This is a genomic window from Actinoallomurus soli (assembly GCF_024055715.1).
In the GTDB taxonomy this organism is placed as follows: domain Bacteria; phylum Actinomycetota; class Actinomycetes; order Streptosporangiales; family Streptosporangiaceae; genus Actinoallomurus; species Actinoallomurus soli.
The window spans coordinates 56,479-112,007 of record NZ_JAMXMV010000006.1; the positions used below are offsets into that span (position 1 = coordinate 56,479).

Consider the following 55,529-nt stretch of genomic DNA (forward strand, 5'->3'; position numbering starts at 1 on the left):
TGACGACGGCGAACAGGTGAGCGCGGCCCCACGGGGCCGCGCTCGTTCCGTCACGGCCGATGACGGCCTTCCGTCACGGCCGATGACGGCCTTCCGTCACGGCCGATGACGGCCTTCCGTCACGACCCGGCCGAGCCTCCGGTCACGGCCGATGACGGCCTCGTGGCGATACCGGCCCGCCGCCGGAGGTGACGGAACCCGCCACCGGTAACCTCGGACAGTCGCGTGCCGATAAGCCGTTCTTTCGCCGGGACTTCGCCGGTTCACTCCTCATCGGCGATTCGGCCTATTCGGATCCCGTGTGATCCGGGAGAGTGGCGACCGGTACTGAGAGGAGAAACATGACCGAGGTACGGCCGAACGGCCAGTATGACGACAAATCACTCGGCGAGCTGGTCGCCATCGCCACCGGCAGCGTCTCCCGTCTCGTGAAGTCGGAGCTGGAGCTGGCCAAGCTCGAGCTGAAGAGCGACGCCAAGAAGGCCGCCCTCGGTAGCACCCTGTTCGCCGTCGCCGGTGTGATCGGCGGCGTCGTCGTCATCCTGCTCTCGATCGCGCTCGCGTACGGCCTGGTCGCGCTCGGCATCTGGAACTGGGCCGCGTTCCTCATCGTCGCCGGGCTCTACGTCCTGCTGGCGGCCGTGCTGATCCTCATCGGCCTGTGGCGGATGAAGAAGATGAGCGGCGCCGCGCGGTCCCGGCAGTCCGTCAAGGAGGACTTCGCCATGCTCCGCCGGGGCGGCGACTCCGAGGAGAAGCCCGCCCTGACGGAGTGACCCGCACCGGCCGGCGCTCGCCGAGGGCCGATGGAGGAGACCGTACGTGACCGACGAGTCCGTCGTTCAGATCGACGGCCCCTGGCGGCATCGGTCGGTGAGCGCGGGCGGTACGCGCTTCCACGTCGTCGAGGCCGGCGAGGGGCCGCTCGTGCTGCTGCTGCACGGGTTCCCGCAGTTCTGGTGGTCCTGGCACCGCCAGCTGACGTCACTGGCCGAGGCCGGGTTCCGGGCGGCGGCCGTCGACCTGCGCGGATACGGCGGCAGCGACAAGCCGCCGCGCGGGTACGACCTGATCACGCTGGCCCGGGACGCCGCCGGGCTGATCCGCGCACTCGGCGAGGCGAACGCGGCCGTGGTCGGCCACGACTGGGGCGGCCTGCTCGCCTGGACGATGGGCGTCTACCAGCCCCGCGTCGTCCAGCGGCTCGTCGCCGTCTCGGCGCCCCACCCGCTGCGCATCCGTACCGCGATGGCGACGGACCTGCGCGGTCAGGCCTGGGCGGCCCGGCACACGTTCGGCTTCCAGCTGCCGATGGGGCCGGAGCGCCTCCTCGTACGGGACGACGCCGCCCAGGTGGGCCGGGTGCTGCACGAATGGTCGGCGCCGGGCTGGCCCGACTCCGGCAGCGAGCGGCTGTACCGCTCGGCCTTCCAGATCCCCGGCGTCGCGCACTGCGCCCTTGAGTACCACCGCTGGGCGGTGCGGTCGGTCCTCCGCCCGGACGGCCTGCGGTACGCCCGCCGGATGCGTACGCCCATCCGCGTCCCCACCCTCCAGCTGCACGGCGCACTGGACCGCTACGTACTGCCCCGCAGCGCCCAAGGCTCGGGCCGGTTCGTCGACGCGCCGTACCGGTGGCGGCTGATCGAAGGGGTCGGGCATTTCCCGCAGGAGGAACGCCCGGGCGCCTTCGACGCCGAACTCCTCTCGTGGCTCGCCGAGCCCCGGAGCGGACAATGGGACCATGCGCGATCGAGATGAGGCGGGACGGGCACGCAACGCGCGGCCCCGGGACGCGTACGGCCGGCCGCTGCCGCACGGCGCGGCCGGGGAGGAACGCGTCCCGGACGACTACGCGGCCGCGCCCGCCGAGGCGCTGGCCGAGGCACAGCGGCTGCTCGACGCGGACCGGCCCTTTCACGCCCACGAGGTGCTGGAGGCGGCCTGGAAGGCCGCTCCGGAGGCCGAGCGCGCCCTGTGGCAGGGACTGGCGCAGCTCGCGGTCGGATTCACGCACGTACGGCGCGGGAACCCGCGAGGGGCCTGTACGCTGCTGCGCCGCGCCGCCGACCGCATCGCCTCGTACGCGGATGCCCCCGCGCCGCACGGCATCGCGGTGGCCGACCTGGCGGCCGCGGCCCGCGAGCTCGCCGACCGCATCGAGCGCGACGGCCTGGACGCGGTCGCGGACGCGGACCTGACCCCCCGCCTCTCCGCCCGGCGAGCCTGACGCCCCGCCCCTCCACCGGGCGCACTGACGCCCCGCCTCCGCCCGGCGCACTGACGAACCGCCCCCCGGCGAACCTGACGCCCCGTCCGTACGGCGGGCCTACTCCGAGCAGGACTGGGTGGAGACGCTGCCGCTCGCGTTGATGCCCGCCTCGGCGTCCGGCGCGACCTCGTGGGCGGTGAGGGCGTAGCCGGTCTCCTTGTTGTCCACGGCTGCGGCGAAGACGACGCCGTACACCTTGCCGGACGAGGACAGGAGCGGGCCGCCGGAGTTGCCCTGCTCGACCAGCGCGCGGATCGCGTAGATCTCGCGGGTGACCTGGCCCGAGTGGTAGATGTCGGCGCCCTTGGCCTTCTGCTTGGCGCGGATCCGGGCCGCCCGGGCGGTGAACGGGTGGTTCTTCGGGAATCCGGCCACGACGGCGTCGTCACGGCTCTGGGCGCCCTCGTCGAACTTCAGGGACGGCAGGTTCAGGCCGGGGACGTCGAGGACGGCGATGTCGCGCTTGTCGTCGTACAGGACGACTCTGGCGTGGTAGTTGCCCTCACCCATCGTGTACACGGTCGGGCCGGAGTCGACGCCCGCGACGACGTGCGCGTTGGTCATGACGCGGCCGGGCGCGTACACGAATCCGGTGCCCTCGATCCGGCGCTGGCAGCTGTGCGCGGTCCCCATGACCTTCACGATGCTCTTGCGGGCGGAGACCAGGGCGGGGGTGTTGAGGATCCTGGTGTCCGGGGGCGGCACCTCGGCGATGGGCTCGCCGCCGAGCCCGCCGAACACCTGCGGGAACTCCGTCTTCGACACGAAGCCGCGGAAGGAGGAGAACCAGGTGTTCGCCTGCTGCGGCATGAAGGCGTCGACGCCGTGCAGGACCTGGGAGTTCTTGACCTGGATGCGCAGCCAGACGATCGGCGAGGTCACCAGGGCGCTGCCGATGAACCATGCGACGACGAGCAGCGCGACGCTGCTGACGCACGCGCCGCCGACGGCGTCGACGCTGCGGGCCGACTCCCAGGTCACGCGGCTGCGCAGTGCGGAGCCGACGGAGGAGGCGATGAGCTGCCCGAGCGTCGCGGCCAGGAAGGCGATGACGACGGCGAGCAGCGCCTGTTGCGCCGCTCCGCTGACGACCGCCTTCACCAGCGGTGGGGCGATCAGCATGCCGAGGACGACACCGCCGACGAAGCCGACGAAGCTGAGTACGCCCACGATGAAGCCCTGCCGGTACCCCGAGATGGCGAACAGCACGACGAGCACCAGCAGGATGAGGTCAAGTACGTGATCGCCCAGCACCGGTCAACCGTATAGCGCAAACGTGTCCGAGGACGTCCCCTCCCCGGACCAGATCCGGTACGGAAGGGTACGAACCAAGGACTACTCGCCCCGCGCGAGGTAGATGGCCTCGTCGGGAAGGTCCTCGATCCGGGTGGTGTCCCAGGGGCGATCCCAGCCGCCCGCCTCGAGTACCGCGTGCAGGAGCCCGCCGGTGAATCCCCACACGAGCATCCCGCGGACGCGGAAGGCGGGGCCGAGGTGCCCGGACGGCGCGCGGACGCGGAGCCGGTTGGCCGGGTCCGTGAGTTCGGACAGCGGAACGCGCGCGACCGAGGCGACCTCGCCGGGGTCGGTCGCGTCCACCGCCGACGGCTCCCGCCACCAGCCGACGACCGGGGTGACGCGGTACCCGCTGTGCGCGATGTACATCTCCGGCATGGTGGCCAGGACGCTCACGCCGGAGGGGTCGACGCCGGTCTCCTCGGCCGCCTCGCGCAGGGCCGCGCCCACGGGACCGTCATCGTCGGGGTCGATGCCGCCGCCGGGGAACGCCGGCTGCCCGGCGTGCTTGCGGAGCGTGTCCGCGCGCTGGAGCAGCAGGAGGTCGGGGCCGTCGGGCCCCTCACCGAACAGGATGAGCACCGCGGCGGCGCGGGCGCCGTTCGCGGGGGGACGAAGAGGCGCGGGGACCGGCATCCGGGGGGCCTTGGCCGCGAACCCGCGCAACCACCCCGGGCAGTCCGTGGCAGAGTCGAGCGTCATCATTGAAGGTTCAACCGAGTCGGGCCCTTGATCCTTCCCTGTCACGAGAGCCGATTCTCCCCTGTCACGAGAGGCGGTTCCTCCCGGTCACGAGAACGGACCGGGCTTGACCAGCTTGCGCGCGGTCTCCTCGTCCGTCGGGCCCTCACCGTACGACGGGCAGAGCCGGGCGAGCGGGCAGGCGCCGCAGGCCGGGCGCCGCGCGTGGCAGATGCGCCGGCCGTGCCAGATCAGCCGGTGGGACAGGATCGTCCAGTCCTTGCGCGGGATCAGCTCGCCGACCTCGTACTCGATCTTCACAGGGTCGGTCTCGGTGGTCCAGCCGAACCGCCTGCTCAGCCGCTGGAAGTGGGTGTCGACCGTGATGCCCGGCACGTCGAAGGCGTTGCCGAGCACGACGTTGGCGGTCTTGCGCCCCACGCCGGGCAGCGTCACGAGCTCCTCGAGGGTGCGCGGCACCTCGCCGCCGAACCGCTCGCACAGCTCCTGGCCGAGCTTGAGCAGACTGTTGGTCTTGGCCCGGAAGAAGCCCGTCGACTGGATGATCTTCTCGACCTCCTCGCGGTCCGCCGCGGCGAGGTCGGCGGCGGTCGGGAAGCGCGCGAAGAGGTCCGGGGTGACCATGTTGACTCGCTTGTCCGTCGTCTGCGCGGACAAGATCGTCGCAACCAGGAGCTGGAACGGATCGACGAAATCAAGCTCACAGTGCGCATCCGGGTAAACTTCCGCCAGCTCTCGATTGATCCGGCGAGCCCGGCGTACGAGGGCGAGACGCGACTCCGGTTTGCTTGGCACGAACGCAAGGGTAACTGGGGGGTCGCCCAAAACTCATCCTGCGATGTGCGTCACACTGTGGTGGTACGTCAGCAAGGAGGAAACGTGAACGACCGCGACGTGGAGGTTCTCGGACGGGCTCCACTGTTCGAAGCACTCGACGAGGAAGGGGCGAAGGCGCTCCGCGCCATCGTGTCAGAGGTTCACCTCTCACGCGGTCAGACGCTGTTCTCCGAGGACCAGGAGGGTGACCGGCTCTACGTCGTCCTCGACGGCAAGATCAAGCTCACCCGGACGGCGCCCGACGGCCGGGAGAACCTCTTGAGCGTGCTCGGCCCCAGCGAGATGTTCGGCGAGTTGTCCCTGTTCGACCCCAGGCCGCGTACGGCCAGCGCCATCGCCGTGACCGAGTCGCGGCTGGCCGGGGTGGGGCACAACGATCTGTGGCCGTTCCTCAAGGGCCACCCGGAGATCAGCATTCACCTGCTGCGCGCGCTCGCCCAGCGCCTGCGCCGGACCAACGAGAACATGGCCGACCTCGTCTTCACGGACGTGCCCGGCCGGGTCGCCAAGGCCCTTCTCGACCTGGCCGAGCGGTTCGGCCAGCCGAGCGAGAGCGGCCTGCACGTTCACCACGACCTGACACAGGAGGAGCTCGCCCAGCTCGTCGGCGCGTCGCGGGAGACGGTGAACAAGGCCCTCGCCGACTTCGCCCAGCGGGGCTGGCTGCGCATCGAGGCCCGCGCCGTGCAGGTCCTCGACATCGAGCGCCTCCGCAAGCGCTCCCGTTAACCGCCTCTGAGGTAGTCGAGCTGGGCCTGCACGGCCCACTCGGCGGCCGGCCACAGCGACCGGTCGACGTCGGCGTACACGCGTTCCACGACGTCCCGGGCGGTGCGCGCGCCGGCCGTGAGGGCGTCCTCGACCTGCTGGAGGCGTTCGCGCCGGTGGGCGATGTAGTGGTCGAGGGCGCCGACGGGGTCGTCGAGCCGCGGGCCGTGGCCGGGCAGGATCACGTCGGCCCCCTCGGCCATCGCCCGCAGCCGGTCCAGCGAGGCGAGGTAGTCCCCGAGGCGGTCCACCACGGTGCTGCCGTAGCCCAGCACGGTGTCGCCGGTGAGCACGGCACGGTCGACGGGCAGCCAGAAGCACAGCGAGTCGTGCGTGTGGCCCGGCGTCTCCATGACGCGCAGCTCCAGGCCGTCCAGCTCGACGACGTCGCCCTCTCCCAGGCCCTCCTCGCCCAGCCGCAGCGCCGGGTCGAGCGCCCGGACGGGAACGGGCCGGGAGCCGTCGGCGGCCAGTTCGGCGAACCGCCGCGCGCCCTCCGCGTGGTCCGGATGGCCGTGCGTGAGCAGCACGAGGGCCACGCGCCCCGCCTCGGCGGCGACCCGGCGCAGGTGCTCCTCGTGTTCCGGTCCCGGGTCGACGACGATCGAGCGTTCGGCGCCCGGCTCGCGCAGCACCCAGGTGTTCGTGCCGTCCAGGGTCATCGGGGAGGGGTTCGGCGCCAGCACGCACCGGGCCCGCTCGGTGCGCATGCCGTCGATGCCGCTCACGGCCGGACCCCGGCGACACGACCGTCGATGCCGCTCACGGCCGGACCCCGGCGACACCACCGTCGATGACGCTTCCCGGCCGGACCCCGGCGACACCACCGTCGATGACGCTTCCCGGCCGGACCCCGGCGACACCACCGTCGATGACGCTTCCCGGCCGGACCCCGGCGACACCACCGTCGATGACGCTTCCCGGCCGGACTCCGGCGACACGGCTGTGTACGGCGCTCACGGGCGGGCTCCGGGGACGTGGCCGTCGAGCTCGGGCGGCATGAAGAGGTAGACGCCGTCGCCGGTCACGCGCGCCTCGGGCAGCCGGGGCCGTACGACGCGTTCGGCGGCGAGCACCGCGGCGACCGAGTCGTACGCCGCGAGCTCGGTGAGCGTGACCATGGTCGGCGGCAGCAGCGCCATCGCGCCGCGCCGGGCGGCGTCGACCGCCTCCCGGGGGCGTACCCAGGTCACGCGGTCGGACTCGGTGCTCACGTCCTGGGTGCGCTGCCCGGCGGGCAGCGCCGCGACGAAGAACCGCGTGTCGTACCGGCGTTCCTCGATGACGGGCGTGATCCAGTGCGCCCAGGGGCGCAGCAGGTCACCGCGCAGGACGAGGCCGCGCCTGTCGAGCAGCGCGGCCAGGGACTGCGATCGGCCCAGCAGCGCCTGCCGGTCGGCCTCCCAGTCGTCCCCGGCGAGGTCCGCCACGATCGTGTCCGGCGTCGGACCGGCGAGCAGCACGCCCGACTCCTCGAACGTCTCGCGGACCGCCGCGCACACCAGCTCGCGGGCGAGGGTCTCCCCGGCGCCGAACGCCGCGCCCCACTCCGCGGGCGACGGCCCGGCCCAGCCCACCGTACGATCGCCGTCGCGCGCGTCCACCGAACCGCCGGGGAAGACGTACGCTCCCGGCGCGAACGGCATGGACGTCACCCGGCGCAGCATGTAGACCTCGACGCCGCCGCCCGTGGCGTCGCGGAGCAGGACGACCGTCGAGGCGTCCCGCGGCGCGGCCGGCTCCGCCCGGCCCTCCTCGAGGTCGCGGATGCGTTCGGCGAAGTGGTCGGGCAGCCGAAGACCGGGAACGTCCGTCAACGGGGCCTCCTCGTTCACGGTAGGCCGGGACGCCGTCCGGCGGTGACGGGACGGCGTCCCACGAGGGCTTTTCGGCCGAACGTTATTCGATCTCGGCGGTGAGTTCGACCTCGACGGGCGCGTTGCGCGGCAGGACCGCGACGCCGACCGCGCTGCGGGCGTGCCGGCCCGCGTCGCCGAACACCTCGCCGAGCAGGTCGCTCGCCCCGTTGATCACCTGGGGCTGGCCGTAGAAGTCCGGGGCGCTGGCCACGAAGCCGACGACCTTGACGATGCGCCGCACCCGCGACAGCTCGCCGACCTCGGCCTTGAGCGCGGCGATCGCGTTCAGGGCGGCCGTACGGGCCAGCGCGGCGGCCTCCTCCTCGGTGACCTCCGCGCCGACCTTGCCGGTCGCGAGGAGCCTGCCGTCGGCGATCGGCAGCTGGCCCGACGTGTGGACCAGGTTCCCGGTCCGCGCGGTCGGGACGTACGACGCCAGCGGCGCCACGACGTCCGGGATCTCCAGCCCGAGCTCGCGGGCCCTCTCCTCGGGCGTGCTCACTGCTTCTCTCGCTTGAGGTAGGCCACGAGGTTCTCGGGGTTCGGGCCGGGGATGACGGTGACGAGCTCCCACCCGTCCTCGCCCCAGTTATCGAGGATCTGCTTCGTCGCGTGCACGAGCAGTGGAACGGTCGCGTACTCCCACTTCTTCATGGACCGAACCCTATTACCGCGGTGCGGGCGGCTCCTCGTGTCGCGCGGCGATGCCGGGCTGCTCCTTCGCGTGCAGTCCGGGCACGGGCGGCACCTCGTCGGCGGAGTCGATCGACGCCGGCTCGCCGGCCTCGGCCAGCTCCTCCTCGGCCTTGGCGAGGCGCTCGGCCAGGTCGGGCCGGTGAGAACCCTCAGGCGGCGTACGGTCCCCGCCCGCCGCGCGGTCGAAGAAGCGCAGCAGCTCCACGGGGAACGGCATCACGAGCGTGCTGTTCTTCTCGGCGGCGACCTCCACGACCGTCTGCAGCAGCCGCAGCTGGAGGGACGCGGGGTCCTGCGCCATGACCTCGGCCGCGGCGGCCAGCCGCTTGGACGCCTGGAACTCACCGTCGGCGGTGATGATGCGCGCGCGGCGCTCCCGCTCGGCCTCGGCCTGCCGCGCCATCGACCGCTTCATGCCCTCGGGCAGCGAGACGTCCTTGATCTCGACGCGCTCGATCTTGACGCCCCACGGCGCCTCGGTCATGCCGTCCATGATCTGGCGGAGCTCGGCGTTGATCGACTCGCGGTCGGACAGCAGCTGCTGCATGTCGGCCCGGCCGATGACCGAACGCAGTGACGTCTGCGCCACCTGCGAGATGGCCCAGTTGTAGTTCTGCACGTTGACGATCGCCTTCACCGGGTCGATCACCCGGAAGTAGACGACCGCGTCGACGCGGACGCTGACGTTGTCCTGGGTGATGCCCTCCTGCGCGGGGACGCCCATCGCCACCGTCTGCATGTTGACCTTCGTCATCCGGTCGATCATGGGAAAGATCAGCGTCAGGCCCGGCGGCCGGAAGTGCGGCTGGACCTGGCCGAGGCGGAAGACCACGCCGCGTTCGACCTGCTGAACGACCTTGATCGACGACAGGATGATCAGCAAGATCACGAAGCCGATGACGCCTAGGAGCACGAATGCCGCTTCAGCCACGGCGCTCACCTTTCTGACGGCCGATTCCCTCATGTCCGACACTAGTCTTCGAATCCTCTGAGGTGGCAGACGTCACTTTGCGGGGGCTGCGAACGCGTCGCCGGACGGACGATAACCTCACAAGAGTGAGCGCGAGAGACACCGACTGGGACGGTGTACGGCTGCACGTCGTCACTGGTAAGGGCGGCACCGGCAAGACCACGGTGGCCGCCTCTCTGGCGCTCGCCCTGGCCGCGGGCGGGCGGCGGGTCCTGCTCATCGAGGTGGAGGGCCGGCAGGGGATCGCCCAGCTGTTCGACTGCCCGCCGCTGCCGTACGAGGAGCGCAAGGTCGCCGTGGCGCCGGACGGCGGCGATGTGTACGCCCTCGCCGTCGACCCCGAAGAGGCCATGCTCGAGTACCTGGAGATGTTCTACAACATCAAGAGGGCGGGCAAGGCGCTCAACAAGATCGGCCTGATCGACTTCGCGACCACGATCGCGCCGGGCCTGCGCGACGTCCTCCTCACCGGCAAGGCGAGCGAGGCCGTGCGCCGCCGCGACAAGAGCGGCCGCTTCATCTACGACGCGGTGGTGATGGACGCCCCGCCGACCGGCCGCATCAGCCGGTTCCTCAACGTCAACGCCGAGGTCGCGGGGCTGGCGAAGGTCGGCCCGATCCGCAACCACGCCGACACGGTCATGAGGGTGATCCGCAGCCCGGAGACCGCGGTCCACTTCGTCACGCTCCTGGAGGAGATGCCGGTCCAGGAGACCCTGGACGGGGTCGCGGAGCTGCGGGAGATCGGCCTGCCCGTCGGCGGCCTGATGATCAACATGGTCCGGCCGCCGCTGCTGCCCGCCGAGGAGTTGGCCCTGGCCGTCCGCGACGAGCTCGACGTCGAGGCGATCCGCGTGGGGATCAAGGCGGCCGGCATCGAGGACCGCACCGCCGAGATCGCCGACGCGCTCGCCGAGGAGGCCGCCGACCACGCGCGGCGCACCGCCCTGCAGGAGCGGGAGAAGGCCCGCCTCGCCGACGCGCACGTACCCCAGTACGAGCTGCCGCACCTCAGCGACGGGATGGACCTCGCCGGGCTCTACGAGCTGGCCGCCGAGTTGAGGAGGCAGGGAGCAGCGTGACCGCCGCCGACAAGACCCCGCCGGACTTCTGCATCGACGACCTGATCGACGACCCCGACACGAGGATCATCGTCTGCTGCGGGTCGGGGGGCGTGGGCAAGACCACGACCGCCGCCGCCGTGGGGGTCCGCGCCGCCGAACGCGGCCGCGACGTCGTCGTGCTGACCGTCGACCCCGCCCGCCGGCTCGCCCAGGCGCTGGGCCTCACCGAGCTGGACAACACCCCGCGGCTCGTCGAGGGCGTCGACGGCGAGTTGCACGCGATGATGCTCGACATGAAGCGCACCTTCGACGAGATCGTCGAGGCGCACGCCGAGCCCGAACGCGCGCAGCAGATCCTGGCCAACCCCTTTTACCAGTCGCTGTCGTCCAGCCTGTCGGGGACGCAGGAGTACATGGCGATGGAGAAGCTGGGCCAGCTGCACCGGTCCGGCGCCTGGGACCTCATCGTCGTCGACACGCCGCCGTCCCGTTCGGCGCTGGACTTCCTCGACGCGCCGGAGCGGATGGGCCGGTTCCTCGACGGCCGATTGATCAAAATCCTGATGGCCCCCGCGAAGGCGGGCGGGCGCTTCGGGCTGAAGGTCGTGACCGCCGGCTTCGGCATGTTCACGAACGCGATCACGAAGGTGCTCGGCGGTCAGTTGCTGAAGGACGTCCAGACGTTCGTGCTGGCCTTCGACACGATGTTCGGCGGGTTCCGGGAGCGGGCGGAGCAGACGTACCGCCTGCTGCAGGCGCCCGGCACGGCGTTCCTCGTCGTCGCGGCCCCGGAGCCGGACGCGCTGCGCGAGGCGTCGTACTTCGTCGAGCGCCTCGCCGAGGAGCAGATGCCGCTGGCCGGGATGGTCCTCAACCGGGTCCACACGTCCGACGCCTCGCACCTGTCGGCCGTACGCAGCGAGGCCGCCGCGGAGACGCTGGAGGATCGCGGCGCGCATCCCCTGGCCGCCGCGCTGCTGCGGCTGCACGCCGAGCGGATGCACGTGACCGCGCGTGAGGCGCGGCTGTGTGAGAGCTTCACCTCGTCGCATCCGGCCGTTCCGAGGGCCACGGTCGCGGCCATGGCCGAGGACGTCCACGACCTGGACGGGCTCCGGTGCATCGCGAGGGACCTGGCGGGCGAACACGAAGAGCCCGCGGCCTGATCACCACCGCACCCGCTCCGTACGAGACCGGGCCGCCGTACGAGACGAAGCGCGTTACGGGCTGAGCCGGGTACGGGCTGAGCCGCCGTTCGAGGCGAGGCCGGAGGAACAGGCGGCCTGATCGTTCAGGCGTTTCGTGAGGGAGCCTGGCCGGCCGGGCGCGGCCAGGCGGTCGATCGGCGGACGACTCGCCGGATCAGCTCGCGACGAGCTCTTCGTCCGGGTCCTGCGACCGCTCGTACCGCTCCTTGGCGGTCTCCAGCAGCTCTCGCCACGATGAGACGTCCGGGCGCCGACGAAGCAGCGCGCGGCGCTCGCGCTCCGTCATGCCACCCCAGACGCCGAACTCGATGCGGTTGTCGAGGGCGTCGGCGAGACACTCCGTGCGCACTGGGCAGCCGCGGCAGATCAGCTTGGCCCGGTTCTGAGCCGCACCCTGCACGAACAACGCGTCGGGATCCGCGTTACGGCAGGCGGCGCGGGCGGTCCAATCCGTGATCCACATCTTGGCCCCACTCCCCTTGGGTCGGTTGTCGTTTGCGAGCCCCGGCCGGACGGGCGCGGACGTCAGGCCGCCATACGAAAGCCGTGGGGAGAAACTTACGGAAGAGCGCGCCACTTCAACAGCCCCCGATGGGTCCATTCTTGAGATAGCCCCTACGGGCCATGGCAAGGCAACGAACTAGTCATCTGGCTCGGCGGGGTGCCCCATATGCACCTCTCGTCCCGCGTAACCTATGTCGCGTGACAGTTGAGAAAGCAGACCGGGAACACGCCATCGTCAAGCTGCTCCGCCTCATAGGGGCGGCACTCGTGGCCGGAGTCCTGGTCAGCTTCCTCGCCCTGCCGGCCGTCGGCAGCGCGGGAATGGCGACCCGGGACGCCTCCGACAGCTTCAACAAACTCCCGGCCGACTTCAGCATCCAGCCGCCACCGGAGCGCACCACGGTCTACTCCGCGGACGGCCAGGTCATCGCGACCTTCTACCACCACAACCGCGAGTCCGTACGCCTCGACCAGGTCTCTCCGCTCATGCAGAAGGCCGTCGTCGCGATCGAGGACTCGCGCTTCTACCAGCACGGCCCCCTCGACATGAAGGGCTCCGCCCGCGCGCTGGTCACCAACGCCCAGGAGGGCGGGGTCAAGCAGGGTGGTTCGACGCTCACCCAGCAGTACGTGAAGAACCTGCTGGTCGAGAGCGCGGACAACGACAAGGAGATCGCGGACGCGAAGGCCCCGACGTTCGGCCGGAAGCTGCGCGAGCTGCGGTACGCCGTGAACGTCGAGAAGCACCTGACCAAGGACCAGATCCTGCAGGGCTACCTCAACATCGCCTACTTCGGCGCCGGCGCGTACGGCGTGCAGGCCGCGGCCCAGCGGTACTTCAGCAAGGACGCCACCGACCTGACCCTGCCGGAGGCGGCGCTGCTGGCCGGCATCACCAACAGCCCCAGCTACTACGACCCGACCATCTTCCCGGACCACGCCCGTGATCGCCGCAACACCGTGCTGTACCGCATGGCCGAGCTGAAGATGATCACCAAGCAGCAGGCCGACCAGGCGGCCGCGCAGCCGATCAAGCTGCACCCCAAGCTGCCCAAGAGTGACTGCGTCGACAGCAAGGTGCCGTTCTTCTGCCAGTACGTGAAGAACGAGATCCTCGGCAACCCGGCGTTCGGCAAGACGCAGACAGACCGGGAGAAGCTGCTGTACCGCGGTGGCCTGACGATCCGCACGACGATCGACATGAAGGCGCAGAAGGCCGCGCAGGCGGCGCTCAGCAGGCGTCCCAGCCACAGCAGGACCGCGACCGAGGCCATGGTCAAGCCCGGCACCGGTGAGATCAAGGCCATGGTGGTCAGCCGCACCTACGGCACGAACGTCAGGAAGGGCGAGACCCAGCTGAACCTCGCCGCCGACTACGCGCACGGCGGCAACCTCGGCTACTCCGCCGGGTCGACCTTCAAGATCTTCACGCTGGCGGCCGCGCTCGACAAGGGCATGAGCGTCGGCACCTCCTTCCCGGCGCCCACCAGCACCACGGTGTCGGGATACCGGGACTGCAAGGGGAACGGCTCCGAGCCCTGGCCCGTCCAGAACGCCGAGAAGTCCAAGGCCAAGTCCGCCAACCTGGACACCGGGACCTGGGAGTCGATCAACACCTTCTACGCCTACCTGGAGAGGTCGGTCGGGCTCTGCGACGCTGTCAAGATGGCGCAGAACTTCGGCATGAAGCGCGCGGACGGCAAGCCGCTCCAGCAGAACCCGGCTCAGGTCCTCGGCACCAACGAGATCGACGTCACCCACCTCGCCGCCGCGTACGCCGGCTTCGCCGCACGCGGCGAGTACTGCACGCCGATCGCGATCACCGAGGTGACCGACTCGAACGGCAAGAAGATCAACGTGCCCAAGGCCAAGTGCACCAAGGCGGTCGACACCGACGTCGCCGACGAGGTCACGAGCATCCTGCAGGGCGTCCTCACCAAGGGCACCGCGCGGGGTGAGGGCCTCGGCCGGCCCGCCGCGGGCAAGACCGGCACCTGTGAGAGCTTCACCTGCGCCGTCTTCGCCGGCTACACCCCCGACCTGGCGGCCGCCGTCTGGTACGGCGACCCGGAGGCGCCCTGGGGCCACCGCAACTACGGCGTCTACGGTGCGGACGTCGCGCCGATCTGGCGGGCCTCGATGCTCGGCGCGCTGCGCGGAACGAGCGCCTCCTCCTTCCACACGCCGGTGAAGGACTTCGGGACGCTCGACCAGCAGACGGTCCCCGACGTCCAGGGCATGCCGGTGCAGGAGGCCAAGCAGAAGATCGAGAAGGCCGGGTTCAGCGTGGAGATCTCGCCGCGCGCGGTCGACTCGAACCAGCCCGCGAACACCGTCGTCTACACCTCACCGAGCAGCGGACAGCAGGCCGACCAGGACACGACCGTCATCCTGTTCGTCAGCAACGGCAGCGGCTCGGTCGGCGCCGGAAACGCCAACGGAAACGGCAAGGGCAAGGGCAAGCGCGGCAACGGCAACGGCAGGAAGGGCGGCGGCTTCAGCTGGCCGCCGTTCGGCAACTGACCTTCAGAACGGCACAAGGTCCCGTCCCCGGCCGAGCCGGGGACGGGACCTTCTCGTATGCGCGAAGAGCCTCAACCTTCTCGTACGCGCGAAGAGCGGTCAGCCGGCGAGCTGACGCTTGACCTCTCCCGAGACCCGCTTGCCGTCGGCGCGGCCGGCGACCTTCGGCGTGACCGCCTTCATCACCTGGCCCATCGCCCGCGGCCCCTCCGCGCCGATCTCCGCGATCGTCGCGGCCACCAGCTCGGTCAGCTCGGCGTCGGACAGCTGGGCCGGAAGATAGTCATCCAGGACCACGCCCTCGGCCCGCTCCGCCTCCGCCTGCTCCGTACGGCCCGCGTCGGCGAACGCCTCGGCCGCCTCGCGGCGCTTCTTGGCCTCCCGCTGCAGCACCTTGACGATCTCGTCGTCGGAGAGCTCGCGCGCCCGCTCGCCCGCGACCTCCTCGTTGGTGACGGCCGTCAGCGCCATGCGGATGGTGCGGGTGCGCACCTCATCGCGTGCCTTCATCGCGGCCGACAGGTCGGCCTGCAGCTTCTCCTTCAACATGGGAACAATCTTGCCCTGCGTACGGGCTTCGGCGCCCGGCAATAATCGGTGCGTCGTTCTGGCACGATGGGGAGGGTGCGAAAGAGATACGCGGTCCCCCTGGGCGTCCTCGGCACCGGGGTCGCCGGCATCGGTTACGCGTCGGTCATCGAGCGCAACTGGTTCCGGCTCCGCCGCTACGACGTGCCGGTGCTCGCCCCCGGCCAGCGGCCCATCAAGATCCTGCACATCTCCGACACGCACCTGACACCGGGACGCCGCCGGCTGATCAAATGGGTCAGCGCGCTCGACGCCCTCGAGCCCGATCTGGTCGTCAACACCGGCGACTCGATCTCGCACCGCGACGCCATCGGCCCGTTCCTCGACCTGCTCGGGCCGCTGCTGGACCGTCCGGGCGTCTTCGTGTACGGCTCGAACGACATGTACTCCCCGGTCCCGAAGAACCCCGCCCGCTACCTCTGGCGCACGAGCCAGAAGGACTACAGCAAGCGGCGGACCGTCCCCGACCTGCCGTACCGCGAGCTCGGCGCCGCGATGACCGCCGCCGGCTGGCTCGACCTCAACAACGCGACCGGCACGATCAAGGCGGGCGACACCGAGATCTGGCTCGGCGGCATCAACGACTCCCACATCAACAGGGACCGGTACGACGAGATCGCCGGCCCGGCCCAGGGCCCGCTCAGCATCGGCGTCATGCACTCGCCCGAGCCGCGCAACCTCGACCGCTTCGTCGCCGACGGCTACCAGCTGCTCCTGGCCGGCCACACCCACGGCGGCCAGCTCTGCGTCCCGTTGTACGGCGCCCTGGTCACCAACTGCGGCATCGACCGGGCCCGCGTGAAGGGCCTCAGCCGGCACGGTGACGCCTGGCTGCACGTCTCCGCCGGTCTGGGCACCTCCCCGTACGCCCCGGTCCGCTTCTGCTGCCCCCCGGAGGCCTCGCTGTTGACCTTGGTCCCGGCGTCCTGAGCGGCGCTTCGACCTTGATCCCTGGCACCCACTGCGCCCTAGGGTCGGCATCCGCCAGGGATCAAAGGCCGGTTCGGCGGTAACCGTGGCGCGGAGAGGGTCAAAAGTCCGCTAGACTCGTCGAGGCGCAGGCGTTGAAAGACGACCTGCAGCCACCGGGGTGTAGCGCAGCTTGGCAGCGCGCTTCGTTCGGGACGAAGAGGTCGTGGGTTCAAATCCCGCCACCCCGACCAGCCCAGAGGCCCTGTACCGCGACGGTACAGGGCCTCTGTCTATTTGGCGGCCTAAGAGGCCGCCTATCGCCTCTGGCCAGGCCGACTTCGATCCGAACGCCTTGCCGATGATCTCGGCTTCTCCTGTGATGACCGGGCGGAGCTCCTGCCGTTAGACGGCCTCGGTAGTCGCGGTCGTTTGGTGTGACCGACCAGTCGCGCGATCCGCTTGATGGGCGCGCCGTGCCTTATGCCGTAGGCCATCCCCGAGACGGTCTTTGCCGGGCTTGGGGGTAATCGCGCTGTTAGGGCGGGTATCCGGGGTCGAAAGCCGGCGACGAAGGGATCCGATCATGAATCAGTGGCGCAAGAGCACACACAGTGATCCTTGGTTTACCGAGTGCGTGGAGGTGCGGGTGGTCACCCGGCAGGAGCTCGAGGATCCGGCGAGCAGCTAGTGCCGCGTCCGAGATCGTAGTTGGGGATGTAGAGGTCGTGGGTTCGAACCACCGGTCGAAGGGGCTCCGGACACGGTCGGCCGATCCCCGCGACGCGCTCCGCGCCCGGCTCGGTGTGTCGAAACAGCTCGCCTTCGACCTGCTCTCGATAGCTGCCAACTCCGGGACTCTGTTCACGATGCCACGCCTCTGAACAGCGGAAACTCGTACACCACGTCCGGGGACGCAACCGGGTTGGCCGCAGTGCGGGCAGATGCCCTCCGGCGCTCGGGTTTCCTATGTCTTGAGACATGGGTTTCCTATGTCCTGAGACTGGACACCGCCACCCCGACCCAGGTGAAGGGCCACTTCCGATCATCGGAAGTGGCCCTTTTCCGTGCCGTACGGCAGCGCCTACGAGCCGAGCTGTTCACCGAGGCGCAGCCGGGCGGTGGCCGGGCTCATCAGGGCCAGACCCGCCGCGCCCGCGACGACGGCGCTCACCAGCAGTACGGGACGGACGCCGAGGAGCCCGGCCGCCCAGCCGCCGATCGCCGCGCCGAGCGATGACCCGCCCCAGGTGATGGTCTTGATGGTGGCGTTCACCCGGCCGTGCAGGGCCTGCTGGGTTCGCAGGTACCGGATGGGGACCTGATGCACGTTGTACACCTGCTGGCCGAACCAGTTCACGAGCTGTGAGACGGTCGCGACGGCGACGGCCGCCCACAGCGGCCGGACCACGAGCGGCGCCAGGGCGAGACCGGAGGCGCACACCAGCAGCGCCCAGCCGAGCAGGCTCCCGGTCCCGATCCTTCGGCCGAGCCACGGCGCGACGCCGGCACCGATGATCCCGCCGACCGCCCCGACGCCCATGACCAGCCCGATCGCCAGCGCTCCCAAGTGCACGGAGCGCGTGAGGAACAGCAGGTAGACGGCGGTGAACATGGTGTTGGCGATATAGAGGAGGCAGGTCGCCGACGTCACGTTCCGCAGTACGGGGTCGCCGAGGACCGAGACGGCTCCCTTCCGTACCTCGACCAACACCCCGTCGGAGAGCGCCCTGACCGGCCGCCGCGGGACACTGGGCATCGGAAGCGCGATGACCAGTGCCGCGATGACGAAGCTCAGGGCGTCTCCGCTGATGGCGAGCGGCGGTCCCAGCCGGGCGATGAGGGCGCCGGCCAGCGGCGGGCCGAGCACGAGCGCCAGCGACTGGCTGACCTCCTGCAGACTCTGCGCGCGGGGCAGCCGTTCGGGGGGCGTCACCTCGGGCACGTAGGCGAGGAAGGCGACGTCGAACAGCACGGTGAGGGTGCCGGCCACCGCCGCCACGGCGTAGAGCCACCAGAGATGGAGCCGGTCGCCGAGCGCCGCCAGCGGCACGGTGCCCACCACCGCGGCGAGACCGACATTCGCCGTGACGACCAGCCGCCGCCGGGACGTACGGTCGACGAACACCCCCACGGCCAGGCCGAACACGAGGTAGGGCAGCCGGCCGCACGCCACCAGGACGCCCATCTGCCCCGGAGACACCGCGAAGAGCGTGATCGCGGTCAGCGGGAGGGCGATGAGCGTGATCTGCGACCCCATCAGCGAGACGCTCTGTGCCAGCCACACCCGCAGGAAGGCCCGCTCGCCCACCCTCATCGGGTGACGATTCGCGGCACGGTCTGCAGGTCGTAGCCGAGACGCTGGAGCTCGGCGCCGGCGATCGCCTCGAACTCGGCGATCTGCTCCGGCGTCAGATCGGTGAGGTAGCGCCCGGCCCGGCCGGTGGCCAGCGGACGCGCGGCGGCCTCGGCCGCGGGATGCCCCCAGGGGTTGGCGAACAAGGTGTGCGGCAGTGCGGCGTGGTCGAGCAGCGCGTCGTCCCACGGCAGCCCGATGTGCTCCGTGACACGGCGGAGGACGGTCGCCGGGTCCGCCGTCAGGTCCTCGTAGCGGATCTCGAGGTACCGCTCGGGATCGGCCACGGTGTGCGGCCTGGCCACCACCTCGAGCCAGCCCCTGGCGGCCTCCTCGACCGCGCCGTAGCCCCACGGCACGGTCTTGAGGTGCGAGGACGCCACGTCGCGTCCGTCGCGGATGATGTGCACGAAGTGCGCGTTCGGCCACAGCCTGGCGTAGTCGTCCACCCGCGCGATCTTGCGTTGCAGCTTGAACCCCCACCGTGCGGCGCCGGTCTGCGCGCGCCGGTGCTCCCCGATCCGGTCGATGAGCCGGCAGCGGTCGACGAAGTCGGACAGGTCGCTGCCCAGTTCGGCCATGGTCTGTTCCACCAGCGAGCGCAACTCGGCGAACTCGACGCCGAACCGCTGGCACTGCTTCACGAAGTGCGCGCCGTCGTACCAGAAGGGGTCGTTCGTGTCGGTGCCCGGCCCGAGCACTCGCGGGTCGGAACGGGAGAGCAGGTCGCAGGCCTCGACGATGTGCGGGCCCAGGTCCGGCGGCTCCAGGAAGTCGATGTCCGGCCCGATCACAAGGTCGGGATGGGAGTCGAGGACCACGCTGAGCACCGTGGTGCCGGAGCGGTTCTCCCCGCCCAGGAGCACGGGGTCGGAGGTCAGAGGTGCACGCATCGGATCTCCAATCGTCGTGGGCTATGCACTCGGCACCGGCGGACGCGACCACGTACGGATCGCCCGCTCGGTCGCCGCGAAGTACTCCTCACCGAAACGGCCGGCCGCGTCGATGAACGCGGCCTTCCCACCGCCGTCCCGCTCAGCGGCCTTCTCCGTGAGGACCTCGACCGCGGCGGTGCGGAATCCCTCGATGTCCTCGTCCTCCGTGGCCGCGGACGGCATGAACCGGCCGCCGTACTGCATCAGGTACCCACGGTTCCAGAGCCCCTGGAAGAACTCGTGGCCGAGTTCCGGGTCGGCGAACACGACGTCGAACATCGAAGGGCGCTCGAACGCCCATGCCTGCACTCCCGCGGCGGCGAACGCCTCCTCGAGCGCGCCGATCAGCCGCCTGCCGACGTGCTCGATCGTGCCGAGCGCGTCTCCGTCGGCCAGCGCGTCCAGGGTGGCCATGGCGGTGGCGAACGGCGTCACCTCTCGCTGGTAGGTGTTGCCGAGGTACGTGCGTTCGTCGGCGCGCATCACCGCGGCCCGGCCCAGCACCGCCGAGAGCGCGACGCCGTTGGCCAGGCCCTTGCTCACCGTGATCAGGTCGGGTTCGACGCCCGTGGCCGCGTGGTAGCCGCCGCGGGCGTAGCGGAAGCCCGTCATGACCTCGTCGAGGATCAGCAGTGCCCCGTGGCGCTTGACGCGGACTTCGAGTTCGGCGACATAGGCGGGTGGGAAGAAATTGACCTCTGGAGTGAGAATGACCGCGGCGGTGTCCTCTGCCAGAAGGTCCGTCAAGCGTTCGAGGTCATATCCGAAGTCGACGGTGTCCGGGTCCCTGTCCGGCAGCGCCATCGCGGGCCGGTACTGCAACTGCCAGTCGTGCCACCCGTGGTACCCGCTGGTCAGTACGCGGCGTTTTCCCGAGTACACGCGGGCCAGCCGGACCGCCGCGGTCGTGGCGCATGATCCGGTGCGGAAGAAGATGGCGCGCTCGGCGCAGGGAAACAAGTCCACCAGGCGTTCGGCGACCTCGACCCTGAGCGTGGAAAGAGGCCCGGCGACGATACCGCCCGTGCGGCGTAGTTCACTGATCGTGTGCTCGACGACGGGGCCGTATCCGGCGCCGAGCGGAGCCGCGCCGCTGCACGAGGTGAAATCGACATAGCGATTTCCTCTGTCGTCCCAGATGTGCGCACCCGAGGCGCGGTCCATGACGAAGGGAAAGCGCCGGTTGAGGTCCCAGGTCTCGGCCGCCGTCACCGCCTTCGCCCGCCTCAGTAGATCCGCGCCGCCGGGGTCTTGCCGTGCCGTCCGCATCACTGCGCTCCTTGGGCTACCGAGACTCGGTCATCCGTCGTACGAGTGGGTCGGCGGTCGGGTTCGAGGTTCAGGGAGAGCCGCGCCCGTGGCGGCCTGCCGGTCAATCGCCGTACCAGTTCGTACGCAATACGCAGGGCGTTCGCCTGGATGGTGAACGTCGGATTGACTCCACCGGCGAAAGGGAAGTAGCCCCCGTCGATCACGTAGACGTTGTCGACCCCATGGCCCCGCCCGCCCGCGTCGACGACCGAGGTGGCGGGGTCGGTGCCGGCCCGGCAGCCGCCGTGCAGGTGGCGGCTGCCGCGTTCGTAGCCCGATGGCTCCTGCCGTAGGTCCTCGGCGCCCGCGGCGGACAGCAGGTCCGTGGCACGTTCCGCGAGGTGGCCGAGCCTGCGCCGGTCGACCGGATGTGAGCGGTAGTCCAGGACGATCCGCTCCACGCCGAAGCGGTCCCTGGTGTTCGCCAGCCGCACCCGGTTGCCGGCCATCGGCTGGTCGGCCGCCACGTAGTGGACCCGCAGAGAGATGCGGCCCAGGCTCACGCCGCGGGCCTCCGGGCTCGCCTCGTAGAGGAGGCCGCCGAGGCCGGAAGCACAGTCGGCGGCGAGGTAGTGGTCCGAGAGGGCGACGGTCGAGTGCGGTCCGTAGGCCGTCCGGTCGGCCGCGCCGGGCGCGCAGGCCGCCCCCACCGCATAACCGCTGACCTTGAAGGAGAGGCCGCGCCCCAGCATCCCGTGGTCGTTCCCGATGCCGGCGGGAGCCCAGCGGCTCGTCGAGCGCAGCAGCAACGCCGCCGACTGCACCGCATTGGCGGCCAGCACGACGCAGCGTGCCCGGGTCCGCCGCCGGGTCCGGGACCGCAGATCCAGCCACTCGACGGAACCGGCCCGGTCCGGGTGCGCCAGGTCGATCCGTACGGCACGGCTGCGGGTCGCGACGGTCAGCGCACCATCGGCGGCGCGGAGCAGTCCCGCGGCGACGTCGACGCGGGCGCCCGTCGGGCAGACGTGTTCGTTGCAGGGCCCGCACCAGTGACACGCCGGCCGGCCACGGTACGGCACGCTGTTCACGGCGAGCGGAGTGGGGAACGGCCGGAGCCCGAGATTCTCCCCCGCCCGCGCGAGCATCCGGCCTGGAAGGCTGTAGGGGTGGGCGGGCAGCGACTCACTGGGCGAAGGCGGCTCGAGCGGGTCGGCTCCCGGTCGCCGCACGATCCCTATCGTCCGCTCGATCTCGTCGTAATACGGGCGCAGGTCGCCGTACCGAATGGGCCATTGCGGATCGAGCGCGTCGGATGCGACGAACCGCCGGGCGTCGAAATCCACTTCGCGGAGACGAAAGGATATCCCGGCGTACAGCGCCGTGCCGCCCCCGAGGGCGCATGCCGTCCACGGACGGCCCGTAGGCGACAGATTCCCCTGACCATCTCGTACGTAGGCGGCTTCCCAACCGACCTCCGCTGCGGCAAGACTGGCGCCTTTGGGGAGCCGTTCACCTTCTTCAAGGAGTAATACCCGCAAGCCGTTGCGGGCCAGGACGTTCGCCGCGATCGAGCCGCTCGCTCCACTTCCGATGATGCAGACGTCGACGTCGGACAGGTGCATTAACCCTCCTGCTATCGCACGCAATCGGCCTCGACATTAGTGTGTTTCGACAGCTTTACTGCCGTGTTGACTAGCTGATTTCACCGATGTTAACGATCATGCTGGAGGCGGTCAACGGACCGATCTGCCACGTCACCCGACAGGTCAGACGAAACGCCGATATGGCCTGCGAGGACGAAGCCCATTGTGGCCTGCGTCACATGCGGCTTTTCTGTGGCGTATATGACTTATCGGTGAACGGCAGTCACACGCGGGGCCAACGTCGAATAACCCACCTTCAGGAGGGGAATTCCATGGAAACCATTCGTGGTTTCGAATGGGCCGTGCGGGTCGGCGCCTCGACTCCGGCCGCCACTGACGGATAGGGGAAGGTCTCACCGACCACCGCCGGAAGTGCGAGGACATCCGGGAAGCGCAGCCACACTCCGGACGCGGCGGGATCATCGAGGAATGAGCCGGTATCAGTGGAAGACATTGCGCCCGGCGAGCGGCCGGTCCTTGGCAGGCCGCCGGGGGGATGCTCGCTCGGAGGGATGCCACCGGACCAGTACCCCGGCTGGCTGTGCCGCCGGGCGTGGTCACCTCTGGCGTGAACGAGTCGAACTACCCGACGACCGGATGCGACCCGGGCCCGTCCCATGGCCCGAGACCGCGGCGCGGAAGAAGAAAGTGGATCAGGACATGCTTCGGGCGGTCTGTGCCGCCTCACCGCGGCACAAGGTGTCATGGCCGGCAATTGGGTCTCCGCAGAGCAGTCCCTCGGCATCGGCTGATCGGGGACCGACGACGGCACCCGCTCCACCCGCTCGTCGCGCATCCGAGGAAGTCTGTTGCGAAAACAGTTCGTATGAGCGGCCGGTCGGTCGACGTGACGGGCCCCGGCCGGCGTCCGCTGCGTCGGCCGTCGGCGTCGGCCACGGCCACGGAGTCCGTGGCCGACGCCTGCGGGCGCGTGTTCACTTCCCGTGCGGGTCGGAGGAGTTGAGCGTGGCGACGACCTGGTCGTAGTCGCCGCGGGCCTCCCCGTAGCGCAGGAACTTCACCCGCTCGACCTGGATCTCCTTGGCGTCGGGCCGGCTCTCGAGCAGTTCCATGACCTCCGTCACGAACTCGTCGAGCGGCATCGCGAACTCGCTCTCCTCCTGGCCGGGCAGCAGCGAGGTGCGGACGGCCGGCGGCTCGAGCTCCACGATCTTCACGCTCGTATCGGCGAGCTGCAGCCGGATCGACTCGCTCAGCATGTGGATGGCGGCCTTCGACGCGTTGTAGCTCGGCGTGACCTTGAGCGGCGTGAACGCCAGACCCGAGGAGACCGTGACGATCGTGGCGTCCGGCTGCTCCTGCAGGTGCTCGATGAACGCGGCGATCAGCCGGATCGGGCCGAGCACGTTGGTCGTCACGACGGACTCGGCCGAGGCCAGGAACGACTCGGGCCGGCGCCAGTCCTCGATCTTCATGATGCCGGCCATCGCGATGAGGACGTTCAGGTCCGGGTGCCTGGCCAGGACCTGCTTCGCGGCGGCCTCGATGCTCGCGGCGTCCGCCGTGTCGATCTGCACGGTGTCGATGCCGGGGTGCTCGGCGGCGATCTGTTCCAGCAGTTCGGTACGGCGGCCGCCGACGATGACGGTGTTGCCCTTGGCCTGGAGTTCGAGGGCGAGGGCGAGACCGATCCCGCTGGTGGAGCCGGGGATGAAGATGGTGTTTCCGGTGATGTCCATGGCTTCAGACTCGCCGGTCGAACACGCTGCGTACAGAGAGCGGTCATCGGGGGATCGGCGATCCCTGGTTCGCCCCGGGGCGCCGGCCGAATAATGGGTGCATGGATCGTGCAGCACTCGCGGACTTCCTGCGTCGCCGCCGCGACGCGCTACGCCCCGAGGACGTCGGGCTTCCCGAGGGTGCGCGCCGCCGGGCTCCCGGTCTCCGGAGGGAGGAGGTCGCGGCCCTCGCCGTGATGTCGACCGACTATTACACGCGGCTGGAGCAGCAGCGCGGTCCGCAGCCGAGCGAGCAGATGCTCGCATCGCTCGCCCGGGCGCTGCGGCTGTCGAGCGACGAGCGCGACTACCTGTTCCAGGTGGCCGGGCAGAACCCGCCGGCGCCGATGTCGGCCGCGACGCACGTCGCCCCCGCGCTGCTGCGGGTGCTGGACCGCCTGTCGGACACCCCGGCGCTCATCCTGTCGAACCTGGGCGAGACGCTCGTGCAGAACCGGATGGCCGAGGCGCTGTTCGGCGACAAGTCGGGCTACACGGGCCTCGCCCGTAGTGAGACCTACCGGTGGTTCACCGATCCCTCGGAGCGGCTGCGCTATCCCGAGAACGACCGGGACCGGCAGAGCCGCGCCCAGGTCGCGAACCTGCGAGCGGCCTACGGGTCGATGGGCCCGCACTCGCCGGCGGGCGACCTCGTACGGGCGCTGCAGAAGGCGAGTACGGAGTTCGCCGCGTTGTGGGAGCGGCACGAGGTGGCCAAGCGTTTCGAGGATCACAAGACGCTCGTCCATCCCGAACTCGGCCCGATCGAGGTGGACTGTCAGGTGCTGTTCACCGAGGACCAGTCGCAGGCGCTGCTCGTGCTCACCGCCGCCCCGAACACCGAGGACCACGAGAAGCTGCGGCTGCTCGGGGTGGTCGGGCACCATCGCTTCGCCGAGACCTGAGACGGCCGGCCCGCGCGCAAATAAGGACCTACAGGGCGATTTCCCTGCGCCGGCATTGTCCGGGTCAGGTTGTGGGGGTCGCCGTTGAGGAGCCTCTCGGCTCCTACGGCCTCTCAGCCCGTTCCCTAGGGATCCCGTCCTGGCGATCCGTTCGGTCGAGCTCCCTCGCACGTCCCGTAGGCCGATTCCCACTCTGCCCCGGTACGTCTCCCGCCTCAAGGGACCAACGTCCCGGGCCACGGGACCTTCGTCCCGAATCCGCGTATGAAACTGCCCTCACTCGGCCCAATACTGGCCCGGGATGCCCGCGTCAATTGGTGAGTTCATACGGAGATCAGAGTCTCTACTTGGCGGATCCTGAGGTTGACAGAATCGACTTCACCTCGGCGATCGAATGCCTCTTCCTCCATGGCCGCGAACCGGCTAAATATTCATCCGTACGCTCTTTCTTCCTCACCGTACCGGTTTAGCGTTCCCCCTCGTGGAGCTGAAACTTGGAGGCGAGATGCTGGTCGGCCTTCGACGGTGCGTCGCGGTGGCCGCGGCCGCCATGCTGGCGGTAGCGCTCGGAGTGGGCGGCTCGGTCCTGTCGGCGCGGACGGCACGGGCGGACGTGTCGCTGGCGCAGACGACCGTGGTCGGCGTGCACAACACCTACAACCCCGACGCGTACCCGTACCTGGCCAAGGCCCTCGACGCCGGCGCGTCGATGGTCGAGCTCGACGCCTGGGACGACGTCTTCACCCGCGAGTGGAAGGTCAGCCACGATTCGCTGACCAGCAACAAGAACAACTGCGTGGACGCGTCGAGCCCGTCCGACATCTACTCGGGCAGCGCGAACAAGGACCTCGGATCGTGCCTCGACGACATCAAGTACTGGCTGGCCGCGCACCCCGGAAAGGGACCGATCTACGTCAAGGTCGAGCTCAAGGCCGGATTCCAGAACAACTACGGTATGGGGCCTGCGGCGTTCGACTCCGAGGTCAATTCTCATGTCGGAAGCGTTCTGTATCGGCCCGCCGACCTCCTGGGCGGTTACGCCAGTCTCGATGAGGCCGCCAGGGCGAACGCCTGGCCGAGCCGCGCCGCGCTCGCCGGGAAGATCATCATGTACGTCATCCCGGGCACGGTCGAGCTGGGCAATCCCACCGACACGCTGCACACGGACGTGGAGTACGCCACGTACCTGAACAACCTCCGCTCCGCGGGCAGGACGGCGACCGCGACGACGTTCCCCGCCGTCCTCGGCGCGGCCTCCGGCGACCCGCGCACGCAGTACGCCGACACCTCGATCCGGCCGTGGTTCGTCGTCTTCGACGGCGACGCCGCCACGTACGTCAACGGCGTCGACACGTCCTGGTACGACACGAACCACTACCTGCTGACCATGACCGACGCGCACAACGTCTCGCCCGCGATCGACCAGTACGACCCGCCGGTGCCCGACGCCCAGGCCCGGGTGGCCAAGCTGGCCGCGGACCACGCGACCGTCGTCTCCTGCGACTGGTACGGCCTGTCGAGCGTGCTGTCCCAGGTGCTGAACCGCGGCGCCGCGTCGGCGAGCTGATCCCGGCCCGGGGCCGCCCCTCGTGGCGGCCCCTGCGCCGGCGCAGGGGCCGACCGCCCCAGCGCAGCCCACAGCCGACCCGGAGCGCGCCCTCCGACCCAGAGCAGCCCACAGCCGACCCGGAGTGGTCCCCGGCCGCGCCGGGGCAGCGGCTCAGCAGGGGCTGAGCAGGTCGGCGCCCTGTCGTACGGCCTCGATCATTCGGTCGCGATGGGCGCCGAAGTACGGTGCCGGGGCCGAGGCGGCCACCGCGCCCACGACCGCGCCGCGATCGTCGCGGACCGCGGCCGCCACGCAGGCCAGGTCGGGGCGGAACTCCTCGATCTCGTCGGCGACTCCGGTGGCACGGACCCGCGCCAGCTGGTCCTCCAGGTCCGCGAGCCGGGTGACGGTCCGGCTCGTCAGCCGGCGCAGCCCGGCGCCGACCAGGTAGTCACGGCGCCGGCCGGCCGGGAGGTAGGCCAGGAGGACCTTGCCGAACGCCGTCGCGTGCGCCGCCTCGTGGAATCCCACGTCCAGCGGGCGGACCCGGGGCGTACGCGGTGAGTCGACGACGTCGGCGACCACGAGGTGCGCGTCGCGCAGCACGCTGAAGTAGACCGCCGTGCCGCCGACCCGGTGCGCGTGCCGGAGCGCGTCGGCCACGCCGGGGCCCGGCAGCAACTGCTCGTGCAGCCGCTGGTGGAGGCCGGCCACCTGGTAGCCCAGGCCGTACCCGCGGGCGTTCGGCAGCCGGACGAGGTAACCCTCGTGGACCAGTGTGCCCAGGAGGTGGTACGTCGTCGACAGCTTGAACCCGCACCGGCGGGCGACCGCCTTGGCGGTGACCCCGTCTCCGGCCGACGCGACCGCTTCGAGGACGCGAAGGGCGCGTTGCACCGAGCCCACCAGGCCGTCGGGCACCGGCCGGCGCTCGTCGGTCTCCACGGTCATCGCGGCACCTCCCTCGGGCGTGTCCGCAGCGTAGGACACCCGAGCGGCGGCGTCATCCCCCAGGGCCCGCGCACCGCGCCGGTGCGGCACAGCGCGCGGACGGGAGGGGCGTCCCGTCAGCCGACGGGGGCGGCGACCCGCAGGATCTTGAGGAACTCGCGCATCCAGGCGGGGTGGTCCGGCCAGGCGCGGCCGGTGACGATCGAGCCGTCGATGTGCGCCTCGCTGTCCACGAACGAACCGCCGGCCGCCTCGACGTCGGGCGCGAGCGCCGGGTAGGCGCTGGAGGAGCGGTCGCCCAGGACGCCCGCGGCGGCGAGCACGAGCGGGCCGTGGCACAGCGCCGCGATCGGCTTGCCCTCCTCGGCGAAGTGCCGGACGATGCGGAGGCACTCGGCGTCGCCGCGGATGTACTCGGGCGCGCGACCGCCGGGGATCACCAGTGCGGCGTAGTCCGCCGGGTCGACGTCCGCGAACGCCACGTCGGCCGGCCACATGCGACCGAACTTCTCGGTGTACGTGTCGAAGCCGTCCACGAAGTCGTGCACGACGAACTGCAGCTTCTTCGCCGTCGGAGCGGCGATGTGCACCTCGTACCCCTCTTCCAGGAGCCGCTGGTACGGGTACATGACCTCCAGGTCCTCGGCCGCGTCGCCCGTGACGATCAGCACCTTCGGCATGGTGCAGCACCTCCGTGACTGTGGGGAAACACCGTACGACCGATCGTGTCCCGCCCCTGCTCACAAGGTCAACAGCGGAGATTCCACCCGCCGGAAAAACGGACAAATCACCTACGCGCTCACCACTCCCACGCGATCCTCAACGGCACTGCTCACGGAGTGCCGGAGCGCGGGAGGCCAGGGCGAGGAGTTCGTCGACGGACCACTGGTCGTAGGCGTGTTCGCCGTACTTGCAGGCGACGACCGTGCCGTCCTCGGCGATGAGGAGGTCGGCCGGGAGGCCGAACCGGCCGCCGTGCGGGATCGCCGCGGGCGGGCGCTCGCGGCGGCGGGCGATCGCCCAGGTGCTGCGCAGCACCGCCCGCGTGATCGGTCCCCAGGCGCGCGGGTGCAGGAGTGCGCGCTTGGCCGACTCGACGCCGAACTCCACGTACATCCGCTTGCCGGGGTCGGCGACGACGGGGAACGGAAGGTCCGCGACGTACTCGCGCAACTCCTCGGCGGGCGAGTGGAAGAGGACCACCTCCCGGACGCCGGCCGCCTCGATCTCGGCGTGGCGGCGGATGATCGACCGCAGGTGGAGGTTGCAGACCGGGCAGCCCGCGAAGCGGCGGAACTGCAGGTGGACGAGGCGTCCCGGCGCCAGGAGCCGGAGTGTGGAGCCGATGACCGGAGTGAGTTCACGGTCCTGGATGACGCTGCCGGGGTGGACCTTCCGTGCATCGCCGGATGCGGTCATCGTGACACCTCCCTTGTAGGCGTACAACATACGCTAACATCCGTGCGCGTACCTTGTACGCTCTCTGGACCATGCCACGCCCACGCTCGCTCACCGAGTCGCAGATCGCCGCGGCCGCGCTCGCGGTCATCGACCGCGACGGGCTCGCCGCCCTGACCATGCGCGCCGTCGCCAGGGAGCTCGGGACGGGGACGATGTCCCTCTACCGCTATGTCGACGATCGCGAGCAGCTGGAAGCGCTCATCGTCGAACGCGTGCTCGGCGCGGTCGACACCACGCCACCGGCCGGCGGGCCGTGGCGGGAGCGACTCGTGACCATGGTGGAGCGCGTACGGGACGCGGTCGCCGCGCACCCGGAGGTGGTGCCGCTGACGCTCACCCACCGGCAGAGCTCACCGAGCAACCTGCGCTGGGCGGAGACGGTGCTCGGCATCCTCACCGAGGCGGGGGTCGACGGTGAGCGCCGCGTCATCGCGCTCCGCAGCCTGATCGCCTACGTGGTCGGGGCGATCCAGCTGGAGCACCTCGGCCCGCTGTCGGGTGCGGGCACCCGCCGGATCGCCGCCCTGCCGGCCGGGGAGTTCCCCTTGATGGCCGAGACGGGGCGGCTGGCGGCGGGGGTGCCGGCGGACGAGGAGTTCCGCGCGGGCCTCGCGGTGCTGCTGACCGGGCTGGAGCGCGAGGCCCGTACGGACGGCGCCTGAGGCCCGGGCCGGTCAGAGCGGGGCGGTGAAGGTCCAGCCCTTGTCCAGGAGGGCGTCGATCGCGGCGACGGCGGTGGCGAGGCGGTCCTCGTGGGCCCCGGTGACGATGACGTACGGCAGGGCGCGCCGGTCGAGCTCTTCACGGAACCGCGCCGACATCCGTTCCCGGATCGACTCGCCGTCGCGCCAGCCGTCCTGTTCGAAGGGCACGCCGGCGGTGTCCGTGAGGATCCACAGGTCGTGGCGGGCGCGGGCGTGCACGCGCTCGACGTCGGGAGACAGGGCGCCGAGGTAGCGCTCGTGCCACAGGGACGTGGCGAACGCGTCGGTGTCGCAGATCAGCAGCGGCGACCCCGAGCGGGCGGCCGCGTCCTCCAGGGCGAGGTGCCGCTCGGCGATCAGCGTGAACTCCTCCGGTGACCAGTCGAGGTCGCCGATCCACAGGCCCGGATCGGTCCGCCGGGCGGCGGCCAGCTTCTCCTCGCAGTAGACGCGGCCGTACTCCGGGACCCACCGGGTCGCCGCCCAGACGCCGCCGCGGGCGGAGTAGTGCGCGGCCAGGGCCCGGCTGAGCGTCGTGGTGCCCGAGGACTCCGCGCCCAGGACGACGACGCGCCGGGCCAGGTACGCGCGTACGGCGGGCGCGAGCCACTCCCAGCAGGCGACGGGGTCCCGGCGTACGGCGGTGCCGCTCACCGGGAACCGGTCGCGCGGCGGGTCGACGGGGACGTGCGCGGCGGCGAACCGGCGCGCGAGTTCGGGGCCGTACGCCTCGGAGCTGAACACCGCGTCCACCGGCGGCAGGCCGAGCGCGCCGACGCCCTGCCCGGACGCCGCCTCCAGACCCGTACGGAACGCCGCGACGTGCGCCGCCCAGATCTCGTCGGAGTCGTAGTCGACCTCGACGTCGTCCATGACCGGGACGATCTCGACGTTCGGCTGGGGGTGCCGCTCCCGTAGCCAGGCCGCGCGCAGGGCCAGCGGAATGCTCTCCACGGTCGAGGCGGCGGCCACGACGGTGACGCGGTCGCAGGCGGCCGCGGCCGTGTCGATCAGGTGGTGGTGGCCCGCGTGCGGCGGATAGAACTTCCCGATGACCAGCCCGTGCCGGTAGGTCATGAGGCCTCCTTCGTCGGCCTCATGACCAAGGTGCTGCGGAGGCCACCGGCGCGGACGCCGTCCGCCGCCGCGTCCAGTCCTTCCGCCAGGCGAGCAGCCCGGCGACGCACAGCGCGAGGAAGACGACGTACAGCACGCTGGTCAGGTAGAGGTGCTTGTAGGCGTACAGCGGGATGTAGATCAGGTCCGCGCCGATCCACAGCCACCAGGACTCCAGCAGCTTGCGGCTCTGGCCGTACGTCGCGGCCAGCGAGACGGCGGTGGTCAGCGCGTCCCAGAAGGGGACGTTCGAGTCGGTCCAGGTGCCGAGCACCCACGTCAGCAGGCCGGTGGCCGCGAGACCGGCGGCCGCGATCCCGGCCCACTCGACGCGGGACGTGCGCTGGACGACGCGTTCACCGCGGTCCCGCCCGCCGTACAGCCACTCCCACCAGCCCCACGCCTGCAGGACGACGTAGACGGCCTGCAGGCCCGCGTCGGCGTACAGGCCGCCGTCCACGAAGATCAGGCCGAGCAGGAGGACGTTGGCGATGCCGACCGGCCAGTTCGCGATGTGCTGGCGGACGACGAGCCAGACGTTGATCGCTCCGGTGACGAACCCGAGGACCTCGGCCCAGCTCGTCGGCGTGCCGCCGAGTGTGACGGCGGGTTCCAGCAACGGACCCAGCAGGCTGTGCAGCGACAATCCGGCACGCTCCAGTGATCAGTCGACGGCCAGCAGAACCCTACAGGCCGGACTTTCATCGCAGGAGGTGGCAATTCCGGCATAATTCGCGGGAAACGAGACCTCCGTCAGCGGAGGCCGGCGAACAGGTCGTCCTCCCTGTCGGGGGCGGAAACGGCGCTGAAGCGGCGCACGAAGTCCTCGCGGCCGAGCACCTGACGCTGCACCTCGTCGGGCATGCCCAGCATGAAGCCGGTGTCACCCTGGCTGGCGTGGGCCTTCAGGGCCTTCAGCTTGCGCTCGAAGTACGCGGAGACGTCGACGACGGTGGTGATCTCCTCATCCGGCGTCCCGAAGTCCTCCGGGAGCTCGAACTCGCCCATGTCGACGCCGGTGCTGCGCAGGTGATCCATCATCTGGGCGATTCCGGCCCGGGAGATGGCGGTGTGGTAGAGCTTGCGGGGGATTCCCGTCGCCTCCGCGGCGGCGACCGCGATCCGGTGGGCCTGGATGTGGTCGGGGTGTCCGTAGTTGCCGTTCTCGTCGTAGGTCACCACGACCTGGGGGCGGTACCGCTCCATCAGCTCGGCGAGCCGGCCCGCCGACTCGTCGAGGGGGACGTTGGCGAACACCCGGGCATCGGCGTTGGAGTCCCAGCCGGCCATGCCCGAGTCGGGATAGCCGAGGAGTTCGACGTGCCCGATGGCCAGGTGCGCGACCGACTCGCGGAGCTCCTCCAGCCGGAAGCGGCTCACCTCCGCCGGGTCGTGCCCCGGCTCACCGGGCTTGACCCCGTCGGGGCCGTCGCCCTGTTCGCCGTTCGTGCAGGTCACCAGGACCGTACGGACGCCCTCCTCGGCGTACCGCGCGAAGACGCCGCCCGTGCCGATCACCTCGTCGTCCGGGTGGGCGTGCACGGCCATCAGTGTGAGTTCGGATTCCATGGGCCCCAGCATGCACGCAACGGGGCCCCTTCGGTCAGCGGGAGCGGCGGCGGCGACGGCGCCGCCAGATCTTGGCGCACTCGGCGCAGGTGTTCGGGGGAGGCGCGGAGGTGGACTCTCCGCGCACGGTCATGACCACGCCGCAGTAGGCGACCACGGTAGACCCGGCGGGCCGGGCGGGCGGCGGGTAGCCGTGTGTGACCTCCTCGTCGCCGGTGCCGTCGGGCCTCAGTGCGAGCTCTGTCGAGGATCTCGGCGTCACCCCTCAACGGTACGACGGGAAGTTGTGAACGTCCCGATCAGGGGCGGAACAGCCGTCGCACGCTGTATCCGACTGACCGGATCCGGCCCATAGATCCCCCGAGTCCTGTTTGCAGCTGAATTGATCTACTGCGAGCATGCTTGCTTTCCCCCCCACAATCCTCAGGAGTCCGCATGCGTCGCAGCGCACGCCTGGCCGCCGCCACCGTCGCGGGGGCACTGATCTCCTCACTTCCGCTGGCCGCCCCGAGCGCCCTCGCGGCCGCGCCGTCCCGTACGACCGCCGCAAGGGTCGTGACCGCCGCCTCCGCGCCGTCCGGCGTCGCGGCCAAGGGCGCCTACATCTACGACGCGTCCAAGGGCAAGAAGCTCTGGGGACGCGCCACGACCACGAAGCGCCCGATCGGCAGCATGACCAAGGTCATGACCGCGCTCGTCGTGCTCCGCGCCGGCAACCTCGACCGCACGGTGACCATCAAGAAGTCCTACGTCGACCACGTCAAGAACAACGACGCCTCGACCGCCGGCCTGAAGACCGGCGACAAGCTGACCGTCCGGCAGCTGCTCAGCGGCATGATGCTGCCGTCCGGCTGCGACGCGGCGTACGCCCTCGCCGACGTGTACGGCCCCGGGCAGACCAAATTCCTCGCCAAGATGAACAAGACCGCCAAGTCGCTCGGCATGACGAGCACCTACTTCCGGACCGCCGACGGCCTGCCCACCTCCACCAAGAAGGAGGGGTACTCCACGCCGAGCAACGTCATCAAGCTGACGAAGAAGGCGATGGCCAGCTCGACGTTCCGGTCCATCGTGGCGCAGAAGACCTACAAGCTGTCCAAGACCAGCAGCCACGCCGCCTACAGCTGGACGAACACCAACCTGCTGCTCGGTCAGTACAGCGGCACGATCGGCATCAAGACCGGCCACACCGACGCCGCCGGGTACTGCCTGCTCTTCGCGGCCAAGCGCGGCGGCCGCACCATCTACGGCCTCGTCCTCAACAGCACGACCACCGACCCGAACCGTCGTTTCACCGACGCCGCCAAGATGCTCGACTGGGCGTACGGCACCAAGTCCGCTCAGCTCCACCTGCAGTCCGTGCCCGCGGGTCCGCAGACGGACTGACACACTTGACCCATGGGTGACGACGAACGCTGGAAGGCCCGCTTCCGGGCCGCTCGGGTGAGCCTGCCCGGCTGGGCGCACGACGCGCCGCACCGGTCGGTGTACCGCTCGAACGCCACGGGCACGTGGGAGATCTACGCCTGGGACCGTACGACCGGGGACCGCAGGCAGGTCACCGACCGGCCGAACGGCACCTGGATGGCCGGCATCGAGCCGACCGGTGAGTGGATCTGGTGGTTCTCCGACACCGACGGCGACGAGTTCGGGGTGTGGAAGCGCCAGGCGTTCGGCGGCGGGCAGGACGAGCCCGCCGTTCCGGGCCTGGAGCCCTCCTACCCCGCCGGGCTCTCGGTGGGATCCAGCGGCCTCGCCGTCATCGGCCGGTCCACGGACGGCGGCACGACCATCCACGTGTCCCGTCCGGGGGCCGACCCGTACGTCCTCTACTCCCACGCCGAGGACGCCTACGCCATCGACCTGTCCAAGGACGAGTCGCTCATCGCGATCAACCACAGCGAGCACGGCGACAGCCGGCACATGGCGCTGCGGGTCGTACGGGCCGACGGCGAGACCGTCGCCGACCTGTGGGACGGCCCGGGCAAGGGGCTCGGCGGCCTGGCGTTCTCGCCCGTCCCCGGAGATCAGCGGCTGCTCGTCGAGCACGAGCGTCGCGGCAAGCCCGAGCCGCTGATCTGGAACCCGGTGAGCGGCGACGTCCAGGAGATCACGCTGGACCTCCCCGGCGAGATCGGCGCGGACTGGTACGCCGACGGGTCCGCGCTGCTCATCTCGCACTCCCACCACGCGCGGGACGAGCTCTACCGGTACGACCTGGCGAGCGGCGACCTGTCGCGGATCGACACGCCGCGCGGAGTGATCGGCAGCGCCACGGCGCGTCCCGATGGCACGGTCGAGTTCTCCTGGTCGTCCTCGGCGTCCCCGCCCGTGATCCGGTCCACGACGGGCGAGGTCGTGCTCGCCCCGCCCGGCCCGCCCGCGCCCGAGTCCGTCCCGGTCGAGGACGCCTGGGTCACGGGTCCGGGTGGTGACATCCACGCCCTGGTCTCCAAGCCGGAGGGCCCGGGGCCGTACCCGACGGTCTTCGACGTTCACGGCGGGCCGACCGCCTACGACTCCGACGCGTTCTCGCCGGACGCCGCCGCGTGGGTGGACCACGGATTCGCCGTCGTCCGCGTCAACTACCGGGGCTCCACCGGCTACGGCAGCGCCTGGCGCGACGCCATCGAGGGCCGCCCCGGCCTGACCGAGCTGGAGGACATCAAGGCCGTCCGCGACTGGGCGGTCTCCTCCGGGCTGGCCGACCCGGCGCGGCTCGTCCTCACCGGCGGCTCGTGGGGCGGGTTCATCACCCTGCTCGGCATCGGGACCCAGCCGGAGGACTGGACGGTCGCGATCGGCATCGTCCCGGTGGCCGACTACGTCGCGGCCTACGAGGACGAGATGGAGGCGCTGCAGGCGTTCGACCGGTCGCTGTTCGGCGGCTCACCGGCCGAGGTGCCCGAGCGGTACGAGGCGTCCTCCCCGATCACCTACGTCGAGCGGGTCACCGCACCGGTGCTGGTCATGGCCGGCGAGAACGACCCGCGCTGCCCGATCCGCCAGATCGACAACTACCTGGCCCGCCTCCAGGAGCTGGGCAAGGAGCACGAGGTCTACCGGTACGACGCCGGGCACGGCTCCCTGGTGGTGGAAGAGCGCATCCGCCAGGTCGCCGCGACCATCGACTTCGCCCGAAAGCACCTCGACCTGACCTGAGCGGCCCTGCGGACCGGTGACGCGGGCGGAGCCGCCCGCGTCACCGGCGCAGGTCGCGGTAGGTGGCCAGGGCGTCCCGGACGATGCCCCGCATCCCGGGCACCCGGGCGAGGCCGACGAGGCGGTCGATCAGCGGGACGGTGCGCTCGATCAGCCGATAGGTCTTGGCCGCGCCCGGCGAGCTGTCGTACACCCAGTGCAGGATCACGCCCATGCTGTAGAGCCAGAGCAGCTCGGGCAGGTCGGCGCGGATCTCCGCGTCGGCCTTGAGGGTGGATCCGTCCACGAGCTCGCGGTAGACGGCGACCGCGGCCTCGCGGATCGGCGCCGACTCCTTGCTGAAGGGGCTGAGCGGGCTCGTCGGCTCCGCCGCGTACTTGAAGAACTTCCCCGCGAACTCCTTGTACGGCTGCAGCGTGTCGATCCGGGCGCGGACCACCCCGAGCAGCCGCGCGCGGAACTCCCGCTCCCGCGCCAGCACGGCCCGGCACGCCTCGGTGTGATCGTCCTGGGAGTGCTCGTAGTAGAGCTGGATCAGCTCTTCCTTCGAGGCGAAGTAGTAGTAGGCGTTGCCGACGGACACGCCGGCCTCGGCGGCGATCGCCCGCATCGTCGTCGCCTCGTAGCCACGCTCGCGGAACAGCCGCAGAGCGGTCTTCGCGATCAGATCTCTCGTCTGCTCGGACTTGGTCGGTGTGGCCACACGCGACACTGTACGACTCTCCGGGGACCAACCGGGTCCGTCATCCACAGGCCAGAACTGCGTGTGGATTGCGGAAAGCGGCGCGTCCCCTGCCGGAGTGTCGCGCTCGCCGCGATCAATGCTGCGACTGGCGCATGCGACAGTACGGGAGGGCTACATGTCGATACGCACCGCCGTCATTGCCGGCTGCGCCGCGGGGTTCTGCACGTTAATGGCCGGTCCGGCCATGGCGCGCACCCACACGCCGACGTCGCAGCCCGGCCTGCTGCACCAGCGGCTGGCCGGAGCGCTGTTGCGGGCGGTGGGGGTCCGCTGGGTCTCCAGCGGCCACTGCTCCCGGCGCGGCGATTCACGGTGCACCTCGTTCGAGGGGCTGCGGGCGGCGACGTTCGCCGGGCTGCTGGCGCTGAAGGAGGCCAGCCACTGCCACCTGACCGTCTCGGGCGGTACCGAGGCGGGCCACGCGGCGGGACGCTACAGCCACGGCGCCGGCTACAAGCTCGACCTCCTGCCCAACCGGTGCCTCGACAGGTACATCCCGGAGCACTTCGAGCGCGTCCCGACACGGGGCGACGGCGCGGTGCAGTACCGCGCGCCCGGGCCGGTGATGTTCGCCCGCGAGCGGTCCCACTGGGACATCACGTTCGGCGGGGCACCGGACGCTCTGCCCGGCCGCAAGGGCGTCAGGACGCCGCCCGGACGGGACCCGGACCGGACCGGACGGGGCGAGGACGGACCCGAGGCGGAGCAGCCGGACAGGCCGGGAGCGGGTCACGCACCCGGCCGTCCGGTGGGCGCGCCGGGGCCGAACACCCCGGACCGCGGCCACGGGAACGGCGGCCCCACCGGGATCGATGACGACGACGCGGACGACTAGGTTTCCCGTGAAACACGAGCGTCCCGGCGGTGCGCCGCACCGCCGGGACGTCTCGGGTCGATCAGAACTCGGCGGCGACCAGCTCGGCGATCTCCGCGGCGTTCAGCGCGGCGCCCTTGCGCAGGTTGTCACCGCAGACGAACAGGTCCAGGGTGTTCGGGAAGTCGATCGCCTGACGGATCCGGCCGACGTACGTCGGGTCCGTGCCGACCACGTCGGCGGGCGTCGGGAACACGCCGTTCGCCGGGTCGTCCATGACGACGACGGTCGGCGCGGCCTCCAGGATCGAGCGGGCGCCCTCGACCGTGACCGGCCGCTCGAACGTCGCGTGCACGGCCAGCGAGTGCGTCGTGATCACCGGCACCCGTACGCACGTGGCGGAGACCTTCAGGTCCGGGATGCCCAGGATCTTGCGGGACTCGTTGCGGAGTTTGAGCTCCTCCGACGCCCAGCCGCCGTCCTTGAGCGACCCCGCCCACGGCACGACGTTCAGCGCCATCGGCGCCGGGAACGGCGACTCGGTGTCGCCGAGGCGGTTCTGGATCGCCTTGCGCACGTCACCGGCCGTCTGGCCGAGCGTACGGTCGCCGGCGACCGCCTCGATCTCCGCGTACAGCCGCTCCGTGCCGGCCACGCCCGCCCCGGACACCGCCTGGTACGAGGCGACGACGAGGGAGTCCAGGCCGTACTCCGCGTGCAGCGCGCCGATCGCGGCCATCATCGACAGAGTGGTGCAGTTCGGCGTCGAGATGATGTTCCGCGGCCGGTTCCGTACGGTCTCGGGGTTCACCTCGGGGACGACGAGCGGTACGTCCGGCTCCATGCGGAACGCGCCGGACTTGTCGACGACCACCGCGCCGCGCTCGGCGGCGATCGGCACCCAGACCTTCGACACCTCGTCCGGCACGTCGAACATCGCGATGTCGACGCCGTCGAACACCTCGGCGGTCAGCTCCTGGACGACGAGCTCCTCGCCGCGTACGGGCAGCCGCCTGCCGGCGGAACGCGCGGAGGCGACGAGACGGATCTCGCCGTAGACGTCCTCACGGGACGACACGATCTCCCGCATGACGGTGCCGACCGCGCCGGTGGCGCCGACGAGGGCGAGAGTGGGCTTGCGGCTCATCGGCCGGTACCTCCGTAGACGACGGCCTCCACCTGGTCGGCGTCCAGGTCGAACGCGTGGTGGGCGGCGGTGACGGCGGCGTCCACGTCGTCCTGGTCGACGACCACCGAGATCCGGATCTCCGAGGTGGAGATCATCTCGATGTTGACGCCCGCGTCGGCGATCGAGCCGAAGAACTTGGCGGTGACGCCGGGGTGGGAGCGCATGCCCGCGCCGATCAGCGAGACCTTGCCGATCTGGTCGTCGTAGCGGAGCGAGTCGAACCCGATCTGGTCCTTGATCTTGTTGAGGGCCTTGATCGCGGCCTGGCCGTCCGCACGCGGCAGCGTGAAGGAGATGTCCGTACGGTTGGTCGCCGCGGCCGAGATGTTCTGCACGATCATGTCGATGTTGATCTCGGCGTCGGCCAGCGTCGAGAAGATCGTCGCCGCCTCGCCGACCTTGTCGGGCACCCCGACCACGGTGATCTTGGCCTCGCTCCGGTCGTGCGCGACACCGGAGATGATCGCTTGTTCCATCTGGTTTCCCTCGATGCTGGTCTTGACCCACGTACCGGTCTTGTTGCTGAACGACGACCGCACGTGGATCGGCATGCCGTACCGCCGGGCGTACTCCACACAGCGCAGGTGCAGGATCTTCGCGCCGCACGCCGCCATCTCCATCATCTCCTCGTAGGAGATGTCCGGGATGCGGCGCGCCGCCGGGACGATCCGCGGGTCGGCGGTGAAGATCCCGTCGACATCCGTGTAGATCTCGCAGACGTCCGCGCCGAGCGCGGCGGCCAGCGCCACCGCCGTCGTGTCGGACCCGCCCCGGCCGAGCGTCGTGATGTCCTTGGAATCCTGGGAGACGCCCTGGAAGCCGGCGACGATGGCGATCGAGCCCTCGTCGATCGCGTCGCGGATCCGGCTGGGCGTCACGTCGATGATGCGCGCCTTGCCGTGCGTGCTGTCCGTGATCACACCGGCCTGGGAGCCGGTGAAGGACCGCGCCTCGTGTCCGAGGTTGGCGATGGCCATGGCGAGCAGCGCCATGGAGATCCGCTCGCCGGAGGTGAGCAGCATGTCCAGCTCACGCGCGGGTGGAAGGGGGCTGACCTGGTTGGCGAGATCGACGAGCTCGTCCGTCGTGTCGCCCATGGCGGACACCACGACGACGACGTGGTGCCCGTCCTGCTTCGTGGAGACGATGCGCTGGGCGACGCGCTTGATGCTCTCAGCGTCGGCGACGGAGGAGCCACCGTACTTCTGCACGACTAGGGCCACGCGTGTGCACTCCTCGGATCGGGATCAGGCAGTCGAACGCCGAGTCTACCGAGGTCAACGCAATACCCAGAGTGATTTGTCCCGCTATGCGAGATTTCCCGAAAGTCGTGTAACGGCCGGGAAACCTTGCGCGAAACGAGCCGGTCGTCACGAGATCCAGGACGGGTCCGGAAGGCCGGAGGGCCGGCCGCCGGCCACGGAGTCATCCCGCGACCGGCCGTCCGTGCCGCCGATCACCGGGCTCAGCCCGCGACGGGCTCCTCCATGACGTCCAGCCGGGCGCTCGCCGAGACGGCGTACAGCGCGCGCAGGGCCGCGCCGGCGTGGTTGCCCCAGTGGTTGAAGTAGCTGTACTGCCACCACCACAGTGCCTCGAGCTTGCGGTCGGCGCTGTAGTGACGAAGCCCGTGGACCAGGTCGCTGGCAACGTCCACCAGGTCGTCCGACAGGCGGTAAACGGTGGGCTCGGCGTCCTTGTACGGGTCGAAGATCTCGGCGTACTCGTCGACGGCGGTCAGGCGCTCGGCCAGCCCCTGCCGGATCGTGTCCAGGTCCGGGTCCTCCCCGACGTCCGGCTCCCAGTTGTCCGGCAGGATCACGTCCGTGCTGGCGCCGAGCTGCGCCCCGGCCAGCGCGATCTGCGACACCTCCAGCAGCAACAACGGCACCGTGTGCCCACCGGCCTCACCGGTCGCCACGGCGTTCAGGCCGGTCAGGTAGTTCTCGGCGTGCTTCGCCACGCGGTCGGCGAGCGTCAGCCAGCTGTGCTCTGAATTACTGTTCTCAGCGATGCTGTTCTCAGACATCGAGCAGCCTCCGTCCTTCGAACGCGCGACCGAGCGTGACCTCGTCGGCGTATTCCAGGTCGCCTCCCACCGGCAGTCCGCTGGCCAGCCGGGTGACGGTGAGACCCATCGGTTTCACGAGCCGGGCAAGATAGGTGGCGGTCGCCTCGCCTTCCAGGTTGGGGTCGGTCGCCAGGATCAGCTCGGTCACCTCACCGTCGGCGAGGCGCTGCATGAGCTCCCGGATGCGCAGGTCGTCCGGGCCGACGCCCTCGATGGGGCTGATCGCTCCGCCGAGCACGTGGTAGCGCCCGCGGAACTCCCGCGTCTTCTCGATCGCGACGACGTCCTTCGGCTCCTCGACCACGCAGATCACGTGGGTGTCGCGGCGGGCGTCGCGGCAGATCCGGCACTGCTCGGCCTCGGCGACGTTCCCGCAGACGCTGCAGAAGCGGACCTTGTCCTTGACCTCCCGCAGCGCCTCGGTCAGCCGCGTGACGTCGGCGGGATCCGCGGCGAGCAGGTGGAAGGCGATCCGCTGCGCGCTCTTCGGCCCGACGCCGGGCAGCCTGCCCAACTCGTCGATGAGGTTCTGGACAACCCCTTCGTACACGGTCCCTCCCTTCTCCTCGTCGACGCGCTCACCGGCTCGGGGAGCGCCGTCATGACTGGACGTTCTCGTGGAGGCCGCTCACAGCGGGTGGGCGCTCCCATGCGGCACCGCCGCCATGGGTGACGTCCCGGACGCGCTTCGAGACCTCCCGATCGAAGCGCGCCCGCACGGCGCAGGGCGGGTCCACGGTCGTCACAGCCGGGTGGTGGATCCGCCGCGTCGGGTCACATACCGGGCAGGCCCAGTCCGCCCAGGCCGCCGCCCAGTCCCTCGGTCAATGGTCCCATCTTCTCCTGCACGAGGGTCTGGGCCTCTTCCGACGCATTGTGGATCGCCGCGAGCACCAGGTCCGCGATGGTCTCCGCGGTGTCCGCCGGGTCCTCCGGGTCGATGGCGGCCGGATCGATCACGATCTTGACGACCTCGTTCGACCCGTTGACGGTCGCGGTGACCAATCCGCCGCCGGCGGTGCCCTGGATCTCCGTTTCGGCGAGTTCGTGCTGCAGGCTCAAGAACTGTTCCTGCATGCGCTGCGCCTGCTGCAGCATCTGCTGGATATTCGGCTGGCCACCGGGTTCCACGGTGCTCTCCTCGTTCGATCGTCCGTTGAGACGAGACTACGGGGTCCGGCCCCGATCCGGTATGCGGCTCCGGGCAACCCGTACGGCCGTCCCATAACGCCCCTGACCGGGCGGCGAGCCGCGTACGGACGACTCGGCGAAGCCGCCGATCGGCCGAGAAGGATGCACCGTTCACGGCGGGATGACCATGGCGTTACCGAGCTTTTCGCCGGACGTCAGGTGTTGTCGAACTCCTGGATCACCTTTCCGCCGAGGACCTGCTCGATCAGGGCCATGCCGGTGAGCGCGGCCTCGCTCCCCGCGTCCGCGTCACCCTCCGGATCGACCTCATCCGCCTCGTCCACCGGCTCGGGCGGCGGCGGAACCGGGGTGGGCGGCGGCGGGGGGACCGGTGCGGACGGGGACGGGGATGGGGACGGCGTACGAGGCTCGCGAGGCGAAACCGCCGGAGCGCCCCAGCCGCCCGCGTCCGGAGGCGGCGGCGCGGGCCGCGCCCCCTGGCCGGATCCACCGGCGAGGATCGCGTCGATGCGCCAGTCGACGCCGAGAATCTCCTTCAGCGCGTCGCGGAGGACGACGTCCTTGCCCCCGGTCGTGAACCCTCGCCGCTTGCCGTCGTTCGCGAACGCCAGCGTGAGCACCTGACCCTCGAGCGACGCGACCTCCACGCCCTCCATCAGGATCCAGGCGACCTTGCTCCGCTGCTTGACCGCCTCCAGGATGTCCACCCACATCCGCCGGATCGCGGCCACGTCCACCCCGCCGGACGGCGCGGCCGTTCCGGAGTTCCCGTTCGGCGTCCCGGCCGACGGCGCGGTGGGAGCGGGCGACGACGCGGTGGAGGGTGTCGGCCAGTCGGCGGCGGACGCCCGGCCCGACACCGGCGCCGACCCGGAGGCGGTGGCCGGCACGGGCCAGTCCGTGCTGCGCGCCCCGCCGGGCGACTCCTCGCGCTGCGCGGGCTGCGCCTGAGGCGCGGGCTGGGTCTGCGGCGCGGGCGGGCTCGACGGCCGTGGCCGGGCGGCCTCGACGGGCGCCTCGGCCCGCGGAGCGGCCGGCTGCGGTGCGGGAGGACTCTGGGGAGCGGATGGCTGTGCGTGCTGCGGTACGGAGGCGGCGGGAGCCGGAGCCGCCGGGACCGGAGCCTGGCCGCCGATGGCGACGCGGCGCTCCAGCCGCTCCAGGCGGGTCAGCAGCGACGCCTCGTCGTCGTACGCGGCCGGCAGCAGGATCCGGGCGCCGATCAGCTCGAGCAGCAGCCGCGGCGACGTCGCCCCGCGCATCTCCGTGAGGCCCGTGTGCAGCAGGTCGGCGGCGCGCGTCAGCTCCGCCGGACCCAGCCGGGACGCCTGCGCCTGCATCCGCTCGAGCTCGTCCGGCGGCACGTTCAGCAGACCCGTCGCGCCGGAGTCGGGGATGTTCGACAGGATGACCAGATCGCGGAACCGCTCCAGCAGGTCGGCGGCGAACCGCCGCGGATCCTGCCCGCCCTCCATGACCCGGTCGATCGCGGCGAACACCGCCGCCCCGTCCCGCGACGCCACGGCGTCCACGACCTGGTCCAGCATGGACGAGTCGGTGTAGCCCAGCAGGGACACCGCGCGGGCGTAGGTGATGCCCTCCTCGCCCGCGCCCGCCAGCAGCTGGTCGAGGATCGACTCGGAGTCACGGGCGGACCCGGCCCCGGCGCGGACGACCAGCGGGATCGCGGCCGGCTCGTACGGCACGCCCTCCTTCTGCAGGATGTCCTCGAGCAGCTCGCGGACGGTGCCCGGCGGGATCAGCCGGAACGGGTAGTGGTGCGTACGCGACCGGATCGTCCCGATGACCTTCTCGGGCTCGGTGGTCGCGAAGATGAACTTCAGGTGCGGAGGCGGCTCCTCGACGAGCTTCAGCAGCGCGTTGAACCCCTCACGGGTCACCATGTGCGCCTCGTCGATGATGTAGATCTTGTAGCGCGCCGCCACGGGCGCGAAGAAGGCGCGCTCCCGCAGATCACGGGCGTCGTCCACACCACCGTGGGACGCGGCGTCGATCTCGATCACGTCGATGTGGCCGGCCCCGGACGGCCCGAGCGCCACACACGACTCGCACTCGCCACACGGCTCGGGAGTCGGGCCCTTCTCGCAGTTCAGCGAGCGGGCGAGGATGCGCGCACTCGACGTCTTGCCACAGCCCCGCGGACCGCTGAAGAGGTACGCGTGATGGATGCGCCCGTTGCGCAACGCCTGCTGCAGCGGCTCGGCGACGTGCTCCTGCCCCTTGAGCTCGGCGAACGTCGCTGGCCGGTACTTGCGGTACAGAGCCAGACTCATGGGGGTCCGTCCTCGTCGAAAAGCAGAGGACCCCCCGCACACCCGTCAGAGCCTGCTTATCCTTGCTGCCTTCCGGCCCTGGGGAGGTTCACAGGATGGACGCCGTGCGAGGGGTCTGACCCGAGTCTATGGCATCCGGGGCACGGGTTCGGCCCGTACGCTCGGCTTCATGGCGAGCGATCTGCGGGACACGCGTGCACCGATCTTCCACATCGCCGAACGGGCCCAGTGGGAGGCCGTGCGAGACGCCGGACGCCCGTACGAGGTGTCGACCCGCGGCCGTACGCTGGCCGAGGAGGGCTTCATCCACGCCTCCCGCGACGAGGACCAGGTGAGCAAGGTCCGGCGCGCCTTCTACGCCGACCTGGACGATCTGGTTCTCCTCGTGATCGATCCGGCGCGTCTGGACGTCCGCCACGAGTCCGTCGGCGACGACGTCTTCCCCCATATCTACGGCCCGATCCCGCCCGAGGCGGTTATCGAGGTTCGCGCACTGCCCGAGAACCGGTAGGCTCTGCCGCGGAGGATTCGCCTAGTGGCCTAGGGCGCACGCTTGGAAAGCGTGTTGGGGGCAACCCCTCGCGAGTTCGAATCTCGCATCCTCCGCCACGCTGACCAGGCACAACGCGATGAGGGCGGCACCCACGGGTGCCGCCCTCACTGCTTCTAGTCTCAGTTCAGTCTCAGTTGCCCTCCATGCGGCTCGGCACCTGGCGGCGACCGTGACGCTGCCGATGGTCATCAGGCGCAGCGAGGAGACATCCGCTACCCCCGGCGCCGCGACCTGGCACCCGAGACCGCCCAGCCGATCGCCATCAAGATCACCAACGCAACTTCACCGCCCGCGACGCCGCCTCACGGGTGCCGGGCCGAGCAGCCAGGTCGTCTCTGACGGATCTGGCGAGTCGACTCCGCCGCTTCAGTGTCTCGTCGTCGGCGAGTCCCGGCTCCCACGGTCCTGAGCCCACTCGCGCACTTCCCCGTCCGTGACTTGGCTGGGCGACCGTGGACATTCGCCCAGCCCTTAGAGCGCGGAGACCTTCGGCGGACTACCCAGACGTCTTTCGGCAGGTCACCCATCGGACCCTCGGCAGGTCACCCACGGAGTCATCGGCAGATCGCCCACGAACGATGCGGCAGAACGCCCACACAGTCGCATCTAGCTGCGGTAATCTCGCAAGGTGCATGGTGATGGATTGTATGCCCGACACGCCGAGGCGATGGCGCTCGAAGCGCTCGCCGACACTCGCGTCGTGGTGGTCAACGGTGCTCGGCAGGTAGGTAAGAGCACGCTGGCCAAGTTGATCGTCGAGCGGTCTCCCGGCGCGCGGGAGTTCTATCTGGACGATCCTGCCGTACGTGCGGCGGCCGAGAGTGACCCCAGCGCCTTCGTGAAGCACGATGGCCTGTTGTTGATCGACGAGATCCAGCGGGTGCCGGAGTTGTTGCTGCCGATCAAGAGGGAGGTCGATCGGGACACGCGTCCAGGCAGGTTCCTGCTGACCGGTTCCGCTCGTCTCCTGGGGTTGCGCGATCTCCCCGACGCGTTGCCGGGACGATCCGAGACGATCGAATTGTGGCCGCTATCGCAAGGGGAGATCGACGGAACACCCGACGGGTTCGTGGATGCGGTGTTCCGCGAGGGCATTGAGGTCTCTCTGCCCGCCTGCGAGCTGACCAAGCGCGACTACGTGGCCCGGGCATTGCGCGGCGGCTATCCGGAAGCCGTCCGGCGGGACCCAGGGCGTCGGAGGGCCAAGTTCTTCGACTCGTACATCACGGATCTGGTTACGCGGGATGTACGGCAGATATCCGATATCGAGCGGCCGGCGGAGATGCGCCGGCTGCTCAGCGTGATGGCCGCACGGATGGGGACGCTGGCCGTGGTGCAGTCGATGGCCAACGATGTCGGCCTTCCGCGGATGACGCTCTCACGCTATCTGGATCTGTTGGAGCTCGTGTTCGTCATTAGGAGGATTCCCGCCTGGTCGTCGAACCTGACAACTCGCGCCATCTCGACACCCAAGTTGATCGTCACCGATTCTGGGCTGGGCGGAAGGCTCATCGGGATGTCAGAAGAACGCGCCAAGGATCCGACCGCCCTGGTAGGTCCCTTGTTGGAGAATTTCGCGATCGGCGAGGTCGCGCGTCAGCTCAGTTGGACGGAGGAGCCTGTTCAACTCTTCCATTACCGCGACCGCGATAAGGTCGAGGTCGATATGGTGCTTGAGCATGCGTCGGGTCAAGTGATCGGCATCGAGGTCAAAGCATCCGAGACCGTCCGGGGCGACGACTTCCGCGGCCTACGACACCTCGCGGATCGGCTTGGTGACCGATTCCAAGCGGGGATCGTCTTGTACGCGGGCGAACAGTCACTGCCTTTCGGTGACAAACTCAAGGCGCTGCCGATGGCTGCGTTGTGGCAACTAAGATCACCTTGATCCTGCGGACGTACGCCAAGGTCATGCACCAGGTACTGCGGTATTGAGGCGAGGGCTGAGCGACCTTGTCGTCGACCCCAACACCCCGCAGAGTAATGTTTATTCAGGTCATATACGTCGGAATAGCGCGACCGAGGGTGTCACCGACAAAACAACTTAGGAAGAAGGCGGCCGTCACGACCACCCTGAAGGCCGTAGGGCTTACTACTGACACCTCTACACCAAGGAAGCATGCAATACGAGATATCGCTACCCTCCCCTTTGTTCCAGCGACCGACAGCACGATTCGGAGGAGTTGATATCGTTCACGTACGTCGTTCCGTGCGAGCCGACCTAGAGCGACAGCGAGGACTCCGATCGCAAAACATAGTTTGATCAACTTGCCGGGCCGTTTTTCGATTAAGGCAGCGAGCTCATCCGCGTAGGCCTTCTGGTGTCCAGGATTCGCTTCGCGACACATGCGAGTCGACCAACGCACCATCTTCCGCGCGAGCCAGGGTGAAACATCAGAGATTTCATTGATTGCCAAACTCGCGCCAAGAGTAGCAAGGCACCTTGCGGCACGTTCCATCCAGCCGTCCATAGGGCCACACTCTAGTCAGGGAACGAACAGTGGGCGTGCGGCTTTGTGAAATTCGCTCTTAGATCAGTTTCGTCAGCGTGTAGCAGTCTCACTTCTAGTCTCATTCGTCGACGTTCGCGGCTGTTCACCGGGGGGTCGTCGCTTCGTTCCTGCGCAGGTCACAGACGGTATCGACCTGGCCCGGACGTGGTGCGGCAGACTTGGAAAGCGTGTTGGGGGCAACCCCTCGCGAGTTCGAATCTCGCATCCTCCGCCAGCTTGATCAGGCAAGACATGGGCCGGCACCCCCAGGGTGCCGGCCGATGTGCGTCCTGGCCTTAGGCGTGCCTCAATCACTCGCCGGAGGCAGCAGTGACCTTAGCCCGGCATGCGGCGCGCGGCGTGGTGCGACGACCGAGGGTGGTCAGGCGGGCTGGCCCATGGGCCGGATGGTCAGGGTGTTGAGGTCGACGCCCGCCGGCTGGTCGAGGGCGAAGCAGATGGCCTCGGCGATGGGCTGGGGAGGCAGGGCGAAGGGGGGAACGCTGACGCCTTCCCAGAAGGGTGTGTCGATCATGCCGGGGTTGATGAGGGTGACACCGACGCCGCGGGCCGTGGCGAGCAAACGCAGGTTCTCGGCGAGCCCGGTGGTGGCCCATTTGGTGGCCGAGTAGAGGTTCCCGGGAGAGTTCTTCAGCCCGGCGACGCTGCCGAGGAGCACCAGCCGTCCGCCGGTGGCCTCCAGGTGGGGCAGGGCGGCGTGGGCCAGCAGAGCGGGGCCGAGGACGTTGGTGAGGACCATGGGCGACCACCGGGTCGGGTCGCCGTCCCCGATGGAGTCACCGGTCATGAATCCGGCGTTGGCCACCGCCGCGTCCAGGGCACCGAAGTGCTCCACGGTGCGGGTCACGGCCGACTCGGTGGCCTCCCAGTCCGCCGCGTCCGAGACGAGACCCAGCACCCGGTCGGGGTGGCCGGCGTCCTCGAGGAAAAGCTTCAGTTTGCTCTCGTTGCGGCCGGTGACCACCACACGGTGGCCGCGCTCGAGGAGCAAACGCGCGGTGTGGGCGCCGATACCACTGGTCGCCCCGGTGATCAGTACGGTCTTGCTGGCCATGGTCATGCTCCTGAAGTGTGGATGGAGGACGGCGGACGGCGGCCCGCGTTGAAGCAGGGCCGTTCGAGTCCGCCAACCCAAGGAAATCGGCGCCGTAAGAGGTGGGCAAGGTCGCGTTTATCGGGGGTATAAACGCAACCTCTTTATCGGCCGGACCATGGATACCCTGGACGAATGGAACCTCCGTCCGAAGACCACACCGGTGATCCCACCGACAACCGCTCGGAGATCCGCGACTTCCTCATCAGCCGACGCGCCAAGCTCACCCCGGAGCGGGTCGGACTGCCCACCAGCCGACGCCGACGGGTTCCTGGACTACGGCGCGAGGAGGTCGCGGCCCTCGCCGGCGTGAGCACCGAGTGGTACACGCGGCTGGAGAAGGGGCACATCGGCGGCGTCTCCGAGGACGTGCTGGAAGCGGTCGCGCAGGCACTGCACCTCAATGAGGACGAGCGCACCTACCTGTTCGAGCTGGCCAGAGCGGCTCGCCCCACCCGCCGCAGGCCGCACCGCCGCAAGGACGTCAAGATCCCGTCCTCCGTCCAATGGATGGTGGACTCCATGACCATGGCCCCCGCCTTCGTACGCAGCGGTCGTCTGGACATCGTCGCGAGCAACGCGTTGTGCAGGGCCCTGTACTCACCGATGTTCGACAGCGATACCACCGGCGACCGGGGCTGCGCCAATTTCGCCCGTTACTTCTTCCTCGACCCCGGCTCCCCCGACTTCTTCGTCGACTGGGAGGAAGGTGCCAGGGCCACGGTCGCGGTGCTCCGCGCCCAAGCCGGACGTGAACCTCACGACCGGGTCCTGCGTGAGCTCGTCGGCGAACTTTCCACGCTCAGCCCCGACTTCCGCACCATGTGGGCCAGTCACGACGTCCAAATCCGTCACGAAGGCGTCAAGCGGCTGAACCATCCCGAAGTCGGCCGCGTGGAGATGACCTTCCGCGATCTGAATCTGCCCCTGCCTCAACGAGCCGTACACGACCTGATCATCTACACGGCCGAGCCGGGCACCCCCTCGGAGGACCGCCTCAAACTCCTCGCCAGTTGGACGGCACCGCAGACCCCACCCACGGAACCGATCCGCCCGCCCCGCTGACCTCACGCGTTCATGAGGTGACCGTCCAGGGGTCGATCCACCTCGCGGATCGGCCTGGTGACCGATTCCCAGCGGGGTTCGTCTTGTACGCGGGCGAGCAGTCACTGCCTTTTGGCGACGAACTCAAGGCGTTGCCGATGGCTGCGTTGCGGCAAGGCCGATGATGGCAAGTCTCGGCTCAGCCGTCCGGCGCGCCGCATATTCCAGGTAACGCCACCTTAGAGAGTTTTGAATGCAATAATCCCTTCGCGCCGCACGGTGCAGTGTCATCGAGGAGCACGAATGAGAATTCCGTTCAGAGCAACACTCGGCGTGCCGGTGGCGGCGGTGGTGGCCGCGGGCGTCCTCGCACTCTCGGCCGGTCCCGCCTCGGCGTCCTCACACGGCAAAGAGGTGGCTCAAACGTTCGGCGGCAGTCTCCACGGCTGCGTTGTATCGCTCTACTACAACAAACACACGGGCTGGGCGTATGCCGATACCGGCGTATGGGCCGGCGGCCCTTGGCAGTGCAAGGGCTTCGTCAAGAACAATCACGGCGGCAAGAGCTGGACGGCGAAGACCGCCACTGACGCATGGAGCGGAGGGGTGTGGCGCCCCCGCGGGTACAAGGCTCAGGCATGCTCGTACGCCTACTACAAGGGCAAATACCAAGGCTGGCGTTGCACGAAGTGGTACTAAGGGGCGTGTCCCGCTTCGTTGCGGAGATCGCCCGCCGGGCCGGTACCTCACAGGTACGGGCCCGGCGTGCTTCAACCGGCATGTGGTCGCTCGGTCACCTGCGACATCAATTCCACTTCTGATTGTTTCCGCCGTTGCAGGTCCACAGTTGTACCAGGGTGCCGTTGGCGGTTCCGGCGCCGTTGGCGTCGAGGCACAGGCCGGACTGCACGTTGGTGATGGTGCCGTCGGCGTTGACGTTCCATTGCTGATCGGCGCCGTCGTTGCAGTCCCAGATGACCGCCTTGGTACCGGACGAGGTGCCCGCGTTCGCGGCGCCCAGACACTTGCTCCCGTAGACCTGGAGCTGTTTGGCAGAGGTCTGCGCCCATTGTTGGTTCGACCCGCCGTTGCAGTCCCACAGCTCGACCTGCGTGCCATTGGTCTGCGAGAGGTTCGGGACGTCCAGGCAACGGCCGGCGTTGACGTTGCGCAGCGGCGCCGGCGAAGACGGTGGAGGCGGGGTGGGCGAGGAACCGCCGCCCTGGAACTGCGTGAAGAAGCTCCACACCACTCCAGAGGTCCAGGTCCGCCAGCCGTCACACGTACACCCGTCGATGGGGCCGGGGTCGTGCCCTGCTCCGTCGAACGCGGCCCAGACGACGGGGTATCCCGACCGGCATCCGGAGTAGGTGGTCACGATGTGCGTCAGGCTGCCGTACGCCGGCTCGGGCGGGTTCTGCGGGGTGCAGCCGTTGTTCCTGACGAACGTGTCGCGAAGTGACCGCCCCGAGGCGATGGGCAGCACGTTGTCCCTGATGCCGTGGAGCCCGATGTAGGCGACGGGCTGGGTTCCGCCGCTGCACCCGCTGAGGTTCGCGCCGGAGTAGACCGCGACGGCGCGGAAGACCGTCGGCCGGGCACAGGCGAGCGCGTACGTCATCGCGCCGCCGTAGCTGAAGCCCGACGAGAAGACCTGGGTCGTGTCGACGCACAGGCCACCCTCGATCTGCCGGAGCATGTCGTCGACGAAGGTGACGTCCTGGCCGCCGGAGTTGGCCCAGCCGTTGTTGATGCCCTGGGGCGCGACGAAGATCGTCGTGTTGCCGGCGTTGTCCGCCAGCCGCCGCAGTCCGTAGTAGGACCAGTTGTAGCCGTCGGTTCCGCCCGAGTCGACGTCGTTCGCGGTGCCGCCGACCCAGTGGAAGCCGAAGATCAACCGGTAGGGGTGGTTGCTGTCGTAGCCGCTGGGGACCCGCAGGATGTAGCTGCGGTTCTGGCCGCTGCTCTGGATCGTGTGGGTTCCGCTCGTCAGCGTCGGAGCCTGACCGCATCCGGCGGTCGCCGCGGCGGGGCGGGGAGCGGTCGCTGACGGCGTACGGCCGAGGCTGCTGCTCAGCGCCGTCCCCCCGGTCGCCAGGACGAGGAACGCCGCCACCACGATGGGCACGAGAAGCAATTTCCGTCTCATCTACTCCTCCTTCACTCGGGGAGAGGGGCCGCCGCGTCTCACCGGCCGCCCGACGAGGATGTCGAATCGATTCGACGCGAGATTACGAGGAGCCTGAAACAAGGTCAATGGCGACCGTCAACGTCGGCTCACGGGCGAAACGGAAGCTCACGCCGCGCCCATCCGTACTGGTCAGGACGCCGGAGCGCGCCCCGCCGCCGACCCGGGATCCGGCGTCGTTTCACGACGGTTTTCATGAAGCGGGGAATGACATGAGGGGCGAGCCGGTCAGTCCTCGTCCGTGCCGGTCCAGCGGGTCTGGTGGCCGGAGGGCCGCGGCAGGGTGCCGTGGACGAGGATCTGCTCGTGGATCTGCTCGAGGGCCGTTTGCAGCGGTGCGAGCAGGCCGGGGCCCAGTCCGTCGAAGAACATCCGCTTCACCAGGGCGGCGTGGCCCGGGGTGGCCCGGTGCAGCGCGTCCCGGCCCTGTGAGGTGAGCACGGCGTCGGTCGCCCGGGCGTCGGCGCTCGACGGGCGGCGTTCGACCAGGCCGCGTGCCTCCATGCGCAGCACCTGGTGGGAGACCCGGCTGCGCTCCCAGCCGATGCGGATCGCCAGGTCGCTGAGCTGCAGCCGCCCGCCGGGAGAGTCGGCCAGGGCGTTGAGGACGTGGAAGTCCTGGAGGGAGAGGTCGCCCTCGGCCTGCAGTCCGCGGTTGATCTCGTAGTTGAGCCGCAGCGCCACCCGCATGTAGGCGAACCAGGTGGCCTCCTGCTCGGCGGTCAGCCCGCTCCCGGCCGGGCGCGTCACCGGCCCGTCCGCACTCTCCCGCAGATCCTTCGGCATGCCAGCTCCTTCGCATGGTGCCGCTGCGATCAGGCTAGCCAATGCCCGATGTGCGCGGCGGCACATCGGAACTATTTCCGTGACACTTCACGTTAAGGTCCGTTGCGTGACACATCACGCATGGCGAGTGCCGTGAGTGGAGGCGGATATGACGAAGGCGGTCGTGCTCAGCGACTACGGACCCCCGGAGGTACTGGTCCCGGGCGAGGTCGAGATCGGCCCACCGGGGCCTGGGCAGATCCGGGTGAACATCGAGTTCGCCGGGGTCGGACCGACGGACCTGGCGATCAGGTCGGGTCACCTGAAGGGCGCGTTCGGCAACCGCCCGGGGTCGGTCCTCGGCTTCGAGGCGGCCGGCGTGGTGGACGCGGTCGGCCCCTCGGTGAGCGACGTACGGCCGGGTGACCCGGTCGCGGTCTTCCTGCCCGAACTCGGCGGCTACGCAGGGCAGGTGCTGGCCCGCTACTGGGTACGGGTCCCGCAGTCCGTCGGCGCCCAGGACGCCGCGGCCCTGCCGGCCTCCGGTGAGGCGGCGGCACGGGTCGTCGACGAGACCGGCGTCGCCGCCGGTGAGACCGTGCTGATCGTCGGAGCGGCCGGATCGGTCGGGCTGATCGCCGGTCAACTCGCCGTCGCCCGGGGTGCCCGTGTGCTCGCCGCGGTACGCCCCGGCGACTTCGACCTCGTGACGGAGGTGGGTGCCACCCCGGTCGCCTACGGTCCCGCGCTGGCGGAGCACGTCCGGGCGGTCGTCCCGTCGGTGGACGCGGTCATCGACGCCTCCGGCGCCGGAGTCCTCGGCGCCGCGGTCGAGCTGGCCGGCGGAACCGACCGGGTCGTCACGCTGTCGGACCCGCACGCCGCCGACTTCGCCGTCCGGCTGTCCGGGCCGGACGGGCCCCACATCACGGAACGGCTGCAGGCCGTCATGGCACTGCTCGCCGCGGGAAGGCTGACCCTGCGCTCGCAGACCGTCGCCCCGCTGGTGGACGCCGCGCAGGTCCACCGCGACCTGGAGAGCCGCACGCTGCGGACCAAGGTCCTGCTCTCCGCCCAGGCCTGAAACCTCCGATCACTAATTCCAGAGGAGAATCATCATGACCGACCAGGTCAAGCCCGTACTCGAGCCGGTCGCCCAGGCGTTCGCCGATGCGAACTCCACGCCGCCGTTCCTGTTCCAGCTGCCGCCCGAGGAAGGGCGGAAGATCGCGGTGAAGGTGCAGACCGACCCCGTGCCCACGGTGGCGCCCGCCGACGTCGAGGACATCGAGGTCGACGGCGGCCCGACCGGCAGCGTCCGGGTGCGGATCGTCCGCCCGGCCGGCGCGAGCGGTGTCCTGCCCGTCATCGTGTACGTGCACGGCCTGGGCTGGGTGTTCGGCGGCCCGGTGACCCACGACCGGCTGATCCGGGAGCTGGCCGCCGGGACCGGCGCCGCCGTGGTCTTCCCCGACTACGACCTCGCGCCGGAGGCGAAGTACCCGACCCAGATCGAGCAGGTCTACGCCGTCGCCGAGTGGGTCGCCGCCAACGGCGCGGACTACCGGCTGGACAGCTCGCGGATCGCCATCGCCGGGGACTCCGTCGGCGGCAACATGGCCACCGTCGCCACCATCCTGGCCAAGCAGCGCGGCGGCGTGCAGTTCGCCGGGCAGCTGCTGTACTACCCGGTCACCAACGCCGACTTCGAGACGGGCTCCTACCACCAGTTCGCCACCGGCTACTTCCTCGCCCGCGAGGGCATGCAGTGGTTCTGGGACCAGTACACGACCGACCCGGCTCAGCGGGCCGAGATCACCGCCTCGCCGCTCCGCGCGACCAGTGACGACCTCGCCGGGCTGCCGCAGGCCATGGTGATCGTGGCGGAGGCCGACGTACTGCGAGACGAAGGGGAGGCCTACGCGGCCAAGCTCCGCACGGCCGGCGTGCCCGTGACCGCGATCCGGTACGGCGGGATCATCCACGACTTCGTCGGCCTCAACCCGCTGCGGCACACCTTCGCCGCCCAGGAGGCGATCCAGCAGGGCATCGCCTTCCTCTCCCGCGTGCTCGGCACCGACTGAGCCCGGCGCCGGGCCGCCGGTAGGGCCGGCGGCCCGGCCTTGCCGGCGCCACGTCCGGGACGGTCCCGTATCCGGCCCGTCCCGGACGGTCCCCGGTCCCCGGTTCCGTCGAGACGCCGGCGGAGCCGTCCCCATGAGATCCGTCATGACGCCGGGGTTCAGGCGAGGAAGGTCTCGAGCGCGCGGTTGAGCTGTTCGGGTCGCGCGGCCGGCATGGCGTGGTGGGACACGCCGGGCAGGACCGCGCCGGCCACGTGGGGCATGAGCCGGCGGGCGTTCGCCGATACCGCGCGAATGTCGTGCGCCCGGCTCTCTCCTGCCAGAAGCAGCGATGTCGGGACGGCGCAGGCGCGCAGTCGCTCAGCAGCGGGCCGGCGCGCCACGACGATCCTCGCGCCGGGGAACGTACGGCCGAGGCACATCAGCTCAAGCCAGGCCGGGTCGACCTCCGTATTCGCGGTCTCCCATTCGATGAAGGCGCGCACCCGCTGGGCGCTCGGCCGGACGAACATGGGCAGGGCGCGCAGGCGGTAGCCCGCTCTGAGGCCGGCGAAGCAGTCGGTCGGGTCGAGGAGCGCGAGCCTGCGCACCCGCCGCGGCGCGTGAAGGGCGTAGTTCAGCGCGAGCCAGCCGCCGTACGAGTGGCCGCAGACCGACGCGCCGTCGAGGCCCAGCGCCCCGAACAGCGCGTCCAGCCAGTCCATGAATCCGGCCAGGTCGCCGATCGGGCGACCGTCGCCGACGCTACGGCCGGCGTCCCCGATGGTGTCGACCGCGTACACGCGGAAGGTGCGGCCTAACGCGCCGACGTTGGCGAACCAGACCGTCGACGTGGCACCGGCGCCGTGCAGGAGGACCAGGGGCTCGCCGTCGCGCGGTCCGCAGACGTTGACGTGGGTCGTGCCGTACGGCGACGGCAGGTCGACGGACTCGACGGGAAGCGGCCACCGGGCCAGGACGGCGTCGTACGCCGCGAGGTACCCGGCTCGCCCCGGCCACGTCTCCACGGCCGGCCGGGGACGGCCCCGCGGTGACCGATCACCGGCCATGTGATCACCTCACCTCGTCCAGTCGACTCTAGAACGATCACGTGAGGCCGTCGAGCGCAGGACCGGCCGTGGTCAGAGCAGGTCGGTCAGGGCGGGTCCGAGCTCGGGGAAGGCGAACGTGAAGCCCGCGTCGCTCAGGCGGGCGGGTACGCAGCGCCGGCCGAGCAGCGCCAGTGCCGGGTCGGTTCGCAGCACGAGCGCTCCCAGCCGCAGGAGCGGCGTCGGGGTCGGCGGGGCGGGCGGGCGGCGCTGGAGCGACCGGAGCGTCGCCATGAGCTCCCGGTTGCGGACCGGCGAAGGGCTGGTCGCGTGGACGACTCCGGCCATCGACGGGTCGTCCAGGCAACGGCGGACGATGGCGAGGAGGTCCGTGACGTGCAGCCAGCTGATCCACTGCCGGCCGGAGGCGATCCGCCCGCCCAGTCCCCAGCGCAC

At 70.1% G+C, this 55,529-nt stretch carries 56 protein-coding genes, 2 tRNA genes and 1 other RNA gene (2 of these 59 only partly in view); 23 read left to right on the top strand and 36 right to left on the bottom strand.

Annotation, left to right across the window (positions count from 1 at the left end; genetic code table 11):
• The 4 genes from acs to NDW01_RS16730 all read left to right on the top strand — a co-directional run.
• Positions 1–3 carry the final stretch of an acetate--CoA ligase gene (gene acs / locus NDW01_RS16715; protein WP_252821564.1) on the top strand. 1,968 nt of this gene lie to the left of the window's left edge, so only the last 3 of its 1,971 coding nucleotides appear in the window; the start codon falls outside the window, past its left edge; its stop codon occupies positions 1–3.
• A gap of 338 nt (positions 4–341) precedes the next feature.
• Complete coding sequence (locus NDW01_RS16720) at positions 342–776, top strand: phage holin family protein (RefSeq protein ID WP_252781146.1); 435 nt, start codon at positions 342–344, stop codon at positions 774–776.
• A 46-nt stretch (positions 777–822) separates the two neighbouring features.
• Complete coding sequence (locus NDW01_RS16725; protein WP_252821566.1) at positions 823–1,761, top strand: alpha/beta fold hydrolase; 939 nt, start codon at positions 823–825, stop codon at positions 1,759–1,761.
• Complete coding sequence (locus NDW01_RS16730) at positions 1,745–2,230, top strand: DUF309 domain-containing protein (protein ID WP_252821568.1); 486 nt, start codon at positions 1,745–1,747, stop codon at positions 2,228–2,230. Before NDW01_RS16725 ends, NDW01_RS16730 begins: the two co-directional genes overlap by 17 nt.
• Before the next feature lie 99 nt (positions 2,231–2,329).
• On the opposite strand, the gene NDW01_RS16735 is transcribed toward NDW01_RS16730, so the two are convergent.
• The 3 genes from NDW01_RS16735 to nth all read right to left on the bottom strand — a co-directional run bounded on the left by NDW01_RS16735 (position 2,330) and on the right by nth (position 5,065).
• The gene (locus NDW01_RS16735) at positions 2,330–3,526 is read right to left on the bottom strand and encodes a MarP family serine protease (protein ID WP_406567727.1); all 1,197 of its coding nucleotides are present in this window, start codon (positions 3,524–3,526) and stop codon (positions 2,330–2,332) included.
• Positions 3,527–3,607: 81 nt separating this feature from the next.
• Positions 3,608–4,270 carry an NUDIX hydrolase gene (locus tag NDW01_RS16740; protein WP_406567728.1) on the bottom strand — a complete coding sequence of 221 codons (663 nt, stop codon included), beginning with the start codon at positions 4,268–4,270 and terminating at the stop codon, positions 3,608–3,610.
• An 87-nt stretch (positions 4,271–4,357) separates the two neighbouring features.
• Entirely contained in the window at positions 4,358–5,065 is a 708-nt protein-coding gene (gene nth, locus NDW01_RS16745; RefSeq protein ID WP_252821570.1) for an endonuclease III, read from the bottom strand.
• 84 nt (positions 5,066–5,149) lie between these two features.
• Between nth and NDW01_RS16750 the strand changes: the two genes are divergently transcribed.
• Positions 5,150–5,836 (top strand): Crp/Fnr family transcriptional regulator, encoded by a 687-nt coding sequence (locus NDW01_RS16750; RefSeq protein ID WP_252781153.1) that lies wholly within the window; start codon positions 5,150–5,152, stop codon positions 5,834–5,836.
• Here the strand turns inward: NDW01_RS16750 and NDW01_RS16755 are convergent.
• The 6 genes from NDW01_RS16755 to NDW01_RS16780 all read right to left on the bottom strand — a co-directional run bounded on the left by NDW01_RS16755 (position 5,833) and on the right by NDW01_RS16780 (position 9,361).
• Positions 5,833–6,585: an MBL fold metallo-hydrolase gene (locus NDW01_RS16755; protein WP_252822258.1), complete on the bottom strand. Its 753-nt coding sequence runs from the start codon at positions 6,583–6,585 to the stop codon at positions 5,833–5,835. The two genes, NDW01_RS16750 and NDW01_RS16755, sit on opposite strands and share 4 nt — an antisense overlap.
• Before the next feature lie 52 nt (positions 6,586–6,637).
• Complete coding sequence (locus NDW01_RS16760) at positions 6,638–6,835, bottom strand: hypothetical protein (RefSeq protein ID WP_252821572.1); 198 nt, start codon at positions 6,833–6,835, stop codon at positions 6,638–6,640.
• Positions 6,832–7,692, bottom strand: a complete 861-nt coding sequence (locus tag NDW01_RS16765) for an NUDIX hydrolase (RefSeq protein WP_252821574.1) — start codon at positions 7,690–7,692, stop codon at positions 6,832–6,834. Before NDW01_RS16765 ends, NDW01_RS16760 begins: the two co-directional genes overlap by 4 nt.
• Before the next feature lie 82 nt (positions 7,693–7,774).
• Positions 7,775–8,236 (bottom strand): RidA family protein, encoded by a 462-nt coding sequence (locus NDW01_RS16770; protein ID WP_252821576.1) that lies wholly within the window; start codon positions 8,234–8,236, stop codon positions 7,775–7,777.
• On the bottom strand, positions 8,233–8,388 hold the full coding sequence (locus NDW01_RS16775) for a DUF4177 domain-containing protein (RefSeq protein WP_252781158.1): 156 nt from the start codon (positions 8,386–8,388) through the stop codon (positions 8,233–8,235). The genes NDW01_RS16770 and NDW01_RS16775 overlap by 4 nt, the downstream gene beginning before the upstream one ends.
• A gap of 13 nt (positions 8,389–8,401) precedes the next feature.
• Positions 8,402–9,361, bottom strand: coding sequence for a slipin family protein (locus tag NDW01_RS16780; protein ID WP_252781159.1), 960 nt, complete (start codon positions 9,359–9,361; stop codon positions 8,402–8,404).
• Between the two features lie 125 nt (positions 9,362–9,486).
• Here NDW01_RS16780 and NDW01_RS16785 point away from each other — a divergent pair, with 125 nt between their 5' ends.
• Positions 9,487–10,482 (top strand): ArsA-related P-loop ATPase, encoded by a 996-nt coding sequence (locus NDW01_RS16785; RefSeq protein WP_252821579.1) that lies wholly within the window; start codon positions 9,487–9,489, stop codon positions 10,480–10,482.
• Complete coding sequence (locus NDW01_RS16790) at positions 10,479–11,630, top strand: ArsA family ATPase (protein WP_252821580.1); 1,152 nt, start codon at positions 10,479–10,481, stop codon at positions 11,628–11,630. Before NDW01_RS16785 ends, NDW01_RS16790 begins: the two co-directional genes overlap by 4 nt.
• Positions 11,631–11,826: 196 nt before the next feature.
• Here NDW01_RS16790 and NDW01_RS16795 read toward each other — a convergent pair whose 3' ends face one another.
• Positions 11,827–12,135 carry a WhiB family transcriptional regulator gene (locus NDW01_RS16795; protein WP_252781162.1) on the bottom strand — a complete coding sequence of 103 codons (309 nt, stop codon included), beginning with the start codon at positions 12,133–12,135 and terminating at the stop codon, positions 11,827–11,829.
• Between the two features lie 239 nt (positions 12,136–12,374).
• Between NDW01_RS16795 and NDW01_RS16800 the strand changes: the two genes are divergently transcribed.
• A complete protein-coding gene (locus tag NDW01_RS16800) occupies positions 12,375–14,699 on the top strand; it encodes a penicillin-binding protein (protein ID WP_252821581.1) in 2,325 nt (774 codons plus the stop codon).
• A gap of 99 nt (positions 14,700–14,798) precedes the next feature.
• On the opposite strand, the gene NDW01_RS16805 is transcribed toward NDW01_RS16800, so the two are convergent.
• Positions 14,799–15,248 (bottom strand): GatB/YqeY domain-containing protein, encoded by a 450-nt coding sequence (locus NDW01_RS16805; RefSeq protein WP_252821582.1) that lies wholly within the window; start codon positions 15,246–15,248, stop codon positions 14,799–14,801.
• 66 nt (positions 15,249–15,314) lie between these two features.
• Between NDW01_RS16805 and NDW01_RS16810 the strand changes: the two genes are divergently transcribed.
• Together NDW01_RS16810 and NDW01_RS16815 are read left to right on the top strand one after the other, a co-directional pair.
• On the top strand, positions 15,315–16,217 hold the full coding sequence (locus tag NDW01_RS16810; RefSeq protein ID WP_252821583.1) for a metallophosphoesterase: 903 nt from the start codon (positions 15,315–15,317) through the stop codon (positions 16,215–16,217).
• Between the two features lie 156 nt (positions 16,218–16,373).
• A tRNA-Pro gene (locus NDW01_RS16815) sits at positions 16,374–16,450 on the top strand.
• 830 nt (positions 16,451–17,280) lie between these two features.
• Here the strand turns inward: NDW01_RS16815 and NDW01_RS16820 are convergent.
• The 5 genes from NDW01_RS16820 to NDW01_RS16840 all read right to left on the bottom strand — a co-directional run bounded on the left by NDW01_RS16820 (position 17,281) and on the right by NDW01_RS16840 (position 24,084).
• Positions 17,281–18,513 carry an MFS transporter gene (locus tag NDW01_RS16820; protein ID WP_252821584.1) on the bottom strand — a complete coding sequence of 411 codons (1,233 nt, stop codon included), beginning with the start codon at positions 18,511–18,513 and terminating at the stop codon, positions 17,281–17,283.
• The gene (locus NDW01_RS16825; protein WP_252821587.1) at positions 18,510–19,445 is read right to left on the bottom strand and encodes a sulfotransferase family protein; all 936 of its coding nucleotides are present in this window, start codon (positions 19,443–19,445) and stop codon (positions 18,510–18,512) included. The genes NDW01_RS16820 and NDW01_RS16825 overlap by 4 nt, the downstream gene beginning before the upstream one ends.
• A 21-nt stretch (positions 19,446–19,466) precedes the next feature.
• The gene (locus NDW01_RS16830) at positions 19,467–20,756 is read right to left on the bottom strand and encodes an aminotransferase class III-fold pyridoxal phosphate-dependent enzyme (protein WP_252821589.1); all 1,290 of its coding nucleotides are present in this window, start codon (positions 20,754–20,756) and stop codon (positions 19,467–19,469) included.
• Positions 20,756–22,363: an FAD-dependent oxidoreductase gene (locus tag NDW01_RS16835; RefSeq protein ID WP_252821591.1), complete on the bottom strand. Its 1,608-nt coding sequence runs from the start codon at positions 22,361–22,363 to the stop codon at positions 20,756–20,758. Before NDW01_RS16835 ends, NDW01_RS16830 begins: the two co-directional genes overlap by 1 nt.
• Positions 22,364–23,319: 956 nt before the next feature.
• Positions 23,320–24,084, bottom strand: a complete 765-nt coding sequence (locus NDW01_RS16840; protein WP_252821593.1) for an SDR family oxidoreductase — start codon at positions 24,082–24,084, stop codon at positions 23,320–23,322.
• A gap of 101 nt (positions 24,085–24,185) precedes the next feature.
• Here NDW01_RS16840 and NDW01_RS16845 point away from each other — a divergent pair, with 101 nt between their 5' ends.
• Both NDW01_RS16845 and NDW01_RS16850 read left to right on the top strand, forming a co-directional pair.
• On the top strand, positions 24,186–25,028 hold the full coding sequence (locus NDW01_RS16845) for a helix-turn-helix transcriptional regulator (RefSeq protein ID WP_252821595.1): 843 nt from the start codon (positions 24,186–24,188) through the stop codon (positions 25,026–25,028).
• A 481-nt stretch (positions 25,029–25,509) separates the two neighbouring features.
• Positions 25,510–26,595: a phosphatidylinositol-specific phospholipase C domain-containing protein gene (locus NDW01_RS16850; protein ID WP_252821597.1), complete on the top strand. Its 1,086-nt coding sequence runs from the start codon at positions 25,510–25,512 to the stop codon at positions 26,593–26,595.
• A gap of 153 nt (positions 26,596–26,748) precedes the next feature.
• Here NDW01_RS16850 and NDW01_RS16855 read toward each other — a convergent pair whose 3' ends face one another.
• The 3 genes from NDW01_RS16855 to NDW01_RS16865 all read right to left on the bottom strand — a co-directional run bounded on the left by NDW01_RS16855 (position 26,749) and on the right by NDW01_RS16865 (position 28,947).
• Positions 26,749–27,528, bottom strand: coding sequence for an IclR family transcriptional regulator (locus tag NDW01_RS16855; protein WP_252821599.1), 780 nt, complete (start codon positions 27,526–27,528; stop codon positions 26,749–26,751).
• A 116-nt stretch (positions 27,529–27,644) separates the two neighbouring features.
• Complete coding sequence (locus NDW01_RS16860; RefSeq protein WP_252781181.1) at positions 27,645–28,208, bottom strand: DJ-1/PfpI family protein; 564 nt, start codon at positions 28,206–28,208, stop codon at positions 27,645–27,647.
• 139 nt (positions 28,209–28,347) lie between these two features.
• Positions 28,348–28,947: a peroxiredoxin-like family protein gene (locus NDW01_RS16865; protein WP_252821601.1), complete on the bottom strand. Its 600-nt coding sequence runs from the start codon at positions 28,945–28,947 to the stop codon at positions 28,348–28,350.
• Positions 28,948–29,018: 71 nt separating this feature from the next.
• On the opposite strand from NDW01_RS16865, the gene NDW01_RS16870 reads away from it, so the two are divergent.
• A complete protein-coding gene (locus NDW01_RS16870) occupies positions 29,019–29,651 on the top strand; it encodes a TetR/AcrR family transcriptional regulator (protein WP_252821603.1) in 633 nt (210 codons plus the stop codon).
• Positions 29,652–29,663: 12 nt separating this feature from the next.
• On the opposite strand, the gene NDW01_RS16875 is transcribed toward NDW01_RS16870, so the two are convergent.
• The 4 genes from NDW01_RS16875 to NDW01_RS16890 form a co-directional block, all read right to left on the bottom strand.
• A complete protein-coding gene (locus tag NDW01_RS16875; RefSeq protein ID WP_252821604.1) occupies positions 29,664–30,770 on the bottom strand; it encodes an AAA family ATPase in 1,107 nt (368 codons plus the stop codon).
• A gap of 19 nt (positions 30,771–30,789) precedes the next feature.
• On the bottom strand, positions 30,790–31,455 hold the full coding sequence (pnuC, locus tag NDW01_RS16880; RefSeq protein ID WP_252821606.1) for a nicotinamide riboside transporter PnuC: 666 nt from the start codon (positions 31,453–31,455) through the stop codon (positions 30,790–30,792).
• Positions 31,456–31,562: 107 nt separating this feature from the next.
• Positions 31,563–32,378, bottom strand: a complete 816-nt coding sequence (locus tag NDW01_RS16885) for a PIG-L family deacetylase (protein WP_252821608.1) — start codon at positions 32,376–32,378, stop codon at positions 31,563–31,565.
• 34 nt (positions 32,379–32,412) lie between these two features.
• Complete coding sequence (locus NDW01_RS16890) at positions 32,413–32,640, bottom strand: hypothetical protein (protein ID WP_252781188.1); 228 nt, start codon at positions 32,638–32,640, stop codon at positions 32,413–32,415.
• A gap of 173 nt (positions 32,641–32,813) precedes the next feature.
• Here NDW01_RS16890 and NDW01_RS16895 point away from each other — a divergent pair, with 173 nt between their 5' ends.
• Together NDW01_RS16895 and NDW01_RS16900 are read left to right on the top strand one after the other, a co-directional pair.
• Positions 32,814–33,764 (top strand): D-alanyl-D-alanine carboxypeptidase family protein, encoded by a 951-nt coding sequence (locus tag NDW01_RS16895; RefSeq protein WP_252821610.1) that lies wholly within the window; start codon positions 32,814–32,816, stop codon positions 33,762–33,764.
• A gap of 12 nt (positions 33,765–33,776) precedes the next feature.
• Complete coding sequence (locus tag NDW01_RS16900) at positions 33,777–35,540, top strand: S9 family peptidase (protein WP_252821612.1); 1,764 nt, start codon at positions 33,777–33,779, stop codon at positions 35,538–35,540.
• A 40-nt stretch (positions 35,541–35,580) separates the two neighbouring features.
• Here NDW01_RS16900 and NDW01_RS16905 read toward each other — a convergent pair whose 3' ends face one another.
• Positions 35,581–36,243, bottom strand: coding sequence for a TetR/AcrR family transcriptional regulator (locus tag NDW01_RS16905; RefSeq protein WP_252821614.1), 663 nt, complete (start codon positions 36,241–36,243; stop codon positions 35,581–35,583).
• A gap of 226 nt (positions 36,244–36,469) precedes the next feature.
• Between NDW01_RS16905 and NDW01_RS16910 the strand changes: the two genes are divergently transcribed.
• Positions 36,470–37,120, top strand: a complete 651-nt coding sequence (locus NDW01_RS16910; RefSeq protein WP_252821616.1) for a hypothetical protein — start codon at positions 36,470–36,472, stop codon at positions 37,118–37,120.
• 61 nt (positions 37,121–37,181) lie between these two features.
• Here the strand turns inward: NDW01_RS16910 and NDW01_RS16915 are convergent, their stop codons facing one another.
• The 7 genes from NDW01_RS16915 to ffs form a co-directional block, all read right to left on the bottom strand.
• Complete coding sequence (locus tag NDW01_RS16915) at positions 37,182–38,246, bottom strand: aspartate-semialdehyde dehydrogenase (RefSeq protein WP_252821618.1); 1,065 nt, start codon at positions 38,244–38,246, stop codon at positions 37,182–37,184.
• Positions 38,243–39,511 carry an aspartate kinase gene (locus NDW01_RS16920; protein WP_252781195.1) on the bottom strand — a complete coding sequence of 423 codons (1,269 nt, stop codon included), beginning with the start codon at positions 39,509–39,511 and terminating at the stop codon, positions 38,243–38,245. The genes NDW01_RS16915 and NDW01_RS16920 overlap by 4 nt, the downstream gene beginning before the upstream one ends.
• Before the next feature lie 242 nt (positions 39,512–39,753).
• Entirely contained in the window at positions 39,754–40,317 is a 564-nt protein-coding gene (locus NDW01_RS16925) for a DUF5063 domain-containing protein (RefSeq protein ID WP_252821620.1), read from the bottom strand.
• Positions 40,310–40,909 carry a recombination mediator RecR gene (gene recR / locus NDW01_RS16930; RefSeq protein WP_252781197.1) on the bottom strand — a complete coding sequence of 200 codons (600 nt, stop codon included), beginning with the start codon at positions 40,907–40,909 and terminating at the stop codon, positions 40,310–40,312. Before recR ends, NDW01_RS16925 begins: the two co-directional genes overlap by 8 nt.
• Positions 40,910–41,133: 224 nt before the next feature.
• The gene (locus tag NDW01_RS16935; protein WP_252821622.1) at positions 41,134–41,490 is read right to left on the bottom strand and encodes a YbaB/EbfC family nucleoid-associated protein; all 357 of its coding nucleotides are present in this window, start codon (positions 41,488–41,490) and stop codon (positions 41,134–41,136) included.
• Positions 41,491–41,705: 215 nt separating this feature from the next.
• Complete coding sequence (locus tag NDW01_RS16940) at positions 41,706–43,805, bottom strand: DNA polymerase III subunit gamma and tau (RefSeq protein ID WP_252821624.1); 2,100 nt, start codon at positions 43,803–43,805, stop codon at positions 41,706–41,708.
• 22 nt (positions 43,806–43,827) lie between these two features.
• Positions 43,828–43,924: signal recognition particle sRNA small type (ffs, locus tag NDW01_RS16945), an RNA gene on the bottom strand.
• A 50-nt stretch (positions 43,925–43,974) separates the two neighbouring features.
• On the opposite strand from ffs, the gene NDW01_RS16950 reads away from it, so the two are divergent.
• The 3 genes from NDW01_RS16950 (at position 43,975) to NDW01_RS16960 (ending at position 46,246) form a co-directional block, all read left to right on the top strand.
• Entirely contained in the window at positions 43,975–44,316 is a 342-nt protein-coding gene (locus tag NDW01_RS16950; protein ID WP_252821627.1) for a DUF952 domain-containing protein, read from the top strand.
• 10 nt (positions 44,317–44,326) lie between these two features.
• Positions 44,327–44,414, top strand: a tRNA-Ser gene (locus tag NDW01_RS16955).
• A gap of 611 nt (positions 44,415–45,025) precedes the next feature.
• On the top strand, positions 45,026–46,246 hold the full coding sequence (locus NDW01_RS16960; RefSeq protein ID WP_252821631.1) for an ATP-binding protein: 1,221 nt from the start codon (positions 45,026–45,028) through the stop codon (positions 46,244–46,246).
• Positions 46,247–47,232: 986 nt separating this feature from the next.
• Here the strand turns inward: NDW01_RS16960 and NDW01_RS16965 are convergent.
• Entirely contained in the window at positions 47,233–47,925 is a 693-nt protein-coding gene (locus tag NDW01_RS16965; RefSeq protein ID WP_252821633.1) for an SDR family oxidoreductase, read from the bottom strand.
• A 174-nt stretch (positions 47,926–48,099) separates the two neighbouring features.
• Between NDW01_RS16965 and NDW01_RS16970 the strand changes: the two genes are divergently transcribed.
• The gene (locus NDW01_RS16970) at positions 48,100–49,029 is read left to right on the top strand and encodes a helix-turn-helix transcriptional regulator (protein ID WP_252821635.1); all 930 of its coding nucleotides are present in this window, start codon (positions 48,100–48,102) and stop codon (positions 49,027–49,029) included.
• Positions 49,030–49,311: 282 nt separating this feature from the next.
• Positions 49,312–49,707, top strand: coding sequence for a hypothetical protein (locus tag NDW01_RS16975; RefSeq protein ID WP_252821637.1), 396 nt, complete (start codon positions 49,312–49,314; stop codon positions 49,705–49,707).
• 106 nt (positions 49,708–49,813) lie between these two features.
• Here the strand turns inward: NDW01_RS16975 and NDW01_RS16980 are convergent, their stop codons facing one another.
• Both NDW01_RS16980 and NDW01_RS16985 read right to left on the bottom strand, forming a co-directional pair.
• On the bottom strand, positions 49,814–51,157 hold the full coding sequence (locus NDW01_RS16980) for a ricin-type beta-trefoil lectin domain protein (RefSeq protein WP_252821639.1): 1,344 nt from the start codon (positions 51,155–51,157) through the stop codon (positions 49,814–49,816).
• A 267-nt stretch (positions 51,158–51,424) separates the two neighbouring features.
• Positions 51,425–51,982 carry a MarR family winged helix-turn-helix transcriptional regulator gene (locus NDW01_RS16985; RefSeq protein ID WP_252821641.1) on the bottom strand — a complete coding sequence of 186 codons (558 nt, stop codon included), beginning with the start codon at positions 51,980–51,982 and terminating at the stop codon, positions 51,425–51,427.
• A gap of 148 nt (positions 51,983–52,130) precedes the next feature.
• Here NDW01_RS16985 and NDW01_RS16990 point away from each other — a divergent pair, with 148 nt between their 5' ends.
• A complete protein-coding gene (locus NDW01_RS16990) occupies positions 52,131–53,045 on the top strand; it encodes an NADP-dependent oxidoreductase (RefSeq protein WP_252821643.1) in 915 nt (304 codons plus the stop codon).
• 34 nt (positions 53,046–53,079) lie between these two features.
• A complete protein-coding gene (locus NDW01_RS16995; protein ID WP_252821645.1) occupies positions 53,080–54,045 on the top strand; it encodes an alpha/beta hydrolase fold domain-containing protein in 966 nt (321 codons plus the stop codon).
• A gap of 158 nt (positions 54,046–54,203) precedes the next feature.
• Here the strand turns inward: NDW01_RS16995 and NDW01_RS17000 are convergent, their stop codons facing one another.
• Complete coding sequence (locus NDW01_RS17000) at positions 54,204–55,094, bottom strand: alpha/beta fold hydrolase (RefSeq protein ID WP_252821647.1); 891 nt, start codon at positions 55,092–55,094, stop codon at positions 54,204–54,206.
• 72 nt (positions 55,095–55,166) lie between these two features.
• Positions 55,167–55,529, bottom strand: the final stretch of a protein-coding gene (locus NDW01_RS17005) for an epimerase (protein WP_252821649.1). 543 nt of this gene lie beyond the right edge of the window; 363 of the gene's 906 nt are visible here — the last part of the coding sequence; the start codon falls outside the window, past its right edge; it ends in the stop codon at positions 55,167–55,169.

Excerpts from the sequence above, each read along its gene's own strand:
- NDW01_RS16720 (WP_252781146.1), top strand. The coding sequence starts at position 342 with ATGACCGAGGTACGGCCGAACGGCCAGTATGACGACAAATCACTCGGC.
- NDW01_RS16730 (WP_252821568.1), top strand. The coding sequence starts at position 1,745 with ATGCGCGATCGAGATGAGGCGGGACGGGCACGCAACGCGCGGCCCCGG.
- NDW01_RS16740 (WP_406567728.1), bottom strand. The coding sequence starts at position 4,270 with ATGACGCTCGACTCTGCCACGGACTGCCCGGGGTGGTTGCGCGGGTTC.
- NDW01_RS16755 (WP_252822258.1), bottom strand. The coding sequence starts at position 6,585 with ATGCGCACCGAGCGGGCCCGGTGCGTGCTGGCGCCGAACCCCTCCCCG.
- NDW01_RS16775 (WP_252781158.1), bottom strand. The coding sequence starts at position 8,388 with ATGAAGAAGTGGGAGTACGCGACCGTTCCACTGCTCGTGCACGCGACG.
- NDW01_RS16795 (WP_252781162.1), bottom strand. The coding sequence starts at position 12,135 with ATGTGGATCACGGATTGGACCGCCCGCGCCGCCTGCCGTAACGCGGAT.
- NDW01_RS16805 (WP_252821582.1), bottom strand. The coding sequence starts at position 15,248 with ATGTTGAAGGAGAAGCTGCAGGCCGACCTGTCGGCCGCGATGAAGGCA.
- NDW01_RS16810 (WP_252821583.1), top strand. The coding sequence starts at position 15,315 with ATGGGGAGGGTGCGAAAGAGATACGCGGTCCCCCTGGGCGTCCTCGGC.
- NDW01_RS16820 (WP_252821584.1), bottom strand. The coding sequence starts at position 18,513 with ATGAGGGTGGGCGAGCGGGCCTTCCTGCGGGTGTGGCTGGCACAGAGC.
- NDW01_RS16825 (WP_252821587.1), bottom strand. The coding sequence starts at position 19,445 with ATGCGTGCACCTCTGACCTCCGACCCCGTGCTCCTGGGCGGGGAGAAC.
- NDW01_RS16830 (WP_252821589.1), bottom strand. The coding sequence starts at position 20,756 with ATGCGGACGGCACGGCAAGACCCCGGCGGCGCGGATCTACTGAGGCGG.
- NDW01_RS16835 (WP_252821591.1), bottom strand. The coding sequence starts at position 22,363 with ATGCACCTGTCCGACGTCGACGTCTGCATCATCGGAAGTGGAGCGAGC.
- NDW01_RS16840 (WP_252821593.1), bottom strand. The coding sequence starts at position 24,084 with ATGGACATCACCGGAAACACCATCTTCATCCCCGGCTCCACCAGCGGG.
- NDW01_RS16845 (WP_252821595.1), top strand. The coding sequence starts at position 24,186 with ATGGATCGTGCAGCACTCGCGGACTTCCTGCGTCGCCGCCGCGACGCG.
- NDW01_RS16855 (WP_252821599.1), bottom strand. The coding sequence starts at position 27,528 with ATGACCGTGGAGACCGACGAGCGCCGGCCGGTGCCCGACGGCCTGGTG.
- NDW01_RS16860 (WP_252781181.1), bottom strand. The coding sequence starts at position 28,208 with ATGCCGAAGGTGCTGATCGTCACGGGCGACGCGGCCGAGGACCTGGAG.
- NDW01_RS16865 (WP_252821601.1), bottom strand. The coding sequence starts at position 28,947 with ATGACCGCATCCGGCGATGCACGGAAGGTCCACCCCGGCAGCGTCATC.
- NDW01_RS16870 (WP_252821603.1), top strand. The coding sequence starts at position 29,019 with ATGCCACGCCCACGCTCGCTCACCGAGTCGCAGATCGCCGCGGCCGCG.
- NDW01_RS16875 (WP_252821604.1), bottom strand. The coding sequence starts at position 30,770 with ATGACCTACCGGCACGGGCTGGTCATCGGGAAGTTCTATCCGCCGCAC.
- NDW01_RS16885 (WP_252821608.1), bottom strand. The coding sequence starts at position 32,378 with ATGGAATCCGAACTCACACTGATGGCCGTGCACGCCCACCCGGACGAC.
- NDW01_RS16895 (WP_252821610.1), top strand. The coding sequence starts at position 32,814 with ATGCGTCGCAGCGCACGCCTGGCCGCCGCCACCGTCGCGGGGGCACTG.
- NDW01_RS16900 (WP_252821612.1), top strand. The coding sequence starts at position 33,777 with ATGGGTGACGACGAACGCTGGAAGGCCCGCTTCCGGGCCGCTCGGGTG.
- NDW01_RS16910 (WP_252821616.1), top strand. The coding sequence starts at position 36,470 with ATGGCGCGCACCCACACGCCGACGTCGCAGCCCGGCCTGCTGCACCAG.
- NDW01_RS16915 (WP_252821618.1), bottom strand. The coding sequence starts at position 38,246 with ATGAGCCGCAAGCCCACTCTCGCCCTCGTCGGCGCCACCGGCGCGGTC.
- NDW01_RS16925 (WP_252821620.1), bottom strand. The coding sequence starts at position 40,317 with ATGTCTGAGAACAGCATCGCTGAGAACAGTAATTCAGAGCACAGCTGG.
- NDW01_RS16940 (WP_252821624.1), bottom strand. The coding sequence starts at position 43,805 with ATGAGTCTGGCTCTGTACCGCAAGTACCGGCCAGCGACGTTCGCCGAG.
- NDW01_RS16950 (WP_252821627.1), top strand. The coding sequence starts at position 43,975 with ATGGCGAGCGATCTGCGGGACACGCGTGCACCGATCTTCCACATCGCC.
- NDW01_RS16960 (WP_252821631.1), top strand. The coding sequence starts at position 45,026 with ATGGCGCTCGAAGCGCTCGCCGACACTCGCGTCGTGGTGGTCAACGGT.
- NDW01_RS16965 (WP_252821633.1), bottom strand. The coding sequence starts at position 47,925 with ATGGCCAGCAAGACCGTACTGATCACCGGGGCGACCAGTGGTATCGGC.
- NDW01_RS16970 (WP_252821635.1), top strand. The coding sequence starts at position 48,100 with ATGGAACCTCCGTCCGAAGACCACACCGGTGATCCCACCGACAACCGC.
- NDW01_RS16975 (WP_252821637.1), top strand. The coding sequence starts at position 49,312 with ATGAGAATTCCGTTCAGAGCAACACTCGGCGTGCCGGTGGCGGCGGTG.
- NDW01_RS16980 (WP_252821639.1), bottom strand. The coding sequence starts at position 51,157 with ATGAGACGGAAATTGCTTCTCGTGCCCATCGTGGTGGCGGCGTTCCTC.
- NDW01_RS16985 (WP_252821641.1), bottom strand. The coding sequence starts at position 51,982 with ATGCCGAAGGATCTGCGGGAGAGTGCGGACGGGCCGGTGACGCGCCCG.
- NDW01_RS16990 (WP_252821643.1), top strand. The coding sequence starts at position 52,131 with ATGACGAAGGCGGTCGTGCTCAGCGACTACGGACCCCCGGAGGTACTG.
- NDW01_RS16995 (WP_252821645.1), top strand. The coding sequence starts at position 53,080 with ATGACCGACCAGGTCAAGCCCGTACTCGAGCCGGTCGCCCAGGCGTTC.
- NDW01_RS17000 (WP_252821647.1), bottom strand. The coding sequence starts at position 55,094 with ATGGCCGGTGATCGGTCACCGCGGGGCCGTCCCCGGCCGGCCGTGGAG.